The organism is Trichocoleus sp. FACHB-262 (assembly GCF_014696035.1).
Classification (GTDB): Bacteria; Cyanobacteriota; Cyanobacteriia; order FACHB-46; family FACHB-46; genus Trichocoleus.
Map to the genome: position 1 here is coordinate 112,652 of NZ_JACJPK010000108.1, position 56,784 is coordinate 169,435.

At 49.8% G+C, this 56,784-nt stretch carries 56 protein-coding genes (2 of these 56 only partly in view); 24 read left to right on the forward strand and 32 right to left on the reverse strand.

Going from position 1 to position 56,784, the window contains the following annotated elements; genetic code table 11:
* Together H6F68_RS26150 and H6F68_RS26155 are read left to right on the forward strand one after the other, a co-directional pair.
* Window positions 1–268, forward strand: partial view of a hypothetical protein gene (locus H6F68_RS26150; RefSeq protein ID WP_190436712.1) — the end only. The gene continues 374 nt to the left of window position 1, outside the view; 268 of the gene's 642 nt are visible here — the last part of the coding sequence; the start codon falls outside the window, past its left edge; the stop codon is at window positions 266–268.
* A gap of 12 nt (window positions 269–280) precedes the next feature.
* Window positions 281–1,132: a pentapeptide repeat-containing protein gene (locus H6F68_RS26155; RefSeq protein ID WP_190563583.1), complete on the forward strand. Its 852-nt coding sequence runs from the start codon at window positions 281–283 to the stop codon at window positions 1,130–1,132.
* A gap of 56 nt (window positions 1,133–1,188) precedes the next feature.
* Here H6F68_RS26155 and H6F68_RS26160 read toward each other — a convergent pair whose 3' ends face one another.
* A complete protein-coding gene (locus tag H6F68_RS26160; RefSeq protein ID WP_190563585.1) occupies window positions 1,189–1,971 on the reverse strand; it encodes an MBL fold metallo-hydrolase in 783 nt (260 codons plus the stop codon).
* A 238-nt stretch (window positions 1,972–2,209) separates the two neighbouring features.
* Between H6F68_RS26160 and H6F68_RS26165 the strand changes: the two genes are divergently transcribed.
* On the forward strand, window positions 2,210–2,416 hold the full coding sequence (locus tag H6F68_RS26165) for a hypothetical protein (RefSeq protein ID WP_190551517.1): 207 nt from the start codon (window positions 2,210–2,212) through the stop codon (window positions 2,414–2,416).
* Between the two features lie 106 nt (window positions 2,417–2,522).
* Here the strand turns inward: H6F68_RS26165 and H6F68_RS26170 are convergent, their stop codons facing one another.
* The 4 genes from H6F68_RS26170 to H6F68_RS26185 all read right to left on the reverse strand — a co-directional run bounded on the left by H6F68_RS26170 (window position 2,523) and on the right by H6F68_RS26185 (window position 5,461).
* On the reverse strand, window positions 2,523–3,074 hold the full coding sequence (locus H6F68_RS26170; RefSeq protein WP_190563587.1) for a hypothetical protein: 552 nt from the start codon (window positions 3,072–3,074) through the stop codon (window positions 2,523–2,525).
* A 95-nt stretch (window positions 3,075–3,169) separates the two neighbouring features.
* Window positions 3,170–3,682 (reverse strand): hypothetical protein, encoded by a 513-nt coding sequence (locus H6F68_RS26175; protein ID WP_190436730.1) that lies wholly within the window; start codon window positions 3,680–3,682, stop codon window positions 3,170–3,172.
* Window positions 3,683–3,777: 95 nt separating this feature from the next.
* Window positions 3,778–4,824, reverse strand: coding sequence for an RNA 3'-terminal phosphate cyclase (rtcA, locus tag H6F68_RS26180; RefSeq protein ID WP_190563589.1), 1,047 nt, complete (start codon window positions 4,822–4,824; stop codon window positions 3,778–3,780).
* A 52-nt stretch (window positions 4,825–4,876) separates the two neighbouring features.
* Window positions 4,877–5,461: a DUF99 family protein gene (locus H6F68_RS26185; RefSeq protein WP_190563591.1), complete on the reverse strand. Its 585-nt coding sequence runs from the start codon at window positions 5,459–5,461 to the stop codon at window positions 4,877–4,879.
* 107 nt (window positions 5,462–5,568) lie between these two features.
* On the opposite strand from H6F68_RS26185, the gene H6F68_RS26190 reads away from it, so the two are divergent.
* The 5 genes from H6F68_RS26190 to H6F68_RS26210 all read left to right on the forward strand — a co-directional run bounded on the left by H6F68_RS26190 (window position 5,569) and on the right by H6F68_RS26210 (window position 9,340).
* A complete protein-coding gene (locus H6F68_RS26190; RefSeq protein WP_190436738.1) occupies window positions 5,569–6,237 on the forward strand; it encodes an HAD family hydrolase in 669 nt (222 codons plus the stop codon).
* Window positions 6,238–6,273: 36 nt separating this feature from the next.
* Window positions 6,274–6,780, forward strand: a complete 507-nt coding sequence (locus H6F68_RS26195) for a metallophosphoesterase family protein (protein WP_190563593.1) — start codon at window positions 6,274–6,276, stop codon at window positions 6,778–6,780.
* Between the two features lie 164 nt (window positions 6,781–6,944).
* Window positions 6,945–7,883 (forward strand): DUF5996 family protein, encoded by a 939-nt coding sequence (locus tag H6F68_RS26200; RefSeq protein ID WP_190563595.1) that lies wholly within the window; start codon window positions 6,945–6,947, stop codon window positions 7,881–7,883.
* 7 nt (window positions 7,884–7,890) lie between these two features.
* Window positions 7,891–8,421 (forward strand): dihydrofolate reductase family protein, encoded by a 531-nt coding sequence (locus H6F68_RS26205; protein WP_190563597.1) that lies wholly within the window; start codon window positions 7,891–7,893, stop codon window positions 8,419–8,421.
* Between the two features lie 106 nt (window positions 8,422–8,527).
* Window positions 8,528–9,340, forward strand: a complete 813-nt coding sequence (locus tag H6F68_RS26210; RefSeq protein WP_190563599.1) for an HNH endonuclease — start codon at window positions 8,528–8,530, stop codon at window positions 9,338–9,340.
* Window positions 9,341–9,433: 93 nt separating this feature from the next.
* On the opposite strand, the gene H6F68_RS26215 is transcribed toward H6F68_RS26210, so the two are convergent.
* Window positions 9,434–11,017, reverse strand: a complete 1,584-nt coding sequence (locus H6F68_RS26215) for an adenylate/guanylate cyclase domain-containing protein (RefSeq protein ID WP_242065663.1) — start codon at window positions 11,015–11,017, stop codon at window positions 9,434–9,436.
* Between the two features lie 34 nt (window positions 11,018–11,051).
* Here H6F68_RS26215 and H6F68_RS26220 point away from each other — a divergent pair, with 34 nt between their 5' ends.
* Window positions 11,052–11,699 carry a DUF29 domain-containing protein gene (locus H6F68_RS26220; RefSeq protein ID WP_313930247.1) on the forward strand — a complete coding sequence of 216 codons (648 nt, stop codon included), beginning with the start codon at window positions 11,052–11,054 and terminating at the stop codon, window positions 11,697–11,699.
* A 7-nt stretch (window positions 11,700–11,706) separates the two neighbouring features.
* On the opposite strand, the gene H6F68_RS26225 is transcribed toward H6F68_RS26220, so the two are convergent.
* The 9 genes from H6F68_RS26225 to petN all read right to left on the reverse strand — a co-directional run bounded on the left by H6F68_RS26225 (window position 11,707) and on the right by petN (window position 19,668).
* Window positions 11,707–12,138: an archease gene (locus H6F68_RS26225; protein ID WP_190563601.1), complete on the reverse strand. Its 432-nt coding sequence runs from the start codon at window positions 12,136–12,138 to the stop codon at window positions 11,707–11,709.
* Between the two features lie 50 nt (window positions 12,139–12,188).
* Entirely contained in the window at window positions 12,189–14,537 is a 2,349-nt protein-coding gene (locus tag H6F68_RS26230) for a PAS domain S-box protein (RefSeq protein ID WP_190563603.1), read from the reverse strand.
* Between the two features lie 104 nt (window positions 14,538–14,641).
* Window positions 14,642–15,529, reverse strand: coding sequence for a GTP-binding protein (locus H6F68_RS26235; RefSeq protein WP_190563605.1), 888 nt, complete (start codon window positions 15,527–15,529; stop codon window positions 14,642–14,644).
* A 33-nt stretch (window positions 15,530–15,562) separates the two neighbouring features.
* Window positions 15,563–16,780, reverse strand: coding sequence for a low temperature requirement protein A (locus tag H6F68_RS26240; protein WP_190563607.1), 1,218 nt, complete (start codon window positions 16,778–16,780; stop codon window positions 15,563–15,565).
* A 132-nt stretch (window positions 16,781–16,912) separates the two neighbouring features.
* Window positions 16,913–17,101, reverse strand: a complete 189-nt coding sequence (locus tag H6F68_RS26245; RefSeq protein WP_190563609.1) for a hypothetical protein — start codon at window positions 17,099–17,101, stop codon at window positions 16,913–16,915.
* Complete coding sequence (locus tag H6F68_RS26250) at window positions 17,101–18,564, reverse strand: RtcB family protein (protein WP_190563611.1); 1,464 nt, start codon at window positions 18,562–18,564, stop codon at window positions 17,101–17,103. The genes H6F68_RS26245 and H6F68_RS26250 overlap by 1 nt, the downstream gene beginning before the upstream one ends.
* A 137-nt stretch (window positions 18,565–18,701) precedes the next feature.
* Window positions 18,702–18,833, reverse strand: coding sequence for a hypothetical protein (locus tag H6F68_RS29505; protein ID WP_255524968.1), 132 nt, complete (start codon window positions 18,831–18,833; stop codon window positions 18,702–18,704).
* Between the two features lie 337 nt (window positions 18,834–19,170).
* On the reverse strand, window positions 19,171–19,422 hold the full coding sequence (locus tag H6F68_RS26255; RefSeq protein ID WP_190437040.1) for a hypothetical protein: 252 nt from the start codon (window positions 19,420–19,422) through the stop codon (window positions 19,171–19,173).
* A 156-nt stretch (window positions 19,423–19,578) separates the two neighbouring features.
* The gene (gene petN / locus H6F68_RS26260) at window positions 19,579–19,668 is read right to left on the reverse strand and encodes a cytochrome b6-f complex subunit PetN (protein ID WP_190436771.1); all 90 of its coding nucleotides are present in this window, start codon (window positions 19,666–19,668) and stop codon (window positions 19,579–19,581) included.
* 182 nt (window positions 19,669–19,850) lie between these two features.
* On the opposite strand from petN, the gene H6F68_RS26265 reads away from it, so the two are divergent.
* The gene (locus H6F68_RS26265; protein ID WP_190563613.1) at window positions 19,851–20,315 is read left to right on the forward strand and encodes a hypothetical protein; all 465 of its coding nucleotides are present in this window, start codon (window positions 19,851–19,853) and stop codon (window positions 20,313–20,315) included.
* 245 nt (window positions 20,316–20,560) lie between these two features.
* Complete coding sequence (locus tag H6F68_RS26270; RefSeq protein WP_190563615.1) at window positions 20,561–22,786, forward strand: PAS domain-containing protein; 2,226 nt, start codon at window positions 20,561–20,563, stop codon at window positions 22,784–22,786.
* Window positions 22,787–22,821: 35 nt separating this feature from the next.
* On the opposite strand, the gene H6F68_RS26275 is transcribed toward H6F68_RS26270, so the two are convergent.
* Together H6F68_RS26275 and H6F68_RS26280 are read right to left on the reverse strand one after the other, a co-directional pair.
* Window positions 22,822–23,493, reverse strand: coding sequence for an SDR family oxidoreductase (locus H6F68_RS26275; protein WP_190563617.1), 672 nt, complete (start codon window positions 23,491–23,493; stop codon window positions 22,822–22,824).
* A 101-nt stretch (window positions 23,494–23,594) separates the two neighbouring features.
* Window positions 23,595–24,245: a DUF938 domain-containing protein gene (locus tag H6F68_RS26280; protein ID WP_190563619.1), complete on the reverse strand. Its 651-nt coding sequence runs from the start codon at window positions 24,243–24,245 to the stop codon at window positions 23,595–23,597.
* 123 nt (window positions 24,246–24,368) lie between these two features.
* On the opposite strand from H6F68_RS26280, the gene H6F68_RS26285 reads away from it, so the two are divergent.
* Complete coding sequence (locus H6F68_RS26285; RefSeq protein ID WP_190563621.1) at window positions 24,369–25,592, forward strand: FAD-dependent monooxygenase; 1,224 nt, start codon at window positions 24,369–24,371, stop codon at window positions 25,590–25,592.
* Between the two features lie 60 nt (window positions 25,593–25,652).
* On the opposite strand, the gene H6F68_RS26290 is transcribed toward H6F68_RS26285, so the two are convergent.
* Entirely contained in the window at window positions 25,653–26,348 is a 696-nt protein-coding gene (locus tag H6F68_RS26290; protein ID WP_190563623.1) for an S-layer homology domain-containing protein, read from the reverse strand.
* A 112-nt stretch (window positions 26,349–26,460) separates the two neighbouring features.
* On the opposite strand from H6F68_RS26290, the gene H6F68_RS29510 reads away from it, so the two are divergent.
* Window positions 26,461–26,595: a hypothetical protein gene (locus H6F68_RS29510; protein ID WP_277876166.1), complete on the forward strand. Its 135-nt coding sequence runs from the start codon at window positions 26,461–26,463 to the stop codon at window positions 26,593–26,595.
* On the opposite strand, the gene H6F68_RS26295 is transcribed toward H6F68_RS29510, so the two are convergent.
* Genes H6F68_RS26295 through H6F68_RS26305 form a run of 3 tightly spaced genes read right to left on the reverse strand, consistent with a single transcriptional unit; the run spans window position 26,587 to window position 29,752 of the window.
* Window positions 26,587–27,810, reverse strand: a complete 1,224-nt coding sequence (locus tag H6F68_RS26295) for a DUF790 family protein (protein ID WP_190551479.1) — start codon at window positions 27,808–27,810, stop codon at window positions 26,587–26,589. The genes H6F68_RS29510 and H6F68_RS26295 overlap by 9 nt on opposite strands.
* Window positions 27,740–29,281: a DEAD/DEAH box helicase gene (locus H6F68_RS26300; RefSeq protein WP_190563625.1), complete on the reverse strand. Its 1,542-nt coding sequence runs from the start codon at window positions 29,279–29,281 to the stop codon at window positions 27,740–27,742. The genes H6F68_RS26295 and H6F68_RS26300 overlap by 71 nt, the downstream gene beginning before the upstream one ends.
* Before the next feature lie 27 nt (window positions 29,282–29,308).
* Window positions 29,309–29,752 (reverse strand): YidH family protein, encoded by a 444-nt coding sequence (locus H6F68_RS26305; protein ID WP_190563627.1) that lies wholly within the window; start codon window positions 29,750–29,752, stop codon window positions 29,309–29,311.
* Between the two features lie 424 nt (window positions 29,753–30,176).
* Between H6F68_RS26305 and H6F68_RS26310 the strand changes: the two genes are divergently transcribed.
* Window positions 30,177–30,731: a pentapeptide repeat-containing protein gene (locus tag H6F68_RS26310; protein WP_190563629.1), complete on the forward strand. Its 555-nt coding sequence runs from the start codon at window positions 30,177–30,179 to the stop codon at window positions 30,729–30,731.
* Window positions 30,732–30,753: 22 nt separating this feature from the next.
* On the opposite strand, the gene H6F68_RS26315 is transcribed toward H6F68_RS26310, so the two are convergent.
* Both H6F68_RS26315 and H6F68_RS26320 read right to left on the reverse strand, forming a co-directional pair.
* Window positions 30,754–32,340 carry a B12-binding domain-containing radical SAM protein gene (locus H6F68_RS26315; RefSeq protein ID WP_190436801.1) on the reverse strand — a complete coding sequence of 529 codons (1,587 nt, stop codon included), beginning with the start codon at window positions 32,338–32,340 and terminating at the stop codon, window positions 30,754–30,756.
* 120 nt (window positions 32,341–32,460) lie between these two features.
* Window positions 32,461–33,579, reverse strand: a complete 1,119-nt coding sequence (locus tag H6F68_RS26320; RefSeq protein WP_199300361.1) for a M28 family peptidase — start codon at window positions 33,577–33,579, stop codon at window positions 32,461–32,463.
* 104 nt (window positions 33,580–33,683) lie between these two features.
* Between H6F68_RS26320 and H6F68_RS26325 the strand changes: the two genes are divergently transcribed.
* A complete protein-coding gene (locus H6F68_RS26325) occupies window positions 33,684–34,235 on the forward strand; it encodes a hypothetical protein (protein WP_190563631.1) in 552 nt (183 codons plus the stop codon).
* Window positions 34,236–34,242: 7 nt separating this feature from the next.
* Here the strand turns inward: H6F68_RS26325 and H6F68_RS26330 are convergent, their stop codons facing one another.
* Window positions 34,243–35,721, reverse strand: coding sequence for a hypothetical protein (locus H6F68_RS26330; RefSeq protein WP_190563633.1), 1,479 nt, complete (start codon window positions 35,719–35,721; stop codon window positions 34,243–34,245).
* A gap of 10 nt (window positions 35,722–35,731) precedes the next feature.
* Window positions 35,732–36,844, reverse strand: a complete 1,113-nt coding sequence (locus H6F68_RS29670) for an SPFH domain-containing protein (protein WP_190563636.1) — start codon at window positions 36,842–36,844, stop codon at window positions 35,732–35,734.
* Window positions 36,845–37,170: 326 nt separating this feature from the next.
* Here H6F68_RS29670 and H6F68_RS26340 point away from each other — a divergent pair, with 326 nt between their 5' ends.
* Window positions 37,171–38,442 carry a tetratricopeptide repeat protein gene (locus H6F68_RS26340; RefSeq protein WP_190551473.1) on the forward strand — a complete coding sequence of 424 codons (1,272 nt, stop codon included), beginning with the start codon at window positions 37,171–37,173 and terminating at the stop codon, window positions 38,440–38,442.
* A 151-nt stretch (window positions 38,443–38,593) separates the two neighbouring features.
* Here H6F68_RS26340 and H6F68_RS26345 read toward each other — a convergent pair whose 3' ends face one another.
* Window positions 38,594–38,758 (reverse strand): hypothetical protein, encoded by a 165-nt coding sequence (locus H6F68_RS26345; protein WP_190563638.1) that lies wholly within the window; start codon window positions 38,756–38,758, stop codon window positions 38,594–38,596.
* Window positions 38,759–39,184: 426 nt separating this feature from the next.
* Here H6F68_RS26345 and H6F68_RS26350 point away from each other — a divergent pair, with 426 nt between their 5' ends.
* The 3 genes from H6F68_RS26350 to H6F68_RS26360 all read left to right on the forward strand — a co-directional run bounded on the left by H6F68_RS26350 (window position 39,185) and on the right by H6F68_RS26360 (window position 41,691).
* On the forward strand, window positions 39,185–39,769 hold the full coding sequence (locus H6F68_RS26350) for a pentapeptide repeat-containing protein (RefSeq protein ID WP_190563640.1): 585 nt from the start codon (window positions 39,185–39,187) through the stop codon (window positions 39,767–39,769).
* A 46-nt stretch (window positions 39,770–39,815) separates the two neighbouring features.
* Window positions 39,816–40,076, forward strand: coding sequence for a DUF4177 domain-containing protein (locus H6F68_RS26355; RefSeq protein WP_190436816.1), 261 nt, complete (start codon window positions 39,816–39,818; stop codon window positions 40,074–40,076).
* Window positions 40,077–40,869: 793 nt separating this feature from the next.
* Window positions 40,870–41,691, forward strand: coding sequence for a peptidoglycan-binding protein (locus tag H6F68_RS26360; protein WP_190563642.1), 822 nt, complete (start codon window positions 40,870–40,872; stop codon window positions 41,689–41,691).
* Between the two features lie 24 nt (window positions 41,692–41,715).
* Here the strand turns inward: H6F68_RS26360 and H6F68_RS26365 are convergent, their stop codons facing one another.
* Window positions 41,716–42,831, reverse strand: a complete 1,116-nt coding sequence (locus H6F68_RS26365; protein ID WP_199300362.1) for a DUF2927 domain-containing protein — start codon at window positions 42,829–42,831, stop codon at window positions 41,716–41,718.
* A gap of 260 nt (window positions 42,832–43,091) precedes the next feature.
* Here H6F68_RS26365 and H6F68_RS26370 point away from each other — a divergent pair, with 260 nt between their 5' ends.
* The gene (locus tag H6F68_RS26370; protein ID WP_190563644.1) at window positions 43,092–43,571 is read left to right on the forward strand and encodes an ABA4-like family protein; all 480 of its coding nucleotides are present in this window, start codon (window positions 43,092–43,094) and stop codon (window positions 43,569–43,571) included.
* Here the strand turns inward: H6F68_RS26370 and H6F68_RS26375 are convergent.
* The gene (locus H6F68_RS26375) at window positions 43,568–48,067 is read right to left on the reverse strand and encodes a response regulator (protein ID WP_190563646.1); all 4,500 of its coding nucleotides are present in this window, start codon (window positions 48,065–48,067) and stop codon (window positions 43,568–43,570) included. The two genes, H6F68_RS26370 and H6F68_RS26375, sit on opposite strands and share 4 nt — an antisense overlap.
* A 353-nt stretch (window positions 48,068–48,420) precedes the next feature.
* Between H6F68_RS26375 and ggt the strand changes: the two genes are divergently transcribed.
* Window positions 48,421–50,205 (forward strand): gamma-glutamyltransferase, encoded by a 1,785-nt coding sequence (ggt, locus tag H6F68_RS26380; RefSeq protein ID WP_242065664.1) that lies wholly within the window; start codon window positions 48,421–48,423, stop codon window positions 50,203–50,205.
* A gap of 77 nt (window positions 50,206–50,282) precedes the next feature.
* Here the strand turns inward: ggt and H6F68_RS26385 are convergent, their stop codons facing one another.
* Window positions 50,283–50,489, reverse strand: a complete 207-nt coding sequence (locus H6F68_RS26385) for a hypothetical protein (protein ID WP_190436828.1) — start codon at window positions 50,487–50,489, stop codon at window positions 50,283–50,285.
* A 595-nt stretch (window positions 50,490–51,084) separates the two neighbouring features.
* Between H6F68_RS26385 and H6F68_RS26390 the strand changes: the two genes are divergently transcribed.
* Window positions 51,085–51,672, forward strand: a complete 588-nt coding sequence (locus H6F68_RS26390; RefSeq protein WP_242065665.1) for a DUF1802 family protein — start codon at window positions 51,085–51,087, stop codon at window positions 51,670–51,672.
* Between the two features lie 46 nt (window positions 51,673–51,718).
* Complete coding sequence (locus H6F68_RS26395) at window positions 51,719–52,132, forward strand: hypothetical protein (protein ID WP_190436831.1); 414 nt, start codon at window positions 51,719–51,721, stop codon at window positions 52,130–52,132.
* A gap of 140 nt (window positions 52,133–52,272) precedes the next feature.
* Here H6F68_RS26395 and H6F68_RS26400 read toward each other — a convergent pair whose 3' ends face one another.
* Window positions 52,273–52,428 (reverse strand): hypothetical protein, encoded by a 156-nt coding sequence (locus tag H6F68_RS26400; protein ID WP_190436834.1) that lies wholly within the window; start codon window positions 52,426–52,428, stop codon window positions 52,273–52,275.
* A 200-nt stretch (window positions 52,429–52,628) separates the two neighbouring features.
* Here H6F68_RS26400 and H6F68_RS26405 point away from each other — a divergent pair, with 200 nt between their 5' ends.
* Window positions 52,629–55,004, forward strand: coding sequence for an ATP-dependent helicase (locus H6F68_RS26405; RefSeq protein WP_190563650.1), 2,376 nt, complete (start codon window positions 52,629–52,631; stop codon window positions 55,002–55,004).
* Window positions 55,005–55,150: 146 nt separating this feature from the next.
* Here the strand turns inward: H6F68_RS26405 and H6F68_RS26410 are convergent, their stop codons facing one another.
* Window positions 55,151–56,071 (reverse strand): vitamin K epoxide reductase family protein, encoded by a 921-nt coding sequence (locus H6F68_RS26410; protein WP_190563652.1) that lies wholly within the window; start codon window positions 56,069–56,071, stop codon window positions 55,151–55,153.
* Window positions 56,072–56,164: 93 nt separating this feature from the next.
* Window positions 56,165–56,784 carry the 3' portion of a photosystem I biogenesis protein BtpA gene (gene btpA / locus H6F68_RS26415; protein ID WP_190437025.1) on the reverse strand. The gene runs 238 nt beyond the window's last position, so 620 of the gene's 858 nt are visible here — the last part of the coding sequence; the start codon falls outside the window, past its right edge; it ends in the stop codon at window positions 56,165–56,167.

Sequence of the window (56,784 nt, forward strand, 5' to 3'; positions counted from 1 at the left end):
CAACCGTTTTCGGCGGGGCAATCTGATTTTGGCAGGCCAAACCCTTTATGTTTTGGAAGTTGAACCTGCGGGATATGCGGCTCTGGCTGCGAATGAAGCTGAAAAGGCAGCTGGGATTAGATTGCTAGAGGTGCAAGCCTTTGGCAGCTTTGGACGGCTGTATTTAGGCGGAGACGAGCAAGACATTCTAGCTGGCTCCAGTGCCGCTCTCGCAGCTATTGAAAGCGTAACTGGGCGTGAAAACCCCACTGATCGAGGCAAGGAATAAAGGAAGCACTCAATGGCAAATCCAGAACATTTGGCGCTATTGAAAATGGGTGCTGTGCGATGGCTGGAGTGGAGAACTCACAATAATGCTGTAGAACCGGATTTGAGTGAAGCAGACCTGAGCGGCATCAACCTCCGAGGCGCAGATTTGCAAGGAGTCAATCTCAAGCGGGTAGATCTCAGCCATACGAAGTTGATTGCTGCCAATCTCAGCAACGCCATTCTCAACAACGCTAATCTTCAAGCGGCTGACTTGGTAGAAGTTTATTTGTGCAACGCCGAGTTGGTTGACGCTAGCCTGATGCAGGCAGATTTGCGCGATGCCAACCTCAGCGGAGCCAACTTGATCGGCACGGATTTGCGGGGCACCAATTTTAAGCGGGCTGACCTGAGCGGAGCTAACCTGATTGGCACCGATTTGCGAGAAGCCAATCTCCGAGGCGCAGACCTCAGTGAAGCTCGTTTGAGCCGCGCCAACTTGAGCGAAGCCAACCTGATGGCGGTTAATCTAAGTCAAGCAGACCTTAGCAATGCCACTCTCTATAACGCGGAGCTGCTTACTGCTCATCTGTACCGGGCTAACCTCACCAAGGCCAACTTAATCCAGGCGCATCTGGGGCGGGTGTACGCTTCTAGAGCTAACTTGAGCGAAGCGGATTTATCTAAAGCCGATTGCAGTTGGGCCAATCTCAGCAAGGCCAATCTGCAAGGAGCTAATCTCAGTTACGCCTATCTGCGGGGCGTTAACTTGAGTGGGGCGAATCTGCAAGGAGCCAATTTGCAAGGAGCTGAGCTGGGCTGGGCCAACCTGCACAAAGCCAATCTGCAAGGAGCGACCCTACCCGATGGTTCTATCCATCGTTAAGTAGGGGCGAACGGCTGTTGGCCCTACAGGTAGAACACAAAATTTTTAATTCACAATCATGATTTGGTGATCGCCCGGCGTTGGAGTTTTAGTTCCACGCGATCGCCGGGTTTTGGCTCTAATAGTTGGATTGAGAGTTTGCTAGCCGCTAGTTGAGTGCGTAGTGTATCCGCGCTACCCATTGTTTGGATTACCGCCATCAGCACACCTTCAAAGGTGACATCACCTCCAGCGGCGGTCGGCAGCATCACTTGAGGTTGCACCATCTCCGCCAACTCGAAAGCGCTATTTTTGCCTTGAATGATAGGTCCTAACACAGGCACTTTCATATCGATGACTGGGGTGATCACCACATCAATTGGTGCCATCTCCTTCAGAACTGGAGCATGATAGCCGTGAGGCTCGTAATAAAGAGTGAGTTCTGAGGCAAGTTCTTTCAAGAAATAGGCGTTTTCGGTGACGAAGGGACCAATCGGTGATCCGGGTAGGGCTTGGATGGTGACCTGATTGTCTAGATTAAAGCTTTCCCCATGTGACAGAGTCGTTACTTGGTGGTAGCCCAGCTCGCGCACCACTTTAGCAGCGCTAGGGGAAGCAACAACCGGAATCGAGCGATCGAGCTGTTGGAGCGTGGGAGGATGCGTATGGTCTTCTAACCCTTGAGACAGCAAAATCAAGTCGATGCGATCGGGAATTGGACGCTCTTGGGGACGGCTGCCCTTAAACAGCCAGTTGATATTACCGAAAACTAGCGGCCCGACTAACCAGGGGTCGAGCAGAATCCGCTTGCCTCCCATTTCAATCAGCCAAGAGTTGCTGTCTAGCCAGGTCAGGTACATATTTGCTTGCGTCTCGCTTCCTGCCTTTATTTTACGCAGTTGTTACTGTTTACCCACACAGTAGCGATCGCAGTACTACCAATCGCTTGCTAGCATTGCCTCTGAAGCTTTTCTGTATTTTGAATCACTAAAAGCTTTTCTAGTCAGTTGCCCCCTACGAGAGGTTCAGATCCGGGCAATCCCTGCGATTTTGGTTTGTATGTAGATTGTCTCAGTTTTGCCCTGTTGTTGAATCACCATGAGTTCTCACAGACGCTTTGAAGAATTGATTGAAGAGCGCGCCAAGACGATTGATGGTATCCGAGTCACCATTGAGCGCATCCGCTACTTAATTGATTTAATCGCAAAACAGATCGAATTAGAGCAGCAGTGGTCGAACGCTAATCCTGACTCCGGGCTGAATACAGCTAGGGACGATGATCAGTCTCTAGGCCCCGTTGCCTAGAGACTGATCAAATTTTTTGCCGCTACCACATCTATGATGCACTCCTGACTTCAGTCCAACCAATCCGCCAACCCCTCTTATTGGAAGTCTAATGGTGTGAATCTAGTTAGTCCGCGATCGCCCAACGTAAATAGGGTTGGCCCTTCACCACGTTTTGATAGGTAATTTCGCTCAAAGGTCTCCCCTTTAAGGCATCTAGATCGAAGCGGAAGTAGGCGTTGCCGAATTGCAGCCAGATATTGTACTCAGGTGCATTAGGAGCGACGACCCAACTGACACAAGAAGCGTAGGTTTTCTGCAAAGGCGCACCATAGATCACCACGCGATCGCGCACATCCATGAACTTGGCGGGTGCTGAGGCGATCGCCGACATATTCATGATCACGGTGTTTTCGGCTCCGCCTTCGTAGTAACGCGAGGCAGTCCAGAGACGAATGGTAGAAGGACAATTCCCGGAAGACCGACGCACTGGCAACGTAGTGTTGGGTGGCCCGGAGAGAATTTCTGGTACTTTAACTGGAGACGTTCGGGCGGCAGCGGATTGGGCGGTAGATGGGCTAATAGGTTGAGCGATCGCAGGGGCAGCAGTGGTTAGGAGCGCTGACAGCAGCCCCACAGCGGTTGAAGTTGTGGTTAAAGCTGACCAAAAGTTTTTCATACAGAAAAGTTGGGGGTGAAGGGATGTGAATAACTCCAAGAACTTCACCCCCATTTCTTAAGCTGTATGCCAGTCCTTAATCTGTCTACTTATGTTTAGGCGGCTGTGAGTTCGGCGTAACCTTGCAGGTTCTCCGGTTCAAACTGACGCAGCACATGAGTTGCTTGGTGAGTCAGTTCTTCAGACCCTTGCACCACCACCAAGTATTTCCCTGCATTCAGGCGATTGCGGTAGGGCAGCGCATCACCACTTCCTACGGACAAACCCACGCCCCCACCAACCAAGAAAGCTCCCAAAGCCGCAGAAGCAGCTCCCAGAAGCCCACCAATAATATGGTTACCAACCGCAGCGATCGGCAAGATAGCAATTCCGGTTAGATAGTTGAAGGCATAACCTGCCACAAAGCCAAAAGGAATTAACCAAACAGCCAAGCTTGTCGCACCTTTTTTTGCTTGGCTGTTGGGGTCAATCAAGCCATACTCATCTGCACTTTTGTAACCCCTGCCCAGAATATCTACCTGACTAAGAGGTAAACCTGATTTTTCCAAGGCTGTGTAAGCGGCCTCTGCCTGGTTCCGATCGGGTAAAACCGCCACTAGATAATTCATACAATGTCTCACTTTCCTGCGCATCCTTTACCTTGAATGGTAAGTAGGTGAGTGAGATCAGCTTCAGTCTGCGGGGAGAAATAGTCGTGGCTTCGCTAACGATTGGGTGTGACGGTGACAACTTGGGTATCTGGAGCGATCGCTACTTCAGCCAAACCAAATTGCTCAATTACCCAGGCATTGGTTGTTAGGTGCAAGCTCACCTCTGCGACTCGGTATTGGCTCGGCTCCGTAGCGAGAGCCGCAGGCAACAACAACTGATCCGCTAAATGCACATCAATCGGTGCATCTGTCGCCTGAAATGCCAGTAACTCCTGTACGGCCATTTCTGCGACTTTTTCCGCCGCTAAACCGACTTTGCCGATGGCACTAAACCCAGCTCGACTATGTTGGTATTCTGCGGTGAGAAACATCCCTGCCCCAGGCGCAATCCCTTTTGCCCGCAGGGGTTGCACATCGGATCGCAGTTGCGCTTGCTGTAACAGGTTATAAGCTCGGCTCGCCATCCGCTGAGGGATATGGGCAGGCAACTCTGTCACCACGGCCAATCCTTGCACCTGCTTCAGCTTGCCCCGCTCTAGCACTTCAATGCCTTGCAACGGTGTTTGGCTCCCTGTAATCTCTAGAGCGACCTCGCCGTTTCCCTGGGGATACCAACCCCAAGCTTGCAGTTGCATCTGTGCCTGTACCCCCATCTGCTGCACCGTCGGCAGATATACCTGTTCGATGTAGGTAGTGGGTGGACTCCAAGCCACATGAGTCCCACCTCGGAGCGTGACATGAGAATCACCTGGACTGAGGGCTAAAGACAGCAGAATCGTTTGCAAAATTAATGTGATGGCTCCAGCCGAACCTGCCCCTGTTGTTTCTGCCACATCAAATTTGTATTGTCCTGGTTGTGGCGACACCGTGGGCCGAAATTCTAGGGTAGTGGAGCCGACCGCATCTCCTACTAGCTCCGCTCGACATATCTCGGCAGCAGCTCGGACAGCCGTGAGGTGCTGAATCGCTAATCCTGGTTTCTTGCGTCCTGCTCGGATGCGATCGATCCGGATCGGTTGCCCTGTGATTGCCGCCAAACTCAAGCTGGTGCGGAGAATCTGACCGCCTCCCTCACCGTAGGAACCATCAATTTGCAACATAGCTCCACCCAACCGTCCAACCGTTTCTCTCTTCTCTCTTAGGTTTACCGCACTATGCCTGTCGGCCGCTCTCCCCTTTGACTACTGCTGCGGTGATCAGGTGAGCAATTCGTAATGCTTCTGGCACATGGCCGCGATCGCTGAGGCGAGGGAGAACTTGAGCAATCAATTCTGGCGGTGCTCCGCAGACTTGAAAGTAAAAAGGCGATCGCGCATAGATACAACCCGCTTTTTGCATCATCTCCAAGCGACGATCTGCTTCCGGTAAGCGCTGCATCGCGTGTTTGACTGCCATCAAGTCAGGCTGCCGTCGCATCACGGCCACACAAGGTTTACCGAGTCGTTCTGCCAGCAAAGGGAGATCAATCACATTGAAGCCACCTAGGGAGATGCCATCGAGCAACACCAAATGCAGTTGTGGCAAAAACTTTCGCCCCAGTAGTAACCGACAAAGTACTTCCGTGGCATCCCAGCCATCCGGTTGAATCTCACCCCAAACCATGCCTTCAAACCGAGTTCCCGCACAAACGACTCCCGCGACTGGCACCGGATCAGGCGATCGCCGCACAAAGGGCGCATCATCAAACCCAATCACCCGAATCGTCCGATTATTTCGCAGCAAGCCTTCTAAATCCATGCAGTCCCGCTACAATCCCAAGTCTCAATCTTCTCATCTCCAAGACTGATGAAGTGATTTTAAGCCTATGCGACTATGCAAGAAATTTGCTCAAAAGGGAAACCGCAGTGGCACTTAAAGGTGTAATTCTGGATGTAGATGGAACACTAGTGTTGAGCAACGATGCTCATGCTCAAGCCTGGGTGGAGGCCTTTGCTGCATTTGGTTACGAAGTTCCTTTCGAGAACGTGCGGCCCTTAATTGGTATGGGTGGTGATCAGATCATTCCACAAATGGTGTCAGATCTAAATAACAAAGAAGGGGTAGGAAAAGAAATTAGCACTCGTCGTAAAGAGCTGATTCTCAACAAATTTGGCAATGAATTAGATTCCGCCAATGGTAGCCGAGACCTGGTTTTGAAGATGCAGGAACAAGGCTTACACCTGATTATTGCGACTTCCGCTACTAAGGAAGAACTGAAAATTCTACTAAAAGTCGCTCAAGTAGATGATCTGCTCCATGAAGCCACTGCCTCTGGGGATGCCGAACATTCTAAACCCGCACCGGATATTGTGGAAGCAGCTCTAGCTAAAAGCCAAATGACCCCTGAAGAAGTCGTGATGATAGGCGATACGCCTTATGACATTGAGGCCGCAGGCAAAGCGGGAGTTGGAGTAATTGCGGTGCGTTCCGGTGGCTTCCCAGATGAGCAACTAGCGGATGCGATCGCCATCTACAACGATCCAGCAGATCTCCTAGCTCACTATGACAATTCTCCTTTAGCTCAGGCAGCATAGTCAGGGTAGTTTGAGGCAGCGGGCAATGGTGAAGCAATGGAGCAAGCCATAAAGTCAGGGACGCAAGTAGGAGTTATTGCTGATACTCACGGGCTTTTGCGTCCTGAGGCGATCGCTGCCTTAACGGGTTCTGACCTGATTCTGCACGCAGGAGACATTGGCAAGCCAGAGGTCTTGGCAGGATTGCAAGCCATTCCCACCCCTGATCTAGAATCTCCCATGCCTGTTATTGCCATCCAAGGCAATGTTGACAAAGCTAGTTGGGCTGAGGCGATTCCAGAGCAGGAGAGTGTCAAAGTTGCAGACATCTCCATCCACATGCTGCATATCCTCCAAGAACTCAAGTTTGATCCCCAAGCGGCTGGGTTTCACGTTGTGATTAGCGGACATTCCCACAAACCGTTGATAGAAGAACGGAAAGGAGTTCTGTATGTGAATCCAGGGAGCGCCGGGCCGAAACGCTTTAAGTTGCCTATTTCAGTTGCCCGTTTGTCCATAACAGGGGCGAAGGTACGCGCAGAAATCATTCAACTGGCTGTGTAATGCTTTCCAGGCAATTACAATTATCTGAGCGCTCGCCTATTTAGGTTGGTATCAAGGGCGATCGCTGATTGGGTTCTCACTCAACCGAATAAATTGCTAAAGAAAGCAGGGTTGCTGCGGCGTAGCCAGTTTAATAAGGACAGGATGATCTGGAGGTTCACTTCATGGCAACTCCTGTGCATAACACCGCTAGCAATAGTCTTTGGCCGAGCCTGCCAGTGACGGCATGGCAAGATACCTATGCAACTCTGCATCTGTGGACTCAAATTGTCGGTAAGATTCGGCTCGCCCTGACTCCCAAATTGAATCACTGGTGGCATTCCACGCTGTATGTCACGTCCAGAGGCTTGACGACCTCTGCTATTCCTTACCAAACCCGTCTCTTTCAGATTGATTTTGACTTCCTCGATCACAACTTACGCATTGAAACGAGCGATGGCGCTACCAGAAATATCCCTCTCGTTTCTCGTTCTGTAGCAGATTTTCACCAAGAGATCATTGGTACTTTGCATGAGCTAGGGATTGCAGTCCAAATATGGACTATGCCACAAGAAATCGCTGACCCTATTCGCTTTGAGCAAGATCATCAACATGCCACCTATGATCCAGAGTACGCTCAGCGACTTTGGCAAATCTTGTTGCAAACACACCGAGTGATGACTGTATTTCGCTCCCGCTTTATTGGTAAAGCAAGCCCAGTGCATTTCTTTTGGGGCAGTTTTGACTTAGCAGTCACTCGCTTCTCAGGCCGTCTTGCCCCAGAACATCCTGGTGGCGTTCCTCACATGGCCGATTGGGTAACCAGAGAAGCTTACTCGCATGAGGTGAGCAGTTGCGGCTTTTGGCCCGGAGGCGGCACAGTGGCTGAGCCGATCTTCTACGCCTATGCCTATCCTGGGCCTGAAGGGTTTCGAGATTATGTGATTCAACCTGCGGAAGCCTTCTACAGCCCCGATCTCCAAGAATTTGTTTTGCCCTACGCAGCTCTACAACAGGCAATCGATCCAGATGCCATGCTCCTTGCCTTCTTTCAAACCACTTATGAAGCTGCTGCCGACTTAGCTCATTGGGATCGAGCTGCGTTAGAGCCTACCAACCAGTAACAGCAAGATGCGCTCAATTCAACTATTCATTGCTACCAGTCTAGATGGATATATTGCCAGAACATCAGGAGACGTGGATTGGCTATTTACAGACCAAGACTACGGCTACACTGAGTTTTTTGAACAAGTCGATACAGTTTTGATGGGGCGTAAAACCTATGAGCAAGTTTTGGGCTTTGGCGAGTATCCCTATCACGGCAAAAAAGGATATGTTTTCTCCAAAACACAACAACAGCAACAAGATGAAAATGTAGAGTTTGTCAGCGCTGACTGGGTTAACTTCCTGAACCAGTTACGTCGCGCTCAAGGGCAAAATATCTGGCTAGTAGGCGGCTCTGAACTCATTCGTTTTTGTTTCCAGCATGGTTTTGTGGATGAACTGATTCTCTCAATTCACCCCATTATTCTGGGTAATGGCATTCCTCTGATTGCTCATGACCCCGCTCTAGAGACATTGCTGAAGTTGCAACATACCAAAACTTATGAAACAGGGCTACTACAAGTTACTTACGCAATTCAAAAGCAGGTAGAAAAATAGCTGCTCAAGCTTGCGATCGCCACAGGGCAGACCCAACCCATTCTGTTAGAGCTAATTTTGCTAGGGGAATACTAGGGGGATTGGTAGAGTTTACTTAACTGTCACGATGGCCATCTCTAATCAGACCCGTAGGATTCTGTGGAAACGATCGGGCGATCGCTGTGCTGTTTGTCAGCGTCGATTGGTCGTGCACGCCACTGAATCATACTTAGAGTCGGCAATTGGTAATGAATGTCATATTGTGGCACCCGAACCCAATGGCCCCCGTAGTAATTTCCCGTTGACTGTGGAAGAGCCAGATGACTACTCCAATCTCATTTTGCTTTGTCAAGTTCATCATCAACTGGTTGATGATCAGCCCCACACATATCCTGTAGATAAGTTAAGGGAGATCAAGCGCAGACATGAAGCGTGGATAAGAGATGCATTTAACCTAGAGCTGCCAGCATCAGAACCAATTCAATCTCCTTTGCTACTCTACAGAATGGAGACTGGCCTTCAACTCATATCTCTATTGCGCGGTAGCCATGCTTCCCGGTTTCATCATGATCATCTAGATAGCGATAGAACCGAACTGGCAAACGAGTTTTTGCAAAACATTCAGGAGCGTCTTGATAGCTGGGATGCGATCGCTAGTCAAGATAGAATCACTGCTCAACTGACGCTAAACCGTGCTATCTGCAACCTCGAGGCGAATGGCTTGTTGGTTTATGCGGCCCGACAGCAGGAGCGACACCAAGTAGAAAATTTAGTCATAGATGACTGGCAAGTTGGTTACTTATTGGTCGTCAACCAAGCCAACCCCATCGCTGCCAATCGGAGTGAAGCTCTAGAACGGCTGATGGGATTCAAGCTGGCAACAGATCGTGAGTTTGCCAGTTATATCCTGATTCAGCTACAACATGAACAAATTCGATAAACAACGAATCAGTACCGCATCATCCGGGCTAAGCCTAAACTGACTCCTGTTTCTCGACTTGGTTCGTCTTGTACCAAGAACCAAACTCCTGTTTCAGGCTACCGATGCAGGAGTTAGATAAAGATTGGCGTGGCTTTTCCTGCCTGTCAGCAAATAGGCTGTGATGGCTCCTTTCCCCTTGACCTCAATTGAACCTCTAGGCTCGAAGCTGTAGTCATCTCGGAGGCATTCGTAAGTAGCAGCAGTAACTTGAATTTCTCCTGGTAACCCATGAGATTCCATGCGGCTGGCAACGTTGACCGTATCGCCCCATAGGTCGTAGATAAACTTCTTGGTGCCAATCACGCCAGCTACCACTGGGCCTGTGTTAATGCCAATTCGGAGGCTGCAATTCTGGTGATAGCGGCTATTGAATTTGTGAATCTCTTCACGCATGGCTAGAGCCATTTCGGCGATCGCTTGGGGATGGTCAGGTCGTAGCGTGGGTAAGCCTCCCACCACCATATAGGCATCTCCAATTGTCTTGATTTTTTCTAAGTCATATTGTTCGCTCAGGCGATCGAAGGCGGAAAAGATCTCATTCAACATCGCCACGAGTGCTTCAGGAGGCACTTGTTCGGCCAGTTGGGTAAAGTTGACCAGATCCGCAAACAAAATTGTGGCTGAGGCAAAACCATCTGCAATATTGCTCTGGCCGTCTTTGAGCTTCTGGGCAATGGATGGAGGCAAAATATTCAGCAACAAGCGTTCCGATTTTCCTTGTTCGGTAGCCAATTCTTGATTTGCCGATTGCAATTGGGCTGTGCGCTCAATCACGCGCAACTCCAGCTCCTTAGAAGTTTGACGTAAGCGACCAATCACCAATGCAATTCCTGATAGCGCTAGGAGCGACAGAGTGGTGAGCATGAGGAAGGTGCCACGTAATCCAGCATTGGTTTGAGCCATAAACGTATCGAGCGGTCGTGTAATCTCCAGTGCGCCTCGCACATCTCCGACCCGCCAATCTCGTTTCGGGCTATTGGGGTCATTATTATGGCAACTGACGCAACTAGCCTGCATGATGTCTGCTTGGGCATAGCGCAGAGCCGGACGACCTTGAAAAGTTTCGATTCTATAGAAGGGTTGCTCAGGATGCTGGGTCAGATAACGCAGCGCTTCACGCTCAAACTCATCTTTAGGGCCACCTTCAGCTTTTCGGCTAGGAAACGGGTAGTCACTATACAGCCGTACCGACATGCCAGGATTTTTGTCGCTCAGGTGATGGCTCAGCTCGATCAAATAGGTGGCTGGGACTGGGATTGCACCTGGCGTATTTGTGTAGTCATACGTCACTGTAATTCCGGGAACACCTGCGACTCGTCTGACCGCCTCAGAACTGTAGAGAGTGCGAGCTTCTTCAATGGCTTGAGCATACAAAGCAGCGCTCTGAAGTGCCTGAGACTTAATCAAGCTAGATGAGAGCCGCGACATATTCCACAAAGCCCCTGACACCCCAGCAATGAATAGGAGAGTCAGAATCAAAACGGTTTTTCTATTCAGAAGTTGCAATAGAAATTGAATGCCGTTTGAGAAAAAATGACGGGTGGAACGCTCAAACGAGTTAGCGGCTTCTCGATGCATTACTCCTTCCCTGGTTGCTTGCGGTGTTGTCTCTCCATAACCAGTATCTACACCCATTCCGGAGTAATTACTTAGGCTCTGTATACTTTTCGTGCCAGAACCTAGTTTAACCGGAGAGCCACCCAGCAAAAAATCAGTTCATCATGACTTTATAGATCAGGTTCATATCAACCGCGATCGCTCACATATAAGAACCTGCGATCGCCTGTTGCAGAGAATTGTTGCAGCATCACAAGGCTATGATTGGGATGTCACTGGCAAAGCTAAAGCACTCCAGCAGAAGGGGCGAGTTATGAGCGTAACTTACACCGCAGATTTTAATTTGTGGATTGAAAAAACAGCCCAGCTACTCCGCGATCGCCATTGGCATGAGATTGACCTAGAGCATTTGATTGAGGAGATCGAAGATTTGGGCAAGAGTGAACGGCGTGGAGTCACCAGTCAATTGATTCGCCTTCTACTGCATTTGCTCAAGTGGCAATATCAACCACAACGCCGCTCCGATAGCTGGCTAGATTCTATTACGGATGCTCGAACCCAAATTAGCTTAGCGATTGAAGACAGCCCCAGTCTCAAGAGCTACCCAGCAGAGCAATTGGAAGTAAGCTATCAACGCGCTCGGCAACAAGCTGCTAAGCAAACCGGAATATCCCTTGAGGTTTTTCCTGAAGCCTGCCCGTATCCTTTGGAGTTGGTGCTTGCAGAAGACTGGCTTCCAGAAGCAAATAGTTCCAGTTAAGGTGTAACTAAATATCTAAAATCACCAGTGCTGTCCAACCTTCTGGTGTTTGTTCTAGCTTAAATCGATGTAATGTCACTGCTTTCACATCGACTCGCTGATGGTGGCGTTCTGGATCAAGCTCTTCTCCTTTTGCAATTGCTGTTAGGTAATAAAGCGTATCTTTTTGCTCAATTTGTACCTGTTGAGGGCGCAGGAGGAGTTGTTCGCTGTCTTTGTAATAGACAAACTCTTGTAGAAAATTAAATAGCAAGAGATCTAACTCGTCGTTATCTAGGGTAAAGGTGCGGGTCTCCTGAGGTGCGATCGCCTCTAGGTTATCAATCATGGTATTGGTAACCGCATCTCCCGCCGCCAAGAACACCTCCTCTAAGTCCTTGCCCCAAGCTCGAAAGGCAATATCCGCGATCGCAATATCTTCTAAAAATTCGTAAGACATACTATTTGTTAGTTAAATCGTAATTATCTTTAAGCTCTATGTTTGCAGATCTAAATTGGTTCTACGTTGCTCTCAGGTAAGGGAAACCAAGCAGAGAAGGTGCTGCCAACTCCACAGGTAGAGGTAAACGAGACCTTGCCTCCATGTAACTCGACTAACCGCTTGGTCAGGGCTAACCCCAAACCTGTTCCTCCATGCCGTCGATCGGTGGCTCCATCTACTTGCTGAAAAGTTTGGAACAGCAAATGTTGATCTTCAACAGGGATGCCAATTCCAGTATCGCTAACGGATAACCCTACGAACATAGAAGTAGATGCACCCTGCAAAGCCGCTTCTTCCTCCACCTCCAACACATTGAAGTTCTGTAACTCCACATCAGTTACAACTTGAGTCTTCAGCGTAATGGTGCCGCCTCCTGGCGTAAACTTGATCGCATTGGATAGATAGTTCAGCAACACTTGTAAAATTCGCTGGCGATCGCCCAGAATGAATTCACAGGCCAGAGGAAGTTCTTGAGATAACTGCTGCTGTTTACTCAAGGCTCGCACCTCCACCATTTCTAGAGCCGCTTGGCATAACGCTGCGAGATTTAGCTCTTCAAAATCAAGCTCTAGTTTGCCTGCTTCAATTTTAGCCAGATCCAATAAATCATTGATCAGTGCGAGTAAATGGTCACCACTAGAGTGAATCAGGGATAAATACTGCTCTTGTTTAGGATTCAACGCTCCAAAATTCTTTTGCAGCAACACGCTGGAGAAGCCTAGGATCGAAGTCAGGGGTGTCCGCAACTCATGCGACATATTGGTGAGAAATTCTGACTTTAAGCGCGAAACTTCGGTCAGCTGTTCATTCTGGGCTTGTAATTGGCGCGTTAACGCTTGCAATTTCTCGTTGGCTTGCTTGCGTTCGGTGATATCTTCCACAGTGCCCACATGACCCATGAGTTGACCATTATCGGCAAATAAAGGAGACGAGCGAGAATGTACCCAGCATACTGTCTCTCGTCGCTGGAAGCGAAACTCATCTGAGTATGCTTGGCCCGATGACGCACAGTAAAACCAATAAGCGGCTACTCGCTCCCGATCTTCGGGATGAATCGCTTCAGCCCACCCTTCGCCTAAGGCTGCTTCAAAGGTAAGTCCTGCGATCGCCTGCCAGGAAGGATTGGTATAAGTACAATTTCCTTGAGTATCCGTGAGAAAAATCCCCAAGGGAGAACAGGCACTCAAAGAGCGAAAGCGTTCTTCACTTTGCCGCAGGGCTTCTTCCCCTTGCTTACGCTCAGTGATATCTAATGAGACTCCACAGAAAGCGTAAACTTCCCCACTTGCGTCCTGAAGCGGAAATTTGATGCGGAGGAAAGTATGAACGCCGTCGGGTAAGGTCATATCATTCTCAAATGTCATGACTTTTGCTGAGGCAAAAATCTCTTCATTTTCTTGAAAGAATACAGCCGCTGCTTCAGGAGGCAAAAAATCGCGTAGATTTTGCCCTTCAATTGGGTTTCCGAAAAGTGGTCCAAATATCCGATACCATTCGGCGTTGGCAAACCTCATATAACCATCCACATCAATGATGTAAATGATGGCGGGAGTATAGTCTAGAAGGGCCTGCATTTGGGCGCGTGAGGCGGAAAGCTCTGCGGTTCGCTCTTGCAATTGCTGCGCCAATGACTGCAAGCGCTCCTCAGCCTGCTTACGCGCAGTAATATCTACACAAGACCCTTGGAAGAACTGCACTTGACCTGCCTCATCTCGCACAGGGACAGCCCGATCTAAGATCCAATAGAGCGTACCTTCTTGGTCTAGAATGCGATACTCAGCTTCAAAAGTTTGGCCTGCGGTCAGGCTCTCTGTGGATGCACGGATCACCCACTCTCGATCTTCTGGATGGATGCTATCTATCCAGCCGTTGCCCAGGATTTGCTCTGAAGTTAGCCCTAGCCAAGCGCATAAGTGCTGGTTCATAAACTCATGGCTAGAACTGCCGACAACATACAGTCCGACTGGAGCGTTGTCTAAAATGGTTCTCAGTTGAAGCTTAGAACGTGGCCCACGCTGGTGTTGGGAGGGAGCTGTATGCAGTCTCATCAGCGCGCTGATCAATATTCCCTCTAGTGCAAAGACACTCCACTCAACCAGGTCATTCGGCGCGATCGCCCCACTAGAGGTCAGAGATGGTGGAGAGGAGTAGGCGCAAGCAACACCCATTAGAACTGTAGCGAGGAGACCTGGCCCTAGACCTCCATATCTTGCACTCAAAATGACTGGAGCCAAACCAATCAGCCAAGGATTGTCGGCAATTGTCGAGTCGGAGGCTAGCAAAATCAGAAATGAGGCGATCGCAACTAGCAACACAGCGCCACCATAGCGCCAGAGTTGGGAGAGGGCGACTTCCAAAATGCTCTAACCTCCGTATTTCTCAACAAGCGGTCATGGTCAACAGTTCAGTAGAGTGTAACCAATTGACTCTGATTCATGCTATTGCGGAGAATACGCTTGTCTTAATGCTCACATACCTTAAGGCGCTGTAAAATTGCGGCTTGGTGTTCGTTCACCTGTTTGCCAATAAAGACTAGCTCTGTCGTTGCTTGCTCAAAGGGTTCGAAGTCCCAACGACCCGCGACAAAGTTAAATAGATAAATATCGTCTACAAATCGCACAAAGCCTTTAGCTCGATAGACGCTTGGAGCCAAGCTAGCGGCAAACTCTTCAAAACAGGTGCGATCGAACGTAGCAGGAGAGGTGTAGCTGAAGGAATCAAACTCTGGCTGGTGAATGTGATGGGGTGGTTGGAGCGATCGCTCCGCTTTGGCAATACCAAACAATAAGGCTGGATCGATTTGACCACGCTGGGTGTGGAAGATGGGAGCCGTTTCGTTAAAGCGGTGAAGTTTAGTAGCGATCGCTTCTAGTTCACTCTCCGCCACCAAATCCACCTTGTTGAGCAAAATGGCATCGGCTGCCTCAATCTGAATTCGCCCAGTATGGCCGATTTGGGGATATTGCACCAAGCCATCGGCATCAATCACGGTCACTACACCATCGAGCCGCACCACCGGAATACTTTCTTGAATGTCAAACACCAGTGCATCCGGTTCTGCTAAGCCAGTGGTTTCCACCACAATCAGATCTGGATTGACGGTTTCAATGATCTCATTCACTGCTGCCTCAAACTCACCCAAGAGCGAACAGCAAACACACCCCCCACCCAAGTCAGCCATGCTCACATTCTGGCCTTGAATCACTTTGGCATCGATCGCAATCTCACCAAATTCATTCATCAAGATGGCAATCTTTTGAGAAACAGTAGCGAGAATATGGCGTAGCAATGTGGTTTTGCCACTACCGAGAGGGCCTGTAATCAAGGTTAGAGGGGTGCGAGTTGTCATAGGTTTGAGCCAATGCAGCAGCTTTTAGGGGTGTTAAGTTGGCTTGGAGGGCTGGCTGGTTTCTGTGGCAGTAGCGGGACGAGTGGCGACTGAACTGCGGAGGAGATCAAGTAGAACTTGGACGACACAAGCTAAGGCTACGAGCGTTACCAGATTCAGAGATGAGAGGCGATCGCCAACCAGCGCTAGGAGCAGCACTAGAACGGCGGATGCAGTGCGATAAGCGCTCAAAATTTTGCGATACCTCGCAGTTCCCAAGGCGCAGCTCATGTAGTGAATCCCCGCTAACGCCAACAAACAAGTCGCGATTGCTGAACACAACAGCCACCGTTCCGCACTAGAGGGAATGGCAGTAGCATCATGGGCAATTAGGTGTTCTACACCAACTCCAGCAGCGACCAATCCCATTGCTAGAGGCAGGTGAGCATAGAGCCAAGTGAGAGCAACCCGCATCTTGCCTACTTTCATCGACTTAAGGGGCGAGCCATCAGCCGTATCGAAGTACAACCACCACAGGCTAAAGGCGATCGCCAACCCCAACAACCCTACAAGGATAGAGCCTAAGCTCCATTCATGTTCTGCCAACCCTCCCACTACGCCGATCACAGACTCACCCAAGACAATTAAGGTAAATAGTCCTATGCGTTCTAGAACGTGGGGCATGCTGGGAGGAATTTTGGCAACGAGACGACCCGCAGAGAGCGGGGTAGAGAGGTCTATCGCTAAGCTCACCACCCACAGCCCCAATCGTAAAGGAGGAGGCAGAAAAGCTGAGACTAGCCAAAGTCCAGCACTTAGGCCAAAGCCAGTGGCATACCAAGTTGTCAGCGATCGCGCCGCTGGTATGTGATGTCCCGCGTTGAGATACTGCAAGATCAAGGTGACACGAAACAGAACATAGCAGATGGCAAAGCCACTCCCGGAGCTGCTCAACCCATGATGTACATTGACTGCCATTGCTGCGACGATCGCCATTTGTACTAAGGCAAACAAGCGATCGACAATGCTTCCGATATCAAAGCGAGTGGCGTAGAAGGTTGCTCCCACCCAGCACCACCAGATGGGCACAAATAAGATTGCAAATTTTAAGCAGCCAGTCCAGGAAATGTTGCCGCTTAAGCTATGGGCTAGTTCTGCGGTCGCAGCAACGAATACTAAATCGTAAAACAGTTCCAACCAGGTGGCGTGACGCTCAGACACTTGCTCTTCATCACGACGCAAACGGGGCGGTTGCCATAAAGCTTTTGTCATGGAACCTTAACTGCCTTAGCAACAGTGAGAAACCTTGACTAATAGTTAAACGGCTGGCTCGAAGGAAGTAAAGGGGCAGGGAGAGGTGGTAGGTAAAGGTTTAGTAATTGGGCGATCGCGATTTGTTCGATCTTAGTTCGTGACGGTTTTCAAGATAACCGAGCCTTGGGGGCACTCGCCCCCAAACCCCCGCTGGGGGACGCAGCCGCCCCCAGGCCCCCTCCAGAAGTGCTCGATGGTAATAGCTGTAATTCTGTAAATGGTGGCATCTCTAGCTCCTCCTTCCCTAGCAGGGAAGGGGGCTGGGGGGTTAGGTGCCATCAACCTTTGATGTTGCCGATGGGGGTCAGACGCGCCACCCGTTTGCTGATTCCCGCTAGCTCGGCGGCTTCGATCACATCATCTACATTTTTATAAGCACCGCCTGCTTCTTCAGCTAAACCGGATGCAGAAGTGCTACGGACATAGATGCCTTTGGATAGCATCTCCTTTTGCAGTACATCACCACTCCAGGTTTTGCGGGCTTTAGTTCGGCTCATTTTGCGGCCACTGCCATGAGCGGTGCTAAAAAAGGTTTGGTCGCCAGTCGGGACTCCAACCAACAAATAGGAACCTGTTTCCATACTGCCGCCAATAATCACGGGTTGGCCGTACACTTTGTAGGCTTCGGGGACATCGCTCATGTCGGGTCCAAAGGCACGAGTGGCTCCTTTACGGTGAACCAAGAGCGATCGCGCTTGACCATCTACAATATGTTGTTCTAGCTTGGCGGTGTTGTGGGCGACATCATAGACCATCTCTAGACCCAGGTCTTCGGCGGAGCGACCAAACACCTCAGAGAAAACTTCCCGGATACGATGCAAAATCACTTGGCGATTGGCGAAGGACATGTTGATGCCACACTGCATGGCCGCGAAGTAAGCTTGGCCTTCAGGGGAATCAAAAGGAGCGCAAGCCAGTTCTCGATCTAGCACCTTGATGCCGTACTTGCTCTCCATCACTTTTAGAAAGACTTGTAGATAGTCGGTAGCAACTTGGTGCCCAAAGCCTCGACTGCCACAGTGGAACATGATCACGACTTGATCGGGGATGGTAATGCCAAAGGCCCGCGCTAGCTCTCGGTCGTAAATGTTTTCTTTTTTAGCAACTTGAATTTCTAAGTAGTGATTGCCTGAACCCAACGTCCCGATTTGGTTAAAGCCGCGATCGATCGCCTTTTCACTCACTTTGTCCGGATTGGCTCCGGCGAGGCAACCGCCTTCTTCCATCAGTTCTAGGTCAGCTTCCCAACCGTAGCCATTGTCTACACACCAACGCGCTCCTTGTTGCAACACTTGACGAAAGTCGTTGCGGGACAACTTGACAAACCCTTTGCTGCCTACGCCCGCAGGCACGCTTTTATATAGCTTGTCTACCAATTGCTTAATGTGCGGCTTGACGTCTTTGTAAGTGAGATTCGTGACGACCAGACGCATCCCGCAATTGATATCGAAGCCAATGCCACCGGGAGAAATCACCCCACCCTGCTCGACATCCATTGCGGCCACACCTCCAATCGGGAAGCCGTACCCGAAGTGTCCATCGGGCATACAGAGGGCGTATTTGGTGATGCCTGGTAATGTGGCGACGTTGGTGATCTGGTCAATTACGCCTTCGTCTATGTCTTTGATTAGTTTTTCAGTCGCGTAGATTCGGGCAGGCACCCGCATCCCTTCTTTATAAGAAACTGGAATCTCCCAGATCGTGTCAGAAACTTTTTTAGCAACTCGATGTAACGCTTCCATACCAGCGCTCCTGCCCTATCATTTCTACTTCTAAGCATCCCTTTGGGCAAGGATTATACATCCCTATAAAGTAGGAGACAGGTGCAGGGGGCGGCAGAGGCAGACGCCAGCAATTCTAGTCTTCGATTGATGGGAGATTAATGGGACGCTACATGCCGAATTGCGATCGCTGCTGTAAACAAACCCAGCCCCATTGCCAGCGCACCGCCAGGAGATTCGCTCAATATTAATATCACCACAAGCATTGCCAAGGATAAGAAAATACTCATAGGGATAGCTCTACAAAAAAGAATTACTTTAAATTTCCCGAAAATCGCTGGTTAACCGCGATCGCTTTGTAACTTTTGTGTAAAAGGCTACAAGTTACAGCCACGACGCTACCAATTCTCATCACCGTATCACAGTGAAACTTGGCTTGTCGTCATGTAGATCACAAGACAGCGCACCGCAGATCACAAATTTGTAGATGCCAGGTAGATGCTAGAAAAATTCCTGGTTTTTCTTAATTCGCACAAATCAATCTGAAGCACTCTTCAGAGACACTGAGCGCTCTTATAAGTGCTGCAATTATTGATTAAAGTTAATTTTATTCCTGACCCACCTGAATTACTCAGATTTTTTGGCTCGACGGCCTGGGGTCTTTTCCCGCTGCTCTTTGCCACGCCGATTGCGACCGCGGGATTTTTCTTGTTGCTCTTGTTCCCGGCGAACCCGGCCTGGGACTTGCTCTCGCTGTTCCTGCTCCCGCCGACGGCGATCGCGCCAATCCACAGCGGTCAAATAGGCAACGCCACCAGTAACAGTGATCAACAGTCCGAGCGCAGCAATAACGAGGATGTTAGCAACAGTAGCTTCCACAATAACTTTTGAATGAAAACAATCAAGAACGAAAAAGATTTGCCTTTGAAGAATACTTAGATGCGTGAAGCCAATACCTCTAAGTTTGTTGATTGAGGCTTAACCCCACCCCGCCTATGGTACCCCTCCCCCTAGGGAGAGGGGACGGGGAAGGAGTTAAAACCCGTTACGGCCCCAAACCACCATCGAGATCGAAAAGGTAAAGACAGCGAGGAGAGAAACCCAGCCCAGCGTCAGAATATCCATATTGTTAAAGACAAGCCTATGAAACTACTCCGACCCTTATGATAATTCAAAACTTGAGCAATCAATGCCTCCATTTTGTCCGTCACTAGCTCAGCTCAACCCTGACAATTAATTGCAAATTTAGCGATCGGGTGGTCCAACCTGATACAATCGCGCCTTGACAGGATTGAGCAAAATTGCGCATGGTAAACGGGTCTTTCGAGCTGAATTTAGCAGAACGCATTGAATCGCTCAAAGCAGGAACCTTAGCCGCTTTGTCTGTCTGCGTGGCCTTCGCCGCGATCGCGCTTGTCAACAGTCAAGTTTTGGCTACCCAGTTTGCTAGCCTCGCCAGTCTACAAATCGCCAGTATCGAAACCAATTTGCTCATTAGTGGTGCGATCGCCATTTTGGCGGGGTTTTTATTCGGGGTCACCTACCGCTATGTGATCCGCGAAGACCAAAATCCGCACCTCAAGTCGGGTGTAGTACTAGCTTTTGGCTTAGTGCGTGGGTTGGCGCAGGTGGATGTGGGGTTCAATCTCCAAGGAACGCTTTGGCCGTTTGGGGTGCTGGCGATCGAAAGTATCTGCCTGTTTGCGATCGCTCGTTTGGCTTTAGACTTTGCGATTCAGCAGGATTGGGTCAAACGGTTTAATTCCAACTAGGCTTTTCACCCAACCCCCCGGTTTTAGCTTGAGGTGAAACTGGGTTGAACTCAGCAATATTACGAATAAAGCCGCGCTAATTAGCTGATGCAGATTCCGTAAACAGTCTTAGAAAAATCATGACTAGATTGGGAAGTCTTAGGTCTAGTGTCAGTACTTTCTGCCCAGATTTTTGGCAACCTTAAGGCAACCTCAAAAGTTTAGGAAGCTGATGCTGCCCAAAATTAGCTTCTCAAGCAGCCCCTATGCACCACCCACTAGCAGCGACTTCTTGCCAGCCTCATCAGTCAGGCTTCACCCGCTCTCTAGGGCCTGTGCAAAATGGCAAAACCATGATTCTCGACCCTGACGGGTATGTTTGCAGTTGGAATACAGGGGTTCAAAACTTAGAAGGCTATCAGTCAGAGGAAGTGATTGGGCAGCATTTCTCTTGCTTTTTTCCGGCTGAGGATATGGAGCAAGGTCAACCTAGCCAAGTTCTGGCAACTGCGATCGCTCAAGGTCGTGTTGCTGAGGAGAGGTGGCAGGTTCGTAAAGACGGCTCTCGATATTGGGCCAGTGTGGTTCTAACCGCACTATTTGATCTCAACGGACAACTCCAAGGGATTTCTCAAGTTACTCAAGACCTCACAGCCCGTAAACTCACTGCTGAAAAGAGTGTTGAAGACAAACGCTCTGAGGCAGAAGTCGCATTAAGCATGTCTCAAGCAGAGTTAATGACTCTATTTGGGGCGATGCAGGATGTGATTTTAGTGATCAGTGCTGAAGGCCGTTACTTAAAAATTGCACCGAGTTGCACTCCCCTCCTATACCGCCCCTCAACCGATTTGGTGGGCAAGACCATGCATGAGGTACTGCCTCATGCAGCAGCAGACTTTTTCTTACACCACATTCAGCAAGCTCTAACGACACAAACCGCTGTCAAGGTTGAGTACAGTTTACCTGTTGAGGATCAACTGATTTGGTTTGATGCCACGCTGGTCGCCTTAACCGAACAATCTGTGTTGTGGGTAGCACGAGACATCAGCGCTCGCAAGCAGGCAGAGCAAGCGCTAGTGGATCAAGTGCGACTGGCTGCCTTCCGATCCGAGGTTGATGCTTCCTTGACTCGCAGTGATGATCTCCAGGAAATGCTCCATCAATGCACAAATGCGGTGGTGGGACATTTAGATGCTGCCTTTGCCCGGATCTGGCTCCTCAACCCAGAAGAGAACATTTTAGAGCTGCAAGCTAGCTCTGGTCTCTACACCCATCTTGATGGTGCTCATGCCCGTGTCCCAGTCGGCCAGTTCAAGATTGGCCTGATTGCTGCCGAACGCGAGCCACACTTAACCAATACGGTGCTGGACGATCCTCGGGTTGGCGATAAAGCCTGGGCGCTGCGAGAGGGTATGGTGGCTTTTGCTGGCTACCCCCTCATGGTGGAAGATCAGTTGTTAGGTGTAATAGCTTTGTTTGCTCGCCAGACCCTCAGCACTTCTACTCTAGATGCTTTGGCCTTTGTGGCTCAAGAAGTTGCACTGGGCATTAAACGTAAGCAAACAGAAACTGCCTTGCGCCAATCTGAAACCCAACTACGAGAAAAAGCCCAACAACTAGAATCAACGCTCTGGGAACTCCAACAAACCCAAACCCAAATTATTCAAAGCGAAAAAATGTCTAGCTTGGGGCAGCTTGTCGCTGGCGTAGCCCACGAAATCAACAATCCCGTCAACTTCATCTATGGCAACCTGAAACACGCGAACGAGTATACACAAGACCTCTTAGGGCTACTCCAGCTTTATCAACAACATTATCCCCATCCGATCGCAGCTGTGGAGGCGGAAGCAGCGGCCATCGATCTTGATTTCTTAGTGGAAGATCTGCCTAAACTGCTCTCTTCAATGAAAATAGGAGCCGAGCGCATCCGGCAGATTGTCGTCTCTCTGCGTCACTTCTCTCACATGGATGAGGCGGGGATGAAAGCGGTTAACCTCCATGAAGGTATTGACAGCACGCTGATGATTTTGCAGAATCGCTTCAAAGCTGGAGATGGGCACCTGGCCATTGAATTGGTCAAGAATTATGGTGATATCCCCTTGGTCGAGTGCTATGCAGGGCAGCTCAATCAAGTATTTATGAATATCCTCACCAATGCCATTGATGCTCTGGAGTCACAGAATCAACAGCGCTCCTTGCGAGACGCAGTTCAGAATCCAAGTCAAATTTCTATTTACACAGAGAGAGCCAGTGCTGATCGAGTCCGAATCAGGATTGCTGATAATGGACCAGGACTATCGCCAGTGGTTCAACAACGCTTATTTGACCCCTTCTTCACGACAAAGCCTGTCGGCAAAGGCACAGGTCTAGGCATGTCAATCAGCTATCAGATCGTGAAAGAAAAGCATGGTGGCTCTCTACACTGTGTTTCTGAAATTGGCCACGGTGCAGAATTTGTGATCGAGATTCCCATTAGCCAGGAGCCAAAATAAGTGATCAAGCGATCGCTAGCCTTGGATGCCTAAACTTAACTCAGCGCAAATTCGGCAAACTCAACTGGGACAAACAACATCTGGCAATCAATGGCAGAGAGAATTTTGTGATTGGCGCGATCGGATTGGAGACACTGACAAACGAGGTGCGCTACATCAGCCCGATGAATCATGCCGGATACCTGCGGATCTTCTGTCAGCACTGCATTTCCGGTTGCAGGTTCAGACTTTAAGCCGCCCGGTCGGACAATCGTGTAGTTCAAGCCACTAGCAATCAGATGTTGCTCTGCTTTCTCCTTCTCAATCAACACAGGCCGTAACGTCTCTAATGCCTGTGGGGAAAGCGCGACAATACTCTCGCCACTGCCAATAGAAGATACCAAAATAAATTTTGAGGCTCCTACTTTCACGGCTGCATCTACCAGGTTTTTGTTGCCTAGATAGTCGGCTCTTTCTCCATCCTTAGGCAAGCCACCAATAGTGCTGATCACAGCTTGAATTGGGGTTCCCTGCATTGCCTGTTCTACTTCAACGGCGCTTAAAGCATCGCCCAGCACCACTGTAATACCCATTGCTTCTAGTTCTGAGCGAGCTGCCTCAGAGCGCAACAGGGCCTTTACCTGTATGCCTTGTTCGACTAAACAACGAGCGATTTCTCGGCCTACACCCCGACTCGCACCCGCCAGGAAAACATAAGTCGTAGTCATCCTTAAATCTATCCTCATCGAGCCTGATTAGTTCCATAGTAGAGGTAGGCGTCGCCAGAAACCTACCGCTGCTCCTGGAGGAGCATCAACAAAACTCGTTGCTAAAGATGCTGAAAGATCACAGAGAAATTGTTGGCAGGCATCGGTACCGTCTCCAATAAAGTCAGATTTTGAGCGTTGGCTGCTGCGACGACATCTTCTAAGTGCCGGACACCCCACTCCGGATTTTGCGATCGCAGCGTCTCATCGAAAAACTCATTGCTGGGAGCCGTGTGCTGTCCACTTTGCTGATAAGGGCCATAGAGATACAGAATGCCCCCCGCCGGGAGTATGCGGCCTGCGCCAGCCATTAGTCCTAGACAAGCTGACCAAGGTGCAATGTGAATCATATTAATGCAGGCGATCGCGCTAATGGGTGGCTCAGGGAGATTGCTACCATCGCTGACTATCTCAACAGGCCAAACAGGGTCACGGGCATCTAATTGTAAGGGCGATCGCAGCTGCTTGGACGGCCATTCTTGTTGCCACGCGGCAATGCTTGCCACCATTTCAGGATTCGGGTCGCTGGGCTGCCAAATTCTTGGTTGGAGGCGTGGTGCCAAGAAGATGGCATGTTCTCCAGTGCCACTGGCTAGTTCCAAGACTGTGCCTGTGTCAGGTAACACCCGCTGCAACACTTGCAAAATCGGCTCTCGGTTACGAGCAGTTGCAGGTGCATGGCGACAAGCATGATTGTTAGTTTGGTCAGTCAAACTGGCTTACCTCTCATTTCTCACCTTGCCCATCGTAATAGCCTGCTAGCAATCAGCATCAGTTACAGTGAGTAAATTGCCATTGTCATTTTTGTAGCTTAAGTTTCCTCCGTGCATGTAGCTATGCAACAAAACCATATTCCGACTCAACCTTCTATCAAAAAAGCAATTGTCATCGGCGGTGGCATCGGTGGCCTCACGCTGGCCCGGGCTTTTCTAGATGTCGGAATTGATGTTGAACTATATGAAAAGCGATCGCTGGATGCCATGCTGTCTGGGCCAGGCGGTATCTTTATTCAGCGCAATGCCATCCGCATCTACCAACTGTTATGGGCAGGTAAGCTTTACAACGCTCTTTACGAAAAGGGTGGCAAAATTGGCAAAGGAGGATTTTTTAATCAGAAGGGTCGCCCCTTATACATCAATGCTCCAGAGTTTATTCAAGAAGAGAATTTAGGGATTTGTTTATTACGACCGGAGCTTCAGCAGATTCTCTATCAAGCTCTCCCCCCAGATAAGGTACATACAGAAGTCGCTTTTGAGAAATTTGAAGACTTGGGCGATCGCGTGCGAGTCTCCTTTCAAGATGGCAGCAGCACCGAAGGAGATATCCTGGTGGGAGCAGATGGACTGTATTCCAGGGTAAGAGCTAGTCTTGAGGAGCGTGAGCGTCTGACACCGCCAGTTTATAGTGGTACTACTTGCTGGCGAGGTTATTTTTCTGGCGCTGGGCTGCCGTTGGACCCAGAATACAGTTGGTTGGAATTTTGGGGTAAAGGCAATCGCTTCGGCTACTTCGATGTTGGCGGCGGGCGCTTTTCGTTCTATGCCTTCCAAAACACCGCAATGGGGGGTGAGGACGCTAGCCAAGGCGGTGCTTTGCCCATGTTGCGATCGCTGGCTTCCAACTATGCTGAGCCAGTCCCTACGATTGTGAATAGTCTGGGTGAATATCCAATTTATCGGGACGATATTTTCGATCGCGAACCGTTGGGTCAGCAGTGGGGAAAAGGCCGAGTAACTTTAATCGGCGATGCTGCCCATCCCGTACAACCGAGCTTAGGCCAAGGAGGTTGTATGGCCATCGAAGATGCTTTCGAGCTGGCTAAGCAGTTAAAGCAAGCAGGCGATCGCACCCAGATAGTATCCTTACTACGAGAATTTGAAGCTAGCCGCAGCCGCCGAGTTGCTCAGGTGTTTACCTCCTCGCGACAAGTCAGCCAACTGGGGCAAACTGAGTCCGCAGTTGGTTGTTTCATGCGTAACTGGATTTATCGGCTGACTCCGACTTGGTTGGGAGATTTACAATTCAAGTGGCTCTTCGATTACCACCCTACTTGGGGTTAGCAAGATTGAGTGGATTCTGAAGAAGCTGCAGCAGCTCTATTCAGCCTGATTGCGACTTGATTATTGAGGTGTTGGAGTTTCCTGAGCAGGCGTAGAATCAGGCCTCGTTTGCCGCGCTAAATATTGGCTCAAGGCATAAGCCAAGTCACCTCGCGTGATTGGCTGGAGCGGACTAATGCGGTTCCTTTCCACATTGACAAAGCCTTCATTCAGCGCCGTTGCCATTGCCTTACGTGCCCACGCAGGAATGTTTTGGGAGTCAGGATAGCGAGCCAAAATTGCTTCTACAGTCGCATCGGGGAACTGGTACACGCCATAGGCTTGAGCAAAAATTGCCAGGGCTTCGGCTCTAGTTATTTTCTGGTTGGGATAGAACAAACGACCGCGATAGCCTGTCATGGTCTTTGTTTTCAGCACCGTTTGGATGTCTTTATAGCCCCAGTAGTTAGGCGATACATCATCTACAGGCACTGGCTCACCTTGCTTAGCCGCCGCTCGCTGATTCAACTGAAATGTCTTGACTAAGATAGAAGCCAACTCGGCGCGACTGAGCAAATCAGTTTCACGAAAATCCCCGTTACTATCTTTTGTCATCAAGCCAGCCGCAACCACCGATGCGATCGGATCAGCGACAGGGGCGATCACTTCTACAGGTTCACCCAAGGGTGGTGTCTCAGGTACAGATTGCGCTTGCACTACCAATTGCAAGCCTTGTAGCAATACCACTAAAGAAATGGCGCTGAGTAAGCGGTGCATCTCTTACATCCCTCCTGACTATGCCAACTCTACAAATTGCCGATCGCTTAAACCCGGTAGAGCTTTTGGATTCAAACCTCTCGCCGGAGTTTTCGGATTCGGCTTAACGAACGTGCTAGAGATTGCGTCGTTCAGTCGGGTCAACTTAGTTGATGACCCCGATACCCAAGTTGACGAGGCAATTGATTTTATGTTTCAGCAAATTTACTCATCAGCCTCTGTCAGCGATCGCTTTGGTTTAGTTTGAGTCAGCGATCGCCGCCAACACCGCTTTCGGAGCCAATTTATCCTTAAACCAAATAATTTTTGCAGGTGTATCTTGTACCTTTACGCCTGCTTTTTCCAGGTTTAAGCGCTCGGAAATGGCCAAAATTAAGTTGTCACAACCCGATTGGCGCACCTGGGAAAATTTCTTGCGGAGATATTCCGGTCGCCAGTAACCCACAATTTCGAGCAGAAACGTCCGACCGTCGGGATGCACAAGGCGGAAGTCGGGGATCATGACACTGCCCGGAATCGGGATTAGATCGACTTCTCGTTCCAATTTCCACTCAGATTTCAAAGAATCCCAGCGATCGGCAAAGGAAGCTTCCAACATGCTGTCGTAGGGCTTGCCGGGAGGATAATGAGTCACCAAGCCACAATCGTCTTTAAGGCTGAAGTGGCGCAACTTGGGTTCATTTGTGTAAAAGTCACGGGTTTGCAAGGTGGCTTTCAGGTTCCACTTCGTCACATGCAGCATGGCTGGAATGAGTTTAGCGATATCCAAGCCGTAGCGGGTACTGACTTTGAACAAGCTAGCAGGCCCATCAATCGTGATCGTAAAGCCATGATCCGCGTCACCTTCAATGTAGGTCATCAGTTGAAACAGCTTCAGGTAGCGAAATAGCAGCTTGTATTCACCCGGATCGTTGCGATGCACATTCAAGATAATGTGGCTGGCTTTGTAGAATACGCCCTGCACTTGTGACAAGTTGTAGCGATGCAGCAACGCTTCGGGCGTAGGTTCTTCAAATTGGGTGAGGATGCGGTTCTCTGCTAAGTCGGCATACAAGCCAGCGCGGATTTGGTCTGGGAAGACTTCTCGCTCTAGTTCTTTGCTCAACGAATCTGCCAACCGATCCAATGTTTGAGGAGTCGCTTGGGGGCTGGGCAGCGTATTCGCAGCAAAGGCAAAGACTCGTTCTCGTAACTGCTGCGGCTCCAGCGGACTAATGATCTCAAACGTACACATAGCACTCTTAAGCAAATGCGCCAAACCCCGCTTCATCCGGTAGTCGGGGGTATCTCCTTCTAGCTCTTGCAGTTGCCGATTCAGTTCTCCCTGCGTCTGCCCCACAACATCTCGAAAAAGAGAAATTAGCTCAGAAGCGATCGCTACATTTGTCGCCTCAAGTTTCAGGCGCTTCGGGATGATCTCCTCCCCACTGTAACGGTGAATCAGCAGCTCGGTGGGTAACATGGGCGCTTATCTCGTAAGGGCTAGATGTAGGATTTGAGGGGACAATTTCTAATTGTCGAGGTTGCTGTGCAGGTTTGGGCTTGAATTTGGCAGTAGTCGGGGTAGTAGTGGAACGACGGCGATCGGAGGTATTTTCTTCGCTGGTTTGCTCTGCCACCACTTCATACAGCATGGCTAATTTCTCGCCTTCTTTGCTGCGCCGGAGTACACGTCCTAAGCGCTGAATGAATTCTCGCTGTGAGCCAGTACCAGAGAGAATTACCGCGACACTGGCTTCTGGCACATCGACACCTTCGTTGAGTACGTGAGATGTCACCAGAGTTTTGTAAGTGCCGTTGCGAAAGCGGTCTAGAATTTCGTGACGTTCTTTCACCGGGGTTTGGTGGGTCAGCGCCGGAATTAAGAAATTTTGCGAGATCCAATAAACGGTGGCATTGTCGTTGGTGAAAATCAGAATACGTTCCGGGTAGTGCTGCGACAACAGATCTGCTAAGACTCGCAGTTTTCCTTCTGTGCCTAAGGCGATCTCCTTCGACTCTCGATGGGCTAACATCGCTCTCCGCCCTGCCTGCGATCGCGCACTCGCCTGCACAAACCGCTGCCACCCCTGCATACTCCCCAGGCGGATATTCACATCCTGCAAAAACTGATTGCGAGTTTTGATCAACTCATCGTAGCGATCGCGCTCTTGGGCCGAGAGTTTCACCTTAATCTGCACCACTTCATGATTTGCCAGTGCCGTTCCAGAGAGTTCCTCCGGCGTGCGGCGGTAGACTTCCGGGCCAACCAGCGTTTCTAAGTCAGCATGTCTGCCATCAGCGCGTTCTGGAGTAGCCGTGAGCCCCAAGCGGTAAGGGGCGATCGCAAACTCAGCAATCACTCGATTGAAGTCGCTGGGTAAGTGATGACATTCATCAAAAATTAGCAGCGCATATTGGTTGCCCAAGGATTCAGCATTGATGGCGGCGCTGTCGTAAGTCGAGACAAGAATGGGGGTGCGATCGCGGGAACCTCCGCCCAACAAACCAATCTCTACATCTGGGAAGGCAGCCATCAGGTGGGCGTACCACTGATGCATCAAATCTAAGGTGGGCACCACAATCAGCGTGTGGCGAGGTGTGGCTTGCATCGCCATTTGCGCTAAGTACGTCTTCCCCGCTGCCGTGGGCAGAACTACCACGCCTTGTCGTCCTGCTTCTATCCAGGCCGCTAGCGCCTCGCTTTGGTGAGGATAGGGTTGCATCTCCACACTCGCCACCAACGGCAATGGCGCAAAAATGCGGGCTTGATCTTCAAAGGCGGTGCCGTCGGATTGCAGCGCTTCTACCAGTTCTCGGTAGTGAATTGCGGGAATTCGGAAGCGCTCTACCCGGTCATCCCAGGTGGCAAACTCAATCCACGCCTTACCTTTCGGTGGTGGATGCAGAATCAATGTACCCCGATCAAATGAGAGCGTAGGAGTGCGAGCCATCAGTCCCTAGCAGTTGTTCCTTTCCGCTCATTCTATAGGTTTAGTGAAATTCGGGCGATCGCTGTTGTGGGGAGGAACAGGCGTATTGAAATTTCTCCACAGAACCAAAGGAATGCTAAGCGACCCTAAAACAGCCACAGCAATCGTCATCACCCAAACAAGCCATCGACTGGGACGATAATCTCCTCGCTCGATTTGCCAAAACACCTGGTTGTAGTGCCAACCCGCGATCAAGATGGTGGCAATTCCCAGAAGCACCAAACTCAATCCTAAGTTTGACGAGTTCAAAAACGGATGCACTCGCGCGCTCTGTTGCGTCAAAGTGATTTGCAGTTGCTGCAAAAATAGCCCGAAACGAGCGATCGCAAAGCCAAAGCCAATCAGCGCGATCGAGGTTCGTAGCCAAGCCAGAAAAGTCCGCTCATTGGCTTGGTGTTCGCGTTGGCGATCGACTGTTGGTTTTTGAGTCATGGTCTTACCTAAGCGGGAGCTGTTCTAGGAGAAGAGTTGCTGAAAATCCTAAAAGCTTAATTCAATATTCCATGCTAGGGTGAAGGTAGTGAAGACTATTTTTTACTATCTAATTAACTCTATCAGCATCTCTAAATCTGAATTTCTACACAATCTGATCTAGGGATTTTCTACAGCATAGATTCAATGTAAGCCGTCTATCTTGCGGTGTTGTAGAGATTAAAATAGACTTTCTGAAATCGAGATATTCAGGTGCTGAAGCACTTGGCATTTGAGGAATTGCTTAAAAATCAATAAAACTGTAGCTCTAGTTAAATGCTGATTATTCGTATTAGCTTGAGCAAAAAACTGTCATTGAATTAAGCTGCTATGACTTGGATTCAATTCAGCATTCAATCTAATAATAAAACTGGGAATAAACAAGATGGATACTCAAGAATTTTTGCAACAATATGCAGCAGGAGAACGCAACTTTAGCAGAGTTAACCTAGTGCATGTGTGCTTAACAAATGCCAAGTTGGTTGGGGCGCATTTAACTGGAGCGCACTTGGTTGGCGCAGACTTACGAGGCGTGGATTTGACCAATGCCCACTTGGAGCAAGCAAAACTGAATCAGGCTTGCTTGGCCGATGCGGAAATGATCGAGGTCTGCCTGATTAGCGCCGAAATGGTTGGGGCTGACCTCAGCGGAGCGGATTTAACCAAAGCCAATTTAAGCGGTGCTGACCTGCGGGGAGTCAAGCTGGGAGGAGCTGACTTGAAGGGCGCTAACTTAAGTAAGACAGACCTCCGGGGAGCCGATCTTAGGGGGGCAGACCTGAGTGGTGCAGATTTACAGGAAGCCCAACTAGACGGGGCCGACCTAGATGGAGCGTACCTAGAATCAGCAGACTTACGGGGAGCCGCGATCGCAGGTACAACTCTAAAAGGCACAGGATTGGCTAGCACCCGCATGCCCGATGGCAGCGTTCATGCCTAAGGGAAGGCTTTTAGCAAACGCATCATAGCCTGACCAAAGTAGGTTGGGCTTCCGGTACCACAGGAGTGATCGTGGGGTCGTAGCCCAACTGCTCAGTAATGCGTTGTCTTGCTAAAGCCCGATATTCCCAAAAATGCTCTCCGGCGGCGCATAAGCCCAGATACATTGCTAGAGTTTGGGGCTTGTTTCGTGCGATCGCCCATAACTGTCGCCAAAACTGCCCACGAATTTCGGGTCGTCGTATTCCTTGGTGCCAGATTAACTGACTTACCAGCCTTAATCCTCTACCCGGCGTAAACTGCATCATCTGCTTGCGGCCTGAGGGAGGCGTAATGTTGAGGCATTGCTGAAAAGACCGCCTCAAGTAGTTAGTCGGTTCATACAAGGTCCAAAAACCCTCTACATACTCTTTGGCAATCTCCGCGATCGGTCGAGTGGGAACGAAATTCATTAAGGTGTTTTGATCGCCGACATCCGTCACGCCTGTACCTGCGACCAAACGTTGCTCTTGTTGCAGCCGATTCCATAAAGCCGTGTTGGGCAGAGCTTGCAGAATCCCCAGCATGGGTTGAGGGATATTGGTTTGTTCTACAAAGGCTTGAATTCGCTCTCCTGCACCTGTGCGCTCTCCGTCAAAGCCCAGGATAAAGCCAGCGTAGATCAGCATCCCTGCGTCATTGATTTTGCGGCAAGCCTCGATCAGCGGGTTACGAGTATTCTGCATCTTGCGCGTCACCTGGAGACTGTCTTGATCCGGCGTTTCAATGCCGAGGAAGACTGCGTAGAAACCTGCTTCTCCCATCATCTGTAGCAACTCGTCATCTTCTGCCAGATTGACGGAGGCTTCAGTCATAAAGGTGAAAGGATAGTTGTGTTCCTGCATCCAGGGAATCAGTTCTCGTAAAAAGCGTTTGACGTTGCGCTGATTACCAATAAAGTTGTCATCCACAATAAAAAGCGAGCCTCGCCAACCTAGGTCGTACAGCGCTTGCAACTCCGCTAAAGCTTGCTGCGGTTCTTTGGTGCGGGGTTTACGACCGTAGAGCGTGATGATGTCACAAAACTCGCAATTAAAGGGGCACCCCCGCGAAAATTGGATCGCCATCATGAAATAGGCATCTAGTTGCAGCAAATCAAAGCGGGGCGGAGGACTTAAGCTAACATCAGGCTTTTCGAGAGAGCGAAAGATACCTTGAGATTCCCCTTGAGCGATCGCCGTCAAAAACTGCGGCACCGTCATCTCTCCTTCATCCAGAATCAGATAATGCGCTCCGGAGTCTAGGGCATCTTGTGGCACTGATGTAGGGTAAGGTCCGCCCACAGCTACTTTCTTGCCCAATTGCACTGCTTTTTGAATCAGGGCGTGGAAGTCTGGTTTTTGCACCAGCATGGCGGAGAGAATAACTATGTCACACCATTCCCAGTCCGCCTCGGTTTCAACTTTGACGTTGCGATCGTAAAACCGAATATCCCAATCTTGAGGTAAAAGCGCTGCAACTGTAATAATTCCTAAGGGAGGAATAGCCGCTTTGAGTCCAGCTATTTCCATAAAGCGATCGTACGACCAAAAAGACTGAGGAAACCGAGGATAGAGCAGTAATGCTTTCATAGAGTCCTTGGCGTAGCTTTAGACTTAACCTTGGCAGGAGAAAATACCCCTCACATCTCGCAGAAGGCAGATCTTCAAAGGCCAGATCACTGTCGCCGTTGTAACAGAGATTGTGTAGGGCTACGAGTTGCTTGAGGTTGCTAAGCTATGACGTCCTTCCAGCAGGGCACTCACTGCATTAACCACAACCTGAGCAGACCCCGCAAAGAATTTCTGGTCAATCTTGTCTGGGGTATCACTGGGCTGATGGTAGTGAGGCGTGCGGAAATTTGCTGTATCTGTAATTACTACTGCACCAATCCCTTTTTGCCAAAACGGAGCGTGATCGCTGCGGAGCAAATCTGGAGTCAACAAACCTCGCAGTGGAATCGGCAAAGTAATCACCGCGGGTTGTCCAGGTTTTGCAGGCTGATGGAAAGCTTCTAGGAGTGGTAAATGTTCTTGATCGCCGATCGCTGCTAAAAAATCTCCTTGGCTCGTCTTCGGTTGGAAAGGTAAACCAACTGGATACTTTTGACATCCCGGCTCGTAGCAGGCATATCCCAGCATTTCCGGGATAATCACGCCTTGCAAATCTTGTGGCAGGTTGGCATCGGAGGTAAAGGCAAAGCTGCCTAGCAAACCCCGCTCTTCTTGGTCAAAAAAAGTAACTCTTAAGGTGCGGGGAGTCGATCGCGAGCCGAGTAACTGAGCTACCTCCAGCGTGGTTGCGACTCCGGTCGCATTATCATCAGCTCCAGGAGACCCCACCACCGTATCAAAGTGAGCGGCCACGAGAATGCTGCCTGCTTGCGAGTCAGTCCCCGCTCGCTCAGCCACCACATTCACCCCACTACTAAACACTTGCAGGTAAGGTTGCCAGCCTGCTTGCTCCAAAGCTTTCAGAATATATTCTCTCGCTTGCAGGCGATCGCTCTCACTATGCCGCTCAAAGGCCAAAGCCTGCACATGGGCAAACAGCCGCTTGGAATCGACCGTAGGAGCATTAACCTGGGAAATTGAAGGAGCGGTGCTAGAGTCGGGCGCTGACGGTGAAAATTGGGACAACTGCTCAGATAGGGCTGTATCCTTGCGAAAGTGATTCACAGCTAGATAAGCAGGCGATCGCCCATGCCAGTTTTGGCCTGCCACTAGCCCTATCAGCACCGTTAGTAAAAAGAGCGCTACCCAAATCCATTGCCGCTTCCGCATAATTCGCCCGCCGCGATCGCAACTTGGTGATCCTAGCTCGTTTGCCATCCTGGTTGCAGGCAGTCTTTGCAGTCAAGATAGAACTAGAAGCCGCAATAGAAGTCGAGATCTATCGCTTCTCAGATTACTGCTCCTGTTTTAGGAGAACGACTATGCTCCCCAAATTAGCAATTTCATTCACTGGCACATTGGTAATGCTAGCTATAACGATGGCTAGCATTGCTCCCGCGATCGCTAGAGAAGAAGTCCCCATCAATAGCATTATCATTAGCGGTGTAGATGGCAGTGGCACCGCCTTTGCCAGTCTCTCAGTGCCCGATCGTGGCAATGACCAAGCTTTCTTCGATAGCGAACTGAGTCTTTATGACCTCCACATCGCCAAGATGTATGAAGTCACCGATGCTTTATGTCAACGTCGGTTCACTTTTCCTTTTAACCAGCCGATTCAAGTTTTTCAATGGTCTTATTCAGCCAATAGCATCCCCATTGGTCAATTGCAGATTAGCTGCCGTGAAGCTGAAGATGTTGCCAACACCTATGGACGAGCTTTTTTGTCAGAATCTACCGTGATCCGCCGACCTCTAAGCGCGGACTCATCGCCCAGTGCCGAGATTTTCCAAATCCCCACCCTGAATCTCGCAGGATACCAAGTGCCCCTATGGAAAAGCTATACCCGTCGCCTACGGCTTAGCGGCAACTATTAGCGTTAAGTTAAGGCGCAGCCTCAGCCTGTTTTCGCTTGGTGTAGTCGAAGTTGCGCTGGTACTCCTGCAACTTAGTTTGTGCCGTTTCGTAGTTGGCGCTATCAGGTGAAACTTCTTCTAGGAGCAGAATCGCTTGGTTCCACTGACTCGCCACAGCAGACCAATCTTCCTGAGTTTCGGCTGACTGCCCCAAAGTTGAGGCTTTTGTGGCTCGATTGATCGCTTGCCGAAATGGATCATTGGCATCTACTGGCTTAGTAGATTGAGCTAGAGCCGTTTTCGGGGATGCAGTTGGCGTTGTCGCTGGCAGCTCAGGAGATGTTGCTGGATCGGAAAGCGAAGGTGCGGTGACAGGTTCAGGCTGCGGAAGTTGCCGCTGTTGATAAGCATCAATACCAAACCAGGTACCAGCAACAATTGCAATTCCAGAAAGCACCGCCATTGTGATTTTGAAGATGCTGTAAGGGCGATCGCCTAACACCTCTCCTGTTTGGGCATTCACCATTACCTGATACTGCTTATTGTTGAAGCGGTAAGCCGAAAGCCACACAGGTAAAAGAATGTGCTTAAACGTGATAGCACTATAGGCCGTAGAAACAGAATGCACTCGCTGCTCATCTCCCCCAATATTGCAGCATACATCCGAGTGAATCACTGGAGCCATCTTGCCTTTAGCGGTTTCAAATCCTTCTTGCAAAGTGACTTGATACCGTTGAGCCTTAAACCCTGCCAAAAACGAAGGATTATAAGGAGCCAACCGAGACAAATCCCAGGGCTCCAACTCTTCTAGGCGCTCAATATTTGCAGACTGTGAAGCTGCTATCAACACATCATCAAAGAAGCGATCGACTCGGCCAGATACAGAATTCCAGCGAGTGTGCCGCACTTGGCGAGTCTTAGTAACCGTTTTGCCCTCAGAATCAGTTTCTTGATAGGTTTCTGTCACATAGTAATAAGTCCCCCGCTCCCCTTGGTAATGGCTGACCGTGAAAGAATCGTAGGTCCAGAAAGGCAGGTACATGCCTTGCAAACCTTCATGCTGTGCCATTTTTTTCAGACCATTGGGTGCAAACCAAAGCTTGCCTAACCAGTGGTGAATTTTTTCACGAGCGGCTTTTTGCCCCACACTAAACGGCAACACGGCCTCTGGGGTAATAAGGGGATCTGCTGACTTGGGCTGAGCCACAATACTGGTGGCGCAGAAGGGACATAGCCCAGCCACATCGGGTGGCTCAAACTCAATTTGCGCCCGACAGCCCGGACAAGCCACTTCCAGCGCCGTCGTTGAGAGCGCTGCCATTTTCGTCCGACCTGTATTGAGATATTCCTCATACGATCGCTCCACCACTTGCTCTGCACTCTGAGGAATGATTTCCTCCCGACCGCAGTAAGGACATTTCAGTTGGCCTGCTTGAGGGTTGAACTGCAAACTTGCCCCACAACCAGGGCAAGGAAATTGTTTAATCAGGGGTTGAGTAGCGGTCATGGGGGTTCGTTTAGCTCACCGGAGGCGCAGGTGGAATCGAGGCCAGAACTGTGGCTAGCTCAGGCACTTCTGCTGCCAACTTCCAACTTGCCATCCCCGATCGCCATACGTGCGTTTGAGTCGTTAAACCATTTTGAGGTAGTTGCTCTGGCGTAAAAGGCCCCAGATTCTGACCACCCCGCGAAACAAACCACTGAATTTGGACAGGTGGTGGAGGGGGTGTTGTAAGCGCAGCGGGAGGTGCCACAGGTGCAGGCGGTGCCGCTTGCCCACCTTGAAGATTAGAGATGAGCTGCTGCCCCATCGCCAAACCCACGCCAAAATCCAGTGCTTGATTGCCGCCCCCCGGATTGTTAGCCGAGGCCTCAACTGCGTTCGCCGCTTGGAACTGAGCATATTGCTGCATATTGCCCAAAATGCCCATCGACGCTCGCTTATCTAGGGCAGTCTCGACTTCAGGGGGTAGCGAGACGTTCTCAATTAGTAACTGAGTGAGTTCCAGCCCAAATTGCTGCACCTCTTGCTGCATCCCAGCCCGGATGGTTTCGCCCATCTCCCCGTAGCGAGAAGCAAAATCAAACAAGGCAATGTTGCCTCGGCCAAACCAGGTGGCAAAGGCCGTGATGATCATGTTGCGGATTTGATCGCTGACTTCATCTACCTGAAACAGGCCGTCTGTACTTACAAGCTGACGAATCAGTTGAGCGGGGTCTGCCACCCGGATGTTGTAGCTGCCGAAGGCCCGCAGACGAACTGGACCTAATTCTGGATCGCGAATCGTAATGGCGTTGGGTGTGCCCCACTTCAAATTGGTAAAAATCTTGGTGTTGAAAAAGTAAACTTCTGCCTTGAAGGGAGAGTTAAACCCGTACTTCCAGCCGCGTAGGGTGCTGAGAACAGGTAAATTTTGTGTCGTTAATTCGTAAAGCCCAGGACTAAACGTATCCGCAATTTGGCCTTCGTTGACGAATACAGCCTTCTGTCCAGGGCGTACCGTCAGCTTAGCCCCCATCTTAATTTCGTTGTTGTGGCGCTGAAACCGATAGGCGATCGTATCGTTGCTTTGATCGAGCCACTCAACGATATCGACAAATTCGCCTTTAATCTTGTCAAAAATGCCCACTCGGTTTTCTCCTAGATTTACCTGAGCTAGTCCTTAGACTCGTAATCGTTTGGTTGTGCTACTAGATACCTATTTACTTAGTGCCCATTTAGTAGGCAGAGTCATCATTTGAATTCAAAAATCTTGGATGAAGTTCCAGAAAAAGCCATTTAGCTACACAAACCTTGACGAGCTGAGCTGAAATCAGTAACTTTCAGGAAAACTTTATGAATTTTGACGAAAACGGGCAAACTGAACTAGGGGAAATTCGGGAGCTATGCTACCTAGAATTCGCCTCTCGTGAGTCGCGTCCCTGCATAGAACCGTGAGGTGGAGCCATGAAAATCATGCACAGAGCAATCACAATTTTGGGAGCCCTTGTTCTTTTGGGTGGATTAAGCCCAGTGGGACTGGCCCAATCGGAAAAAACCAAGCAGCCTAAGGCTCAAGATTTCTATCGCAGCGGAGCCCAGCAAGCCAAACAAGAAAATTACGATGCGGCTCTGAAAGAATTCGATCAGGCGATCGAGCTGAATCCGAATTATGGTTCCGCTTATGTGAATCGTGGCTACATTCGGTCTACGCTGGGCGATAAAGAAGGGGCACTCGCTGACTTCAACCAAGCGATCGAGCTGAATCCGAATGATCCGACGGCCTATGTGAATCGGGGCAATCTTTATTACCAAGGTGGCAACTCTCAAGCGGCCTTAGAAGACTTTAATCAAGCGGTTACACTCAAGTCTGACTATGCTGCTGCCTATCTCAACCGAGGGTTTGTACATTCTTCTCTAGGAGAGAGCCAAGCCGCTCTGGCAGATTTTGACCAAGCAGTGAAGCACAACTCTAACTACGCAGAAGCTTATTTGAACCGAGCAGTCATTCGGGCCGCTCTAGGCGATCGCAATGCCGCTCTGGACGATCTCGATCGTGCTGTGCAGCTCCAGCCCAATTATGCGGAAGCTTATTTCAATCGGGGATTTGTCCGCGCTGCGAATGGTGACCAAACGGGGGCGGTTGATGATTTCACAGCGGCTATTCGAGTGCGCTCTAGCTACGCGGAAGCCTACGGAAATCGGGGTTTTGCGCTGGTAGCCATGGGACAACCTCAGGTGGCGATCGCTGATTTCAATCAAGCCATTCAACTACAGCCCAACTACGCAGAAGCGTATAAGGGTCGAGGGGATGCTCGCGCAGCTTTAGGTGATCAGCAGGGAGCAACCAGCGATTACTCCCAAGCCTTGGAGATCAACCCCAACTATGCGGTGGCCTATGCGACTCGGGCTAAGGCTCGCTCGAATGCAGGAGATGCTCAAGGAGCGCTGGAAGACTACACCCAAGCGCTGAGCATGAACGCCAGCGACGATACTGCCTATACCGAGCGGGGCATGAACCGTAAAGCTGCTGGAGACCCAGATGGAGCGATTGAAGACTATAGCCAAGCCATTCAAATTAATCCAGGCAATGCGGATGCCTATTTCCAGCGAGGGTTACTGCAATTGAGCCAAGGCAATCGTCAACAGGCATTGGCAGATATGGAAACAGCTGCAAATCTCTATCTCAAATTGGGTCAAGCCGATGGTTACCGTAATGTCTTGGCTCAGCTCAACCAAGTCCGCTAAACCTGTTTAGCGGCTGTCTCTCTGGTAGTGAACTGTCAGATTTCAAGACCTGCGATCGCACTGGCTAACGATGATCTAACTAACGATCTGGCTTGGCCAGTGTGCTTGGTCAGGGCGGTTATTATGGGTACTGAGTTTTTGAGTTCGCCACTTAAACTTCTTCGTGTTGAAGCTCGTCTAAGTTCGTAAGGCGATCGCTTGAGAGTAGCTCATTGACTTGCTCTAAGCTCCAATAATGATCTAGGCGATCGCCTACTAACGGCAGAAGCATCTGGACACGGTCTTCTAGCTCTACCAAATATTCTAGAAGCTCCATAGGACTTAATTACTCCCCCTGAGTGACTTCATTCGCACTCATTTTTATTGCTGTTAACTCCATCACTAAGGCTTTCCAGCACTCAGCATCTCTTGACTCATTGTGTAATTCTTAGGTACTAGAAAAGCGACTTAAATACCAAGAATACGTGATTTTCATCACAGACTAAAACGGCTCAGTCAGACTACCGGGCGCTTTTGATCTGCTTACTATACTCACTCAAAGGCCACTTCAGCACTAAGAGCTATAGAAGCAAGCCATTTCCAGGAGGTTTTGTATTCCTACACACTGGAAAATTTTAGTAGCTTACCAGATTAATTTTGCTCGACTGTGGAGAAGGAAGTTGTTAGACCAACCATCTCCACAGTCATAACTCTGGTAAGTACTGTGATGTAGTGAATTACAGGGAGTGATCAAGGATTTAGCATGGATGTGAATCAGATTTATCAGCAATATGCCGATGGGGAACGTGACTTCAGAGGCGTAGATTGGAGCGATGTTGACTTATCAAACGCCCATTTAATTGAGGTTGATTTAACTGGAGCTAACCTCAGCCGCGCTAACTTAGCTGGCACCAATTTAGCCTTAGCTAAATTAACAGGAAGCAATTTGAGCAGTGCTAACTTGAGCCGTACTAACTTAACCGGAGCTGACCTAAACCGAGCAAATCTCCGGCGAGCAAAGCCTGTGGGGGCTATTCTGATCGGGGCAGATCTAAGTCAAGCCGATTTTTCAGAAAGTGATTTGACAGGAGCCATTCTCAGTGCGGCTAATCTGCAAGGCATCAATTTGCGAGCCGCAGTTTTGCGAGAAACGGATTTAGTCGGAGCCAATTTAACTGGAGCGACTTTACAGAAAGCGAATCTGAGTGATGCCAATCTCAAAGGGGCAATTCTACGCAGCGCTGAACTAGTAGGGGCCAACTTAACCCGGGCCAACTTAGCAGGAGCAGATTTGCTAGGTGCCAACTTGAGGGATGTGATTATGCTTGACAACATCATCTACGAATAGCCATCATTTTTGGGCTAAGGATAAGTGGTTGTTAGGTGAGGTGTGCATGCAGAAGTGGGAGTATTGCGAAGTTTTCTATTTTGTCAACCGGGTTGGTTCTACCTCGACCCTAAGGCTACAGCTCAATGGGGAACAGCAGAATAACGTTTCTAGCGTGATTGAGTTTCTCAATCGACTCGGTCGGCAAGGATGGGAACTGGTGAGCCACGTGGTCAACCAAGAGATCATCTCGCGAGATGATTACGGCAAGTATATGTACACCAGTACCTTCAACACGCTGACCTTCAAACGCCCTCTACCAAGTTAGAAGAGCTAGACTATTAGCTTTTCCCCAACGATTACTTGCTCACGGGTTGTGCATCTCAGCCACATGATTCACTCACAGATCTCCGTTGGCCCAATGCTCCTCCCGTGAACTTGAAGTTAAGCTGACACTACTGTTTTTCAAGCGTTTTGCAAGACTTGCAGCGGTTTTGCACGATTAGCCACAGTTAGACTCATACCAATTTCTAAAAATCGGGCTACAAATGATTGGCTGTAGGGGCGAACGGCCGTTCGCCCCTACGAATATCTGTAAAGAGAATTTAGAGAATTGGTATTACCCAACCAACTCGAGGCGGCACTTGATCGGAGACTGCTAAGTACTGGAATGGCAGTAGTACCGCTTGGTGAAATTTTTAACGGCATTTACGGTCTTGGATAATTACTAGCTAACTACCAGGCAATACTTCTTCATATCTTCGTCTCAGTAGATTTACTCCCCACCAAGCTGTTCAGCTGCAAAGATTGGGGTTAGTACAGATCCGGAATCATCCAGTCGGGCTTTGTTGTCAACTCTATCGCTAGTTTTTCTTGCAGGTTCTAGTGACGCTGGTACCCGCCTGCCCTTAAATCCAGATTTCCTAAAGCTTAAATTACCCTTTTAAGTGGCGATATTCGGTGGATTATCTGAGAACCTAAAGGGAGACTGTGATTATACGGGATCTTAGTTCCTTGCGATTACTCAGTATAATTAGCACCTTGCTTAGATAGTGGTGATCGAGGAATCATCAGCCACCGTACGTATTCATTCAACAGCCCTATTGGAGAATGCATCTAGCATGGAAACTTTAGCTTTTGTTCATACCGCCGTCGCCTACGCTGACCCTGATTCAGAGCCACAATTTTCTTTCCAGCCGCTTAACTTCAAACTCCTCAATTCTGGATGGATGAGCTTGGCGGCGATCGCGATCGGCTTGGCAATTCTCAGTACCACTTCAGACGCAATGGCGGCAGTTATAAAACGTGGCTCTAGTGGCAGTCTCGTCGGCACTATACAGTCAGCCTTGGTTAATCGTGGCTACAACACGGGTGGCGTGGATGGTGTTTTTGGCCCTGCGACTGAGTCGGCTGTCATTCGCTTCCAGCAAAAACAAGGACTGAGCGCTGATGGCATTGTCGGTGCGGCAACAGCGGCGGCTCTAGGCATCAATAACGGTAGCATCACTGGTGGTGGCGGTGGTGGTGGTGGTGCTCCTGGCACTTACACCGTTACTGCCGGAAGTGGGTTACTGATTCGCTCAAGCCCTAGTCGAGGAAGTGCGGTAATCGGCAGTCTGGGGTACGGCGGACAAGTGAGTGTCACTAGCAATCGGGCCTCTGGGGACGGTTACACATGGGCACAGCTTGCGGGCGGTGGCTGGGTAGCAGCAGACTACCTCAGCGCTGGCGGTGGCGGCGGTGGCGGTGGTGGCGCGCCGAGCGGTGCGGTCACGATTTCGACCAATGGCAGCGCTCTCAACATTCGCTCTGGCCCCGGTGCTGGCTACGGCGTAGTTGGCAGTTTGTCCAATGGCTCACAAGCTAGCATCACTGGGCGCACCTCCAACGGGTGGTATGAATTGGCTAATGGGGGCTGGGTTTCTGGCTCTTGGATTTATTAACTTCAATCTAATAACTTCCGATCTTTAGTGCCCAACCTGCGGGACTGCGGGCAGGGAGAAATCTAAGGGAGCGCGATCGCCTAGATGTTGGGTGACAGCCGAGGACTGATTTGCCGTTTGCCATTGGCTAAGCACCTGAGCAACCTGCGATCGCGTCATCCCAGGTTGAATTTCTGGGCGATACAACATCCGCAGCAGCGCCTTATCAATTTCGCTGTATTCGGTGGGGTCAGTCCAGCCCTGGAAAAAGATGCTGTCGGGGTAGCGGTTAGAATCTTGCATCAAGCCGAGCGATTGGGTCAGTTCTTCGCGGATCAGGTGCGATCGCTCCTTCTGGCTCACCCCGACGGTCGAAATCAAAATTTTGGCATTATAAATGGTATTCTGCTGGTCCCAATACGTCCAGAAAAAGCCGTAATTAAGCGCTTGGTAGTTCGGTTCATACCGCCGGAAATCGGACTCTGGTACAAAGTAGATTTCCATGTTGGGGTTGTCTTGATTCATTTGCAGTTGCAGCCCCTCTGTGACCCCCTCAATATCTTGGATAACTGCCTGTAACGTGCGTAGATCTTCTGGAGTGGGCGACCCGTGAATCTTAATCTTTACCGGACCCTGCCATTTCCGGACCCTAGAAGCTGACGCACCAAACTCGCCACCCATTGCCACTTCTAAGAAATAGCTGATTTGCTCTGGGGTGTAGCTAGATAGCGCTAGGCTCTTGGGGCGCAGCGTTGTTACCTTTGTGGGGTTTGCTGAGCTGGGTTGAGGACGAACGGCGATCGCAGACGAGTTGCCGAGAGACGGAGCTGGTAATGGCGATCGCTGAATCTGTACCAAGTCACTCCGCACCCAGCCTGCTAAGCGACCTCGCTCGAAGCGAACATAACTCCAATTTGCACCATCTCGCCCCCGTGCTTCTCGCAACACCTCAACGCGATCGCCAACCCATCCTGTAGAAACCAGAGATGCGACCGTGGATGGGGCTGAACGCACATTAATTTGCGAATCTGCATACCTCGCTTGCAACATTGCAGGTTTCGCCCAACTCGGCAACCCTACACTCAGGGTGATCGCCGTGGGAGTCAAGGCAAACAGAACCATCTGACGCATCGCCGCTAGCAGACTGAGTTTCACTGTCATGGTGCTTTTAAGTTTCAAAACGCTGGGGGCTACTAAACATAATTCCCCACTTTATTCGGAGTGTCTGGTCCCACATCCGTCTGATTTACCCAAATTGATTGACCGAACGCATAGGTGCTAGAAATTGGTGCGAAAAATTGGCGCGATCGCGTTCTCAGTCGCGGCAAGCCACAATAGTCTTTACAGGTGTCTTGTCCCCCAGACCCAGAAGCCAAGCCGGAAGGGGAGCCATTGTGTAAATTACTTGGAGAAATTGCGTCATGACCCTTGCCCAACTATTTGATGGTGCCAATCTGTTTGTGTTGCCTTTTTGGGCGTTGATGATTCTGCTGCCCAACTGGAGTGTGACTCGGCGCGTCATGAGTTCGCTGCTTCCGTTTGTGGCCTTAGCCGCTCTCTACCTCTATCTGTTTGTCAGCACGATTACGCCGGAATCAGCTCAAGCTTTGTCTAACCCTCAGCTAGCCGATATTGCTCAGTTTTTTGCGGTCGAATCTGCTGCCGCTACTGGTTGGGTGCATTTCTTGGTCATGGATTTGTTTGTCGGTCGCTGGATTTATTGGGAAGGTCAGCGCACTGGCATTTGGACCATTCACTCGATCGCCCTTTGTTTATTTGCGGGTCCTCTAGGCTTGCTGTCTCACATCCTCACCAACTGGATCACCCAAACCTGGTTTAGCTCATCTACACCTGCCACAGAGACAGCAGAAGCGTCATCAAAAGTGTCATCAGAAGCTTAGACCTGATACTGTTGCCGCTCAGACTTCAACGCTGCCTTAACGCGCTCATACTCGGCTTCAATGTGTTGCATCAGTTCCCTGGCTAATTCGATTTCGTTGGGATAAGCGATCGCGCCTAGTTCTTCACATAGGGCTGCCAGGGTTTTAGCTCCTAAAGTCACGCTGCTGATTTTCAGGCTATGGGCAGCCTGCTGCAATAAATCCAAATCTTCCTGAACAATCGCCATCCACATGCTCTGGAGCACTTTAGCGCCATCTTCCAAGTAGGTGTCGATCACTTCGACTAAAAATTCAATGGCATTCTCGCCTACCAACTCTTGTAAGGCTTGTAACGCCTGTCGATTCAGCACATCTTCTGGCGATCGCGTTTCTCCACTCCGTAAGGTTTGGCTTTTGGAGGGACAACTATTTAAGGCTTTCACAAGCGTATCTAGTCGAATCGGCTTGCTCACATAGTCGTTCATCCCAGAGGCTTTGCAAAGCTCGCGATCGCCCTGCATAGCGTTGGCAGTCATGGCAATGATGTAGGGGCGGGTGTCTGGGGACCACTCCTGACAAATACGGCGAGTGGCAGTGAGGCCGTCCATTTCTGGCATTTGCACATCCATCAGGACCAGGTCGTAAACCTGTCGTCGCAAGGCCGAAAGCACCTCTAAGCCATTAGCCGCAATATCTGCTCGGTAGCCCAACTGTTGCAACAAATGCAAAGCGACTTTTTGGTTCACCACATTGTCTTCGGCCAGCAAAATTTTGAGAGGATGACGTTCGGCAATTTGGGCATCAAAGCGAGAGAAACTAGAGCGCGTTGAGCGTGCTGGGGTAGGCACTCCGGCAAAAATTTCATTCAAGGCATCATAAAAGTGGGATTGTTTCACAGGCTTGCTTAGAACTGCCGCAAAGTTTGCGCTTTGCCTTTCAATCCCAGATTGTCGGAGGGTCGTCAATAAAATCAGTAATAACTGTGAGCAATCTTGTTGCTGGCGGATGGCAGTAGCGAGTGTTAAACCATCTGTGGTGGGCATTTGCTGATCAATCACAGCAACATCAAACTGTTCTCCTTGACGTAACCAAGTCAACGCCTCTGTGGCCGAGCTGGCTGCTCGTGCCCGCATGCCCCAAGACTGAGCTTGTAGCATTAAATTCTGCCGACTGGTAGCATTGTCATCCACGATTAGCAGCCGTTTCTTGGCTAAGCTGGGCAACCGCATATTGAAACTGGTTGATAAGTCCTCCGCAACTTGGGCAATCACGGAGAAGTAGAAAGTAGAGCCAGCGCCCACCTCACTATCTACCCAGATCCTGCCTCCCATCATTTCGCTCAGACGCTGGCTAATCACCAGACCCAAACCTGTACCGCCATATTGACGGCTGGTGGAAGAGTCAATCTGGGTAAACGGTTGAAACAGGCGGTCGAGGCGATTGCTGGGAATCCCTACTCCCGTATCGCGAATGGCGAATCTCACGGCATATTCTGTATTGTCAGAAGACTCAGCATTGTAGCTACGCAGTAGTTGACGTGCCTTAACTTCTACGGTCACTTCGCCAGTTTCCGTAAACTTGACGGCATTGCCAATCAAATTCACCAAAATCTGCCGTAGCCGAGTGACATCACCCACAAGCGCCACAGGCGTATTCGGTTCAATGAGATAAGCCAGCTCTAAATTCTTCTCAGCCGCTCTGGGGGCCAGTAAATCTAGAACACCTTCAATACAGGTGCGTAAGTCAAAGGGTTGCTCTTCTAGATCTAGCCTGCCCGATTCAATTTTAGAGAAGTCGAGAATATCGTTAATGATGGCAAGTAACGATTCGCCACTGGTACGAATGGTTTCAGCAAAGTCTTGCTGCTGAAGGGTGAGGGGGGTATCTAATAACAATCCTGTCATTCCAATCACCGCATTCATCGGTGTCCGAATTTCGTGGCTCATGGTGGCCAGAAATTCACTTTTAGCTCGGTTAGCAGCTTCGGCTGTCTGCTTAGCTTTTTCTAAGGCTAGATATTGCTCAGTTAAGCGTTCTCTTTGGTCAGTTTCTTGTTCTAGGAGGCGGGCTTGGGCTAGAGCAATGCCTACTTGGTCAGCTACTGCTTCTAGCAAACTAATTTCTTCTAGAGTCCAATGGCGATAGGCATCGCACTGATGTAGAGAGATGACGCCATTGGGTTCGCCTTGATAGGAAGTCCGCACAGCCAGCAGCGACTTCAAGCCCATTTGCTCCCAGGCCGCGATCGGACTCTGAAAGGATGAATCGATGCTGATGTTATCAGCCGCGATCGCTTGGTCCTGCGCTAACACAGAAACGATAAACGGATTGCTAGCAACTGGAACATTGATTGGAGACACCGAATCATAACCAGGCTCTAAATACTCAGCCACGACTGGAATTTGAGGCGAGGGACTGGTGACATAAGTCCGAATCAAGCAGCGATTGACACTAAATGCTTGACCAATCTGCCACACCGCCGTCCGAAAAATTTGTTGAGTATTTAAGCTCCGCCGAATCTCCTGCGTAATCTGTTTTAGCAATACAGCTCGATGAAACTGCTGATGGAGCGCTGCCTTCGCTTGTTGCCGCTGAGTAATGTCTCGATAGCTAATGACAGTTCCCACAATCTTGTCACCAATCTTCTGCGGCTTGGAATAACGCTCAAAACTTCTATCATCCTTCAACTGGAAAATAGCACAGCTCACCGCCTCAGGCCTTGTATAGGACTTCTGGACTTGAGCGAGAAACTCTTCTGGTTCTTGCAGTTGCCCTAGAGCAAAGTCAACAAATTGTTGATCCTGCCGCGATGCCATAATCTCATCAGAAACTTGCCATAGCTCGACAAATCTGCGATTCCAAATCACCATCTTCCCAGTGGTATCTACTGCTAAGATGCCGTCAGCAGTTGACTCTAGGGTCGCCTGTAGCAGCGAAAAAGATTGATCTAGCTCTTTCTCGGTAGAGCGTCGTTCTGTGACATCAATTCCAGTCGCAACGACATACTCCACCACTTCAGCACAGTCTAGGAGCACTGTATTAGACCAAGCAATTAAACGGCGATCGCCCTCTTTAGTCAGCCAATAATTTTCATGGTGGTTAGGAAACTGCCCTGCCCGTAACTCGGCAAATACAGCCTGAACCATTGTGGTTTCTTCGGGGACGGTAAAAAGATCCCAAAAAGGTTGACCTCGCACTTCAGCAAATGAATAACCTGTGATTTGCTCACAGGTGCGATTGAAGCGCACAATTCGGCCTTGAGTATCCAGCACAATCACTAAAGCAGCAGAGGTGTCTAGGATAGTGGACACAAAATTGCGCTCTTGCCATAGAGCTTCTTCTATCTGCTGACGCTCTCGGACTTCTCGATCTACCAAGTAGTAAACGATTGAAAGAATCACAAGATACAGCAATAGCCCCACCGAGAACATCACCAGCGTTTGTTGAGTGCTGGTTGCAGTTGCTTGTGATTGTTGTCGCAGCAATTGCTTGGCTTGTTGCTGCATTGCTACAGTAAGCTCTTGAATATCATCAAGGTTGTCTTTATTTTCATCTGCCAGTACACGCTGTACGGCGGACTCCAGCCCGTACTGGCTACGCAAATCAATGGTTTGCTGTAGCTCCATCAGCCTTCGGGAAATTAACGTCTCTAACGCCTTAAAGTTTCGCTGTTGGCTGAGGTCATGATGAGTCAAGCTGCGGAGCTGATTTAGGTCTTGCTTAATACCCTGCAAAGCCTCTTTGTAAGGGGCTAAATAATAGGTTTTACCTGTGATCAAGTAGCTCCGCTGGTTGGCTTCAGCTTCCTTGAGTTGGGCGACAGTATCTCCTAAGCTCTCTAACAAATAATGGGTTTGCTCAACCGAATTGCTGGCTATTTGAAGCTGAGTGGCACTCCGATGTGCCGCAAACCCAGTCATCAACAAAACGCCTGCTACGAGGGCAAAACCACTGCGAATCTTAAAACGCAGGTGATAACGCTTTTTTTCCGGTTGCTTGCGCTCGACTGCGGTATGAGCAAGGCTGGCTAAATTACGCCGCAATTCTAGTTGGGTTAAGACTTGACGAGCTAGAGCGTATAAGGCTTCAATTTGCCACTCACTGAGTTGACGGGGTACATAGTCAATCACGCAAAGAGTCCCTAACGGATAGCCTTCTGGCGTGACTAAAGGGACGCCCGCATAAAAGCGGATATGGGGTGCTGACGTAACGAGAGGGTTGTTGGCAAACCGCTCATCTGCTAGTGCGTCTGGAATAATGAATATTTTTGGTTTGTGAAGAGCATGGGCACAAAAGGCAACGTCTCTAGGAGTCTCCTGAACACTCAACCCCACCTTCGATTTGAACCATTGTCGCCTCGCATCTACCAGGCTGACTAAGGCAATGGGAGTTTCACAGATCTGAGCTGCTAGACGAGTCAAGTCATCAAAGGCTTGTTCTGGAGCCGTATCCAGAATGTTGTACTGAGAGAGAGCTTCAAGCCGTGCTGATTCGTTGCTAGGCAGAGGTGCCTTCATTGTCAATCTCCCATTGAGCAGCCCATTCTCGTTCGTGCTGTTAATGCTGTTAATTTTAGCGATCGCCACCAGCGCGACCCCAACAGCGCTAGATTTGGCCCAGAAGCGGATTGATGGTTGATTAAACTTTGTGCAAACATTCAATCATTCCAGGCTGCCAGCCTTCAACACTCAGTCCTTACCTCAAACCTACTCAAACCTTGGTTGAACCCGCCTAGACTCAGAAGTCTCAGGCTACCCAAGTCTAGTGGTAACTAACACTGTCCTGTAGTATTCCCGAAAAATCACTTTCGGCAATGGTCCCGCTCGCAGAACAGAATCATTGCTGAGATCACTGCTGAGGAGACCCGCTTATGTTTCAACGCTATCAACTCCATCGACCGACTGGTTTAAGCTTGCCATATCCTTACTTGTATCACTGCACACAGCTAGCGATCGCGTTGGTTTCCAGTTGTGTGGTTGCCTTAGCAATGAAGCAGCCTAGTCTGGCCGCTTTTATCTCGCCCCAGCGTAGTCAGCAGGGAATGGTGGTGTCGGCTCATCCCCAGGCAAGCGATGCAGGGCTGACGATGTTGCGGCAGGGTGGCAATGCCGTAGATGCAGCCGTCGCTACAGCCTTTGTGATCTCAGTCGTAGAACCTTTTTCGGCGGGCATCGGTGGGGGTGGCTTCTTACTATTCCATGCGGGTAAAACGGGTGAAACCACAGCCCTTGACTTTCGCGAGCAAGCACCGCAATTAGCCACTCGCAATATGTTTTTGGATACGCAAGGACGAGTCCGCCCCCAAGCCAGTGTGGATGGACATCTAGCGGTGGCAGTGCCAGGAACGGTGGCGGGACTTTATGAAGTGCATCGCCGCTACGGCCAGTTGCCTTGGTCAAAAGTGGTCAATCCAGCGATTCAATTGGCGCAAGGCGGTTTTGAGATAACGCCTCGCTTTGTGGAGTCTGCCGCAGCTCGTAAAGCTGTAATTTTGCGAAATTCAGCAGCACGGCAAGTTTTTACTCGCGATGGTGTTTTCTATAAAGTCGGCGATCGCTTGGTGCAGCGCGACTTAGCTAAGACTTTGCAGGCGATCGCTCAAGATCCTCAAGCCTTTTATCGAGGCTGGATTGCGGCGGCGATCGCCCGTGATATGGCTAAAAATGGCGGCTTAATTACAGCTAAAGATCTCCAGCTTTATCACCCAACTTGGCGCACTCCGATTTGCGGCCCGTTTCGGCAATACCAAGTTTGCTCTATGCCACCCCCTTCGTCCGGGGGAGTTCACTTATTAGAAATTTTGAATATTGTGGGCGACGCCGACCTCAAGAGTTGGGGTTGGCACAGCCCTGATGCGTTGCATTTGCTGGCCAGCGCCATGCAGATTGCCTATGCCGATCGCGCGGTCTTTTTAGGCGATCCTAAGTTTGTCCAAGTTCCTGTTAACGCTCTGACCAGTCGAGCTTATGCGGCCACAAGGCGTCAAGAAATTCCACCTCGACAGGCCCGTTCCTCCAAAGTCGTTAAGGCGGTTGATCCAGCGGTTCTAAAACGGTTTATGACAACAGCTGAGTCTGATGATACGACTCACCTGACTGTAGTTGACCCAGCCCGCAATGCGGTCAGCCTCACCTTTACGGTCAACGGCCCGTTTGGAGCTGGAGTCGTGGCACCCGGCACAGGAATTTTGCTCAATAACGAAATGGATGATTTTGCGATCGCTCCTGGCATTCCCAATCTCTATGGGCTAGTGGGGAATGATGCCAATGCAGTTGCCCCTGGCAAAATTCCCCTATCCAGCATGACCCCAACCATCGTGACGGAGCGCGGAAAACTGCGCTTAGCCGTAGGCTCTCCCGGCGGTAGCACGATTATTACCACCGTCCTCCAGATCATTCTGAATGTTCTGGTCTATGACATGGATGCTGGGGCTGCCGTTTCTGCCTCTCGCATTCATCACCAATGGCTCCCCGACGAACTTAGGGTAGAACCTTGGGGACTGGATGCAGCCACGCTGAGGGACTTGCGACAACGTGGCTATCAGGTTCAGGAGCGATCTCCTTGGGGAAATGCCAACTTGATTGTGGTAGCGCCCAATGGAGAACTACAAGGAGCAGCCGATCCCCGTGGAGAAGGAGCGGCCCGAGGCTTATAACCTCAATCATGAAATTGATGGAACCGAGTTTGGTTTTAACTATAAGAGAGCTAGGCGTGGCGCAAAACTGCTGGAGCTTACGCAGCCCGCCGTACCACTTCTAGCTCTAGCATGGCGTCGATCATGGCCCAAGCCTTGCCTAAAGCTTCATTCAATTCAGTAACTCGAATGCCATAACGCACTTTGCCGCGTTGCCACTGCAACCATAAACCTCGATTTTGCTCTGATTGCTTCAAATAAATCGGGATGGTGTGGTAAGTCGTGTAGGGTTTTAAAGGAGCCATTACTAAAACCTCGATGCCAAAAATGGTGATATTTATTCAAAAAATAATTGTGGACTGCACCCAGGTAATCGTAAGAATTTAATGCTATCTATCCGTAGATTCTAGTGGAATGTTGAGGCAGCTCAATCTATCTTTTTAGATAAATTATTAATTCCCTCTAAAGATATATAGAAATGTAGCGATCGCTCTCGGTAGTTATTTTTTGTAGCCGTGGAATACAACTTAAAAGCTAGCTGAAATAGTTTTTAGTTAAATATAAATACTGACTCTTAAAGCTGTGCAAGTTTCTAGTAAATTTATCTTTTTAATAGAAAAAATTTAGCTAATCCTGAACTTCGGGGCTGACGGTGTTATGTTTACCAATTCACTTGGTGCAGCGCCTCTTACAACCCACCAACCTGAATCAATCTGATCCATCATTTAGGGTTGCTATATTCCTACTCAAATCTCAGAGTTGGCTGAAATTGAGGTGAGAGATTAGGATAGAGGCTTCGATCGCAGATTGCCGTGAGCAAATTGCAGTGAACAGATTGCAGCGAATAGAGCCTGACCGACTCATTTGGGAGTCAATGCTATAGAAGCTATGGAACTAACAATGACTCACGCCCTAAAAGAGTGGGCTGTTGCTGTCAGTGCCTTGATGCAAGGGCAAACCATTTTGCTACTGCGGAAGGGGGGCATCAAAGAGCAAGGAGGTACTTTTAGAGTGGCTCATGACTCAGTGGTGCTGTATCCCACCTATGAGCACCAAAAACCTGATTTGCTCAAACCTGCCTATGCCGCTCAAGTTCAACTTGTAACATCCGGTTGGCACCCTGAGACTGTGCCAATCAGCGCTTGGGCTCGAATTACCCACATTATTCAGGTTGTAGAGGCAGCAACTGTCGCTCAACTCCTGCCCTACCACATTTGGAATGAGCGGTTTGTTAGCGATCGCTTAAAGTGGAAACCCCGCACCCCGCTCTATCTCTTATTATTACGGACCTATCGCCTGCCTCAAACTCAAATGATTCCCTATCGTTTAGAGTATGGAGGTTGCCAGTCTTGGATTGATTTAGCTACTCCAATATCACTGGTTGACTCAACTCCAGTGCTCAGTGACGCAGAGTACGCTCGCCAAACTGAGGGGATTCAGGCGATGATCAACGAATCGATTGTGAAGACCACAGCAACTTCTTTATAAAATAGCGCTATCCCACGGACGCATTCCTCAATTAGCAGTCACAACTATGCCTAAGCAAAGAACTCGGTTAGCTCCTCGCACACCTGCTCGTGAAAGACAGCCTTTATCTTTTACCTTAGAAGATATTACACAAAGAGATTTCTTTGTCGCTTTAGGCATTTGGGTGATTTTAGAAGTTCTGGGTCTCGTGCTGTTTCCAGCCCTAGGACTCATTCAACCAGGCGATCGCTTGAATGGCTGGATCGCAACTAGTGTGCCAGTCGGAGTCATTGGGGCGTTTTTAGTCGGAGCAAGCTCCCAGTACATCAACGTCACCGTTGATCGCGCAGACAGAACCAATAAGCCTTTGCAGATTTTATTAGGACAAGCTGTGGGTTGGCTGGGTCTAGCTGGCGTGCTCTTCCCATTGCTTGTAGTAGCTGTTGAATTTTTCACTAAGACTCTTGGCAAAGCGGGCTGAAGCTGAGTTGCCGTTCTACCAGCGGAGCTACGTCTATTTCTTTGAGTCTGTGCTTAGCTGGGGCGCTAGCTCGCTGGTCAACTTACGGGTGATATAAATTACCAAGCTCTTTTTTCTTGACGTTCTTTATGCAAGCTTCATTATCGTTGCGCTGAGAGTTGGATTGATGAAGTTGGTGCCTGGGCTGAAGGAACTGTTCGCTTGAGTTGCGAATGGCCTGAAAGGAAAGCAACCGCAGCAGTAATGGCGATCGCGTGAATTACAACAGCGCTGCGAGAGGAGAAGGAGTCAGACATGACGACAACAGGAAATGAATGCCAATTTTGTTATGACATTCCCTCTAGCTCCTCCGGGTGATCCTACAGGTATTTCTCTGTAATCTCTGTCACAACTAGTCCTGTTCGGTCAAATTGTTCAACCAAATGTCTATGCAGTGGTGCGATGGCGATCGCTCAGTAGCTCTGTTGTTCCAGGATCTGTTGCCCCAAGATCAGTCATGACTTCTCAAATTCCCACGAACTCAGACCCCAACCTGTTCAATTCGCTCACGCCCGCTCCTTTACTCAACAAACCTTCGCTGGAATCTCTAGGCGAGTTGAGAACCAGAGCCTTAGAGCAGATCCGAGCGGGTTTGCGGCCTGGGCAGCAGCAAATGGCGGATTGGCGAGGTGGCCCTCTGGCAGTCTCAGCAGTTCCGGGTGCAGGAAAATCAACTGGGATGGCAGGGGCAGCAGCGATCGCGATCGCCCGTTACCAATTGCATAGCAGCCGTCAGCTGGTGGTCGTTACCTTTACCCGCTCGGCTGCCGCCAACATCAAGGCCAAAATTCGCCAAGCGCTGCGAACCATGTCTCTGCCTCAGGGTGGCTTTTTAGTACAGACATTGCACGGCCTAGCGTTGAACATTGCCACTCGCCATCCTGAGCTTTCTGGACTTAACTTAGAGCGTCTGACTTTAATCTCTCCGACGCAAAGTCACCGTTTAATTCGGGCTTGTATTGAGCAGTGGATTGCTGATCATCCGGCGCTATACCAGCGCTTGCTAGAAGGGCAACATTTTGACGGAGAAGAGACCGAACGGCTGCGACGGCAGTCAGTCCTACGAACCGAAGTCTTGCCAGAATTGGCGCAAACGGTCATCCATGAAGCAAAAAGTTCTGGCTTGCTGCCCCAAGATTTGCAGCGCTTAAGCACAGAGATTACATCTGATGAATATTCTGTCTTAGAAGTCGCAGCAGGGCTGTATGAGCGGTATCAAGCTTTGCTGCGATCGCGAGATTTTATCGACTACGACGAAATGATTTTGTCTGCTTTGCGAGTGCTAGACAATGACAGCGCTCGTCAGCTTTGGCAAACTCAAACATTCGCTGTGTTTGAAGACGAAGCCCAAGATTCCACACCGCTTCAAACCAAGCTACTGGAGATCCTATCTACTAATCCCAGCGATGCTGAGCAATTACCCAACTTAGTGCGGGTAGGTGATCCCAACCAAGCAATCAACTCTACCTTCACCCCGGCTGACCCCATTTTCTTTCGCGACTTCTGCGAAAATTGCAGCACCCAAGACCGACTCGTGACGATGGATCAAGCGGGTCGCAGCACCCAGGTCATTATTGATGCCGCTAATTTTGTCTTGGCCTGGGTGAATCGTACCTATGGAGCTCCGCGATCGCAGACCTCGCTAGCTGCCAACAGCACTACCTTACCTTTCCGACCCCAGCACATTCGCCCGGTTGATCCCGAAGATCCTCAACCGGATGCCAACCCAACCCCTACGGGGCGAGGTCTAGAGCTATATACTCCCCGCGACACCTATCACACCGTGGAGCTGATTGGGCAGCGGGTGATCGAGCTGTTTGCTCAAGATCCCCAAACACAAGCGGCCATCTTAGTCCGCGAAAACAAACAGGGACGCTTTATCGCGGAGCGTCTAAGTTATCTCAAGCCAGACTACGGCATTGAAGTTTATGATGTCGGCGATCGCGATCGACATTCGCGAGTTCCAGGGGAGATCCTGGCGCTGCTGCAATTCATCGATCGCCCTCATTCTCCCGATAACTTAAAAGCAGCACTCACGGTTTTAGTAGAGCGGCAGTTGATTCCATCGCAAGATTTGAATGCGATCGCCAGCCTACCAGAGCAGTTTCTATATCCTGGACCGCTTGATCCCCCGCAAAGCGATCCGGTGCAGAAAGCCCGACGTTTTTGTACGAGTTTGCTGCGAGCCCGCTTGGAATTACCCCATTATCAATTCATTTCTTTCCTGGCTTTGGCGCTGAACTATGACCAAGCTGAACTGGCCACCGCAGATAAGCTAGCCGAACGCATCGCGCAGCAAACAGTGGGAGATAGCTCCATGACTGCAATGTTGATGCGGCTGAGCGAAATCGTTAGTTCAGAAAAATTTGAACCTGTGGAAACAGAAAACTCAGAAGCTCGTTACACGCGATCGGGCCAACTGACGATTATCACGATGCACAAGGCCAAAGGATTGGATTGGGATTATGTATTTCTCCCCTTTCTACATGAGCAAACGATCCCTGGCGGTCTGAGGATTCTGCCTCAATCCCAATTTCTTGGCGATTTTACGCTCTCTGAGGTTGCTCGCGCCCAGATTCGCGCTAGCCTACATGGTCAGTTTCCCCTCCCTGATGTTGCGACTGCATGGGAGCGAGCGGGACATCTGAAACTAGCCGAAGAGTTTCGTCTACTCTACGTCGCCATGACCCGCGCCAAACGGTTGCTCTGGATGTCAGCAGCCCAAAAGGCACCCTTTACCTGGAGTAAGCCTAACAATTTAGAAGACAAAAAGCCCTGCCCCGTGCTACCCGCGCTAAAGCGCCAGTTTCCTGAGGCAGTAGTCCCCTTGTAACCCCTTATAAAAACCAGGCTATGCATAATTGCCTGTAAGGACGAACAACCGTTCGCCCCTACGAAAATGAAAAATGCGATCGCCCTTAGATTTCTCTAGAGTTGCGATCGCACCAAGGTTTATTTTGCGCAGCGGATAATCAAGGCTTATTGGAAATTCTTAGGGCCTTGATAACCTGACAATTCAGCCAGCTTTTGTAGAGATTGGGTTCCCCCGAAAAACTGTCCATTCACTTCCCAGGTAGGATAGCCTTCAATCTTCTGAGCTTTGCAGACTTCAGGTTGAGCATTCTGTCCGCTCGGATCACATTCAATGTAATTGATTTGTTTGGCACCTTCACGACCAAACAGTTGCTTCTGGTCATTGCAATGGGGACACCAGTAAGCGCCATACATTTTGGCCCCAACTTGGGTGAGATGCTTTGCTAGCGCGATTTGGGCAGGGTTAGAAGAGGTTGTTACTAGGGCACCAGCTTCTCCAGCGCCAGAACCAGAGGCATTGGTATTCCCAGCCCCATCGATATTGGCGTAAACTCCCAGCGTCCCGACTAAGGTCACTAGTCCAACCGCCACACCTGTGAAAAAGATTTGACCCACATCCTCCCAGGTTCGCCCTAAGACTGTTAGGACGAGAAAACTAACTGAGAATAGCGCCGATGCTAGACAGTAGAGGCACAACGCTTTGATCTCAAATGCCAGCAGGTACATTAAGTAGCCGCTAAACACTGTCATGGCTGTGCCGATCGCTAGCATTAGCGGCCAAGTCCAGTTCTCTAAATTAGAGCGCAGATCTTTATTGGCTGAAGCATTCACAAGTAAAGGCGCGATCGCCAAAATCCCCATGCTGGCGTAGCCCAAAAAGCCAAATAAGGTCAGTGGCAAACCAAATACTGTGGCGTAAGGGCTAGAAAGTACCTGCTCACAACCGCTCGTTGGGCAGGCAGCAGACCCTCCCGCCAGTTTGGTAATGGTTAGGTAGCCTGTTCCTAAAGCTCCCACAGCCGCGATCGCGGCAATAATTAACCGAGACCAGCGATGAATCCAAGGAGTAGAACGTCGGCGTCTCATAAAACCCCTATGCAATTAACTGAACTTGATCATTGCCAATTTAGCTTATAGCAACCCATCTAGTGAGTTACCACTCCAATGTTTATTAGAGTCTTATTCCGAATAAGAATGAGCCGTAACTGAAGGCATGGACTTGGCTTGCCCTTTCATCGCTAAACTGCGACGCATTGATTCCACAAAGCGGCTCACCCGAATTGGGTCTACAGGCTGTTCAATGCGACCATGCCGTTTTAGCGAGCTGGAGACAATCACCCCATCCGCTGCTTGAATCAAAGTCGGAATATTTTCCCAATCCGCACCACTACCAATAAATACAGGCGTGCCATTTGCTGCCGCAGTCGCCAGTTCCAAATCTTCTAGGCTAGGAGGACTGCCTGTGGACCAACCAGACAAAATCACCCCATCCGCTAAACCGCGCTCAATGGTTTCTTGCACCGCTGTAGTCAAATTAGGTGATCCCAGGGGTCGGGCGTGCTTCACCAACACATCTGCCAGGATTTTGACATTGCTGCCCAGTTCTCGACGATAGCGTAAGAGTTGATGCGCTTGCCCTTCGATCAGACCTTGATCCGTTGCCATCACCCCAGTCAACACGTTGACGCGAATAAAGTGAGCTTGCACACAAGTCGCGATCGCCATCGCACTCTGAGCATCATTACGCAAGACATTGATCCCGATGGGCACTGTCACTAGGTGCATCAGCCGTTGCACAA

Bases quoted from the DNA above. Each gene is read 5' to 3' on its own strand.
- H6F68_RS29505 (WP_255524968.1), bottom strand. From the start codon at position 18,833: ATGAGTATTTTCTTATCCTTGGCAATGCTTGTGGTGATATTAATATTG.
- H6F68_RS26170 (WP_190563587.1), bottom strand. From the start codon at position 3,074: ATGAAAAACTTTTGGTCAGCTTTAACCACAACTTCAACCGCTGTGGGG.
- H6F68_RS26245 (WP_190563609.1), bottom strand. From the start codon at position 17,101: ATGGCACCTAACCCCCCAGCCCCCTTCCCTGCTAGGGAAGGAGGAGCT.
- H6F68_RS26410 (WP_190563652.1), bottom strand. From the start codon at position 56,071: ATGAGACGCCGACGTTCTACTCCTTGGATTCATCGCTGGTCTCGGTTA.
- H6F68_RS26210 (WP_190563599.1), top strand. From the start codon at position 8,528: ATGGCCATCTCTAATCAGACCCGTAGGATTCTGTGGAAACGATCGGGC.
- H6F68_RS26160 (WP_190563585.1), bottom strand. From the start codon at position 1,971: ATGTACCTGACCTGGCTAGACAGCAACTCTTGGCTGATTGAAATGGGA.
- H6F68_RS26290 (WP_190563623.1), bottom strand. From the start codon at position 26,348: ATGCACCGCTTACTCAGCGCCATTTCTTTAGTGGTATTGCTACAAGGC.
- H6F68_RS26345 (WP_190563638.1), bottom strand. From the start codon at position 38,758: ATGGAGCTTCTAGAATATTTGGTAGAGCTAGAAGACCGTGTCCAGATG.
- H6F68_RS26370 (WP_190563644.1), top strand. From the start codon at position 43,092: ATGACCCTTGCCCAACTATTTGATGGTGCCAATCTGTTTGTGTTGCCT.
- H6F68_RS26175 (WP_190436730.1), bottom strand. From the start codon at position 3,682: ATGAATTATCTAGTGGCGGTTTTACCCGATCGGAACCAGGCAGAGGCC.
- H6F68_RS26320 (WP_199300361.1), bottom strand. From the start codon at position 33,579: ATGGCAAACGAGCTAGGATCACCAAGTTGCGATCGCGGCGGGCGAATT.
- H6F68_RS26285 (WP_190563621.1), top strand. From the start codon at position 24,369: ATGCAACAAAACCATATTCCGACTCAACCTTCTATCAAAAAAGCAATT.
- H6F68_RS26360 (WP_190563642.1), top strand. From the start codon at position 40,870: ATGGAAACTTTAGCTTTTGTTCATACCGCCGTCGCCTACGCTGACCCT.
- H6F68_RS26390 (WP_242065665.1), top strand. From the start codon at position 51,085: ATGACTCACGCCCTAAAAGAGTGGGCTGTTGCTGTCAGTGCCTTGATG.
- H6F68_RS26365 (WP_199300362.1), bottom strand. From the start codon at position 42,831: ATGACAGTGAAACTCAGTCTGCTAGCGGCGATGCGTCAGATGGTTCTG.
- H6F68_RS26240 (WP_190563607.1), bottom strand. From the start codon at position 16,780: ATGACAAAAGCTTTATGGCAACCGCCCCGTTTGCGTCGTGATGAAGAG.
- H6F68_RS26295 (WP_190551479.1), bottom strand. From the start codon at position 27,810: ATGTTACCCACCGAGCTGCTGATTCACCGTTACAGTGGGGAGGAGATC.
- H6F68_RS26395 (WP_190436831.1), top strand. From the start codon at position 51,719: ATGCCTAAGCAAAGAACTCGGTTAGCTCCTCGCACACCTGCTCGTGAA.
- H6F68_RS26375 (WP_190563646.1), bottom strand. From the start codon at position 48,067: ATGAAGGCACCTCTGCCTAGCAACGAATCAGCACGGCTTGAAGCTCTC.
- H6F68_RS26270 (WP_190563615.1), top strand. From the start codon at position 20,561: ATGCACCACCCACTAGCAGCGACTTCTTGCCAGCCTCATCAGTCAGGC.
- H6F68_RS26405 (WP_190563650.1), top strand. From the start codon at position 52,629: ATGACTTCTCAAATTCCCACGAACTCAGACCCCAACCTGTTCAATTCG.
- rtcA (WP_190563589.1), bottom strand. From the start codon at position 4,824: ATGTTGCAAATTGATGGTTCCTACGGTGAGGGAGGCGGTCAGATTCTC.
- H6F68_RS26330 (WP_190563633.1), bottom strand. From the start codon at position 35,721: ATGACCGCTACTCAACCCCTGATTAAACAATTTCCTTGCCCTGGTTGT.
- ggt (WP_242065664.1), top strand. From the start codon at position 48,421: ATGTTTCAACGCTATCAACTCCATCGACCGACTGGTTTAAGCTTGCCA.
- petN (WP_190436771.1), bottom strand. From the start codon at position 19,668: ATGGATATTCTGACGCTGGGCTGGGTTTCTCTCCTCGCTGTCTTTACC.
- H6F68_RS26200 (WP_190563595.1), top strand. From the start codon at position 6,945: ATGGCAACTCCTGTGCATAACACCGCTAGCAATAGTCTTTGGCCGAGC.
- H6F68_RS26185 (WP_190563591.1), bottom strand. From the start codon at position 5,461: ATGGATTTAGAAGGCTTGCTGCGAAATAATCGGACGATTCGGGTGATT.
- H6F68_RS26350 (WP_190563640.1), top strand. From the start codon at position 39,185: ATGGATGTGAATCAGATTTATCAGCAATATGCCGATGGGGAACGTGAC.
- H6F68_RS26165 (WP_190551517.1), top strand. From the start codon at position 2,210: ATGAGTTCTCACAGACGCTTTGAAGAATTGATTGAAGAGCGCGCCAAG.
- H6F68_RS26275 (WP_190563617.1), bottom strand. From the start codon at position 23,493: ATGACTACGACTTATGTTTTCCTGGCGGGTGCGAGTCGGGGTGTAGGC.
- H6F68_RS26215 (WP_242065663.1), bottom strand. From the start codon at position 11,017: ATGGGTGTAGATACTGGTTATGGAGAGACAACACCGCAAGCAACCAGG.
- H6F68_RS26205 (WP_190563597.1), top strand. From the start codon at position 7,891: ATGCGCTCAATTCAACTATTCATTGCTACCAGTCTAGATGGATATATT.
- H6F68_RS26340 (WP_190551473.1), top strand. From the start codon at position 37,171: ATGCACAGAGCAATCACAATTTTGGGAGCCCTTGTTCTTTTGGGTGGA.
- H6F68_RS26305 (WP_190563627.1), bottom strand. From the start codon at position 29,752: ATGACTCAAAAACCAACAGTCGATCGCCAACGCGAACACCAAGCCAAT.
- H6F68_RS26400 (WP_190436834.1), bottom strand. From the start codon at position 52,428: ATGTCTGACTCCTTCTCCTCTCGCAGCGCTGTTGTAATTCACGCGATC.
- H6F68_RS26325 (WP_190563631.1), top strand. From the start codon at position 33,684: ATGCTCCCCAAATTAGCAATTTCATTCACTGGCACATTGGTAATGCTA.
- H6F68_RS26315 (WP_190436801.1), bottom strand. From the start codon at position 32,340: ATGAAAGCATTACTGCTCTATCCTCGGTTTCCTCAGTCTTTTTGGTCG.
- H6F68_RS26385 (WP_190436828.1), bottom strand. From the start codon at position 50,489: ATGGCTCCTTTAAAACCCTACACGACTTACCACACCATCCCGATTTAT.
- H6F68_RS26265 (WP_190563613.1), top strand. From the start codon at position 19,851: ATGGTAAACGGGTCTTTCGAGCTGAATTTAGCAGAACGCATTGAATCG.
- H6F68_RS26355 (WP_190436816.1), top strand. From the start codon at position 39,816: ATGCAGAAGTGGGAGTATTGCGAAGTTTTCTATTTTGTCAACCGGGTT.
- H6F68_RS26300 (WP_190563625.1), bottom strand. From the start codon at position 29,281: ATGGCTCGCACTCCTACGCTCTCATTTGATCGGGGTACATTGATTCTG.
- H6F68_RS26310 (WP_190563629.1), top strand. From the start codon at position 30,177: ATGGATACTCAAGAATTTTTGCAACAATATGCAGCAGGAGAACGCAAC.
- H6F68_RS26195 (WP_190563593.1), top strand. From the start codon at position 6,274: ATGGAGCAAGCCATAAAGTCAGGGACGCAAGTAGGAGTTATTGCTGAT.
- H6F68_RS26225 (WP_190563601.1), bottom strand. From the start codon at position 12,138: ATGTCTTACGAATTTTTAGAAGATATTGCGATCGCGGATATTGCCTTT.
- H6F68_RS26250 (WP_190563611.1), bottom strand. From the start codon at position 18,564: ATGGAAGCGTTACATCGAGTTGCTAAAAAAGTTTCTGACACGATCTGG.
- H6F68_RS26155 (WP_190563583.1), top strand. From the start codon at position 281: ATGGCAAATCCAGAACATTTGGCGCTATTGAAAATGGGTGCTGTGCGA.
- H6F68_RS26235 (WP_190563605.1), bottom strand. From the start codon at position 15,529: ATGACAACTCGCACCCCTCTAACCTTGATTACAGGCCCTCTCGGTAGT.